Source organism: uncultured Brevundimonas sp. (genome assembly GCF_937863155.1).
Classification (GTDB): domain Bacteria; phylum Pseudomonadota; class Alphaproteobacteria; order Caulobacterales; family Caulobacteraceae; genus Brevundimonas.
Genome location: NZ_CALMFB010000069.1, coordinates 111,088 through 166,428, shown reverse-complemented (window position 1 = coordinate 166,428; position 55,341 = coordinate 111,088). Strand labels below are relative to the sequence as shown.

Here is a 55,341-nt window from a genome sequence, read left to right as displayed (position 1 = left end):
CGAACAGGCCCGGATCGACATTGCCGCCCGACAGAACGACCGCCGTGGTCAGGCCCTGGGTCGGAACCTTGCCCGCCAGCAGGGCGGCCAGGGACACCGCCCCGCCCGGCTCGACCACCAGTTTCAGGGTGCGAAAGGCGTAACGCACCGCCTCGGCCGCCTCGGCGTCGGTGACGGTCTCGACCCGGTCCAGCCGCCGGTTGATCGGAAAGGTCAGCTCGCCCGGCCGGTCGGTCATCAGGGCGTCGCAGATCGACGGATGGGCCACCGGCGGATGGGTCAGCCGCTGGCCCGCCGCCAGCGAGATCTGGGTGTCGTTATAGGCAGCCGGTTCGACCCCGATCACCCGCGTCTTCGGCGACCGCGCCGCCATCGACAGATTGATGCCCGCGACCAGCCCCCCGCCAGAGGCGCCGCACAAAAGCTGGTCCAGGCGCGCATCCGCCTGTTCCACAATCTCCAGCCCCGTCGTGCCCTGGCCCTCGATGACGAAGGGATCGTCGAACGGCCGCACCAGCACCGAACCGCGCGTGGCGGCGATCTCTTCGCCGATGGCCTCACGGCTCTCGGAATAGCGGTCGTAGGTTCGCACCTCGCCGCCGAAGGCGATGACGCCCTCGATCTTCACCCGGGGGCTGTCGGCGGGCATGACGATGATGGCCGATGTCCCGACCATGCGGGCCGCCGCCGCCACCGCCTGGGCGTGGTTGCCCGACGAATAGGCCACGACGCCGCGCGCCTTCTCCTCATCCGTCAGCCGGCTGATGCGGTTATAGGCCCCGCGGAATTTGAAGGCGCCCGCGACCTGAAGGTTTTCGGCCTTCAGCAGCACACGGCCGCCCAGATGCGCGTTCAGCGCCGGGCTTTCGATCAGGGGGGTGCGCACGGCGTGGCCGGCGATCTGGCGGGCGGCGTCCAGGACGCCCTCGAACGAGGCGGTGTGCATGGCCGCCACCTAAGCCGATGCGACGCCGTGGTCCAAGAGGCGATACGGCCGATGACGGCGCGCCCGGCTGCCCCTATGTTGCCGATCATGAGCGAACCGACCGAAGCGCCCGCCCTTCGCCTGTGGCTGATCGACGCCTCGGCCTACATCTTTAGGGCCTATCACGCCCTGCCGCCCCTGACGCGCAAGTCGGACGGCCTGCCGGTCGGCGCGGTCCAGGGATACTGCAACATGTTGTGGAAGCTGATCCGCGACATGAAGGGGGCGGACGGCCCGACCCATTTGGCGGCCATCTTCGACCATTCGGAAAAGACGTTCCGCAACGACCTCTATCCCGAATACAAGGCCAACCGGCCGCCGCCGCCCGAGGATCTGGTTCCGCAATTCCCGCTGGTGCGCGAGGCGACGCGGGCGTTCGGCGTGCATTGCGTCGAACTGCCGGGCTATGAGGCCGACGACCTGATCGCCACCTATGCCTGTATGGCGCGCGATGCGGGGGGCGAGGCGGTGATCGTGTCGTCCGACAAGGACCTGATGCAGCTGATCGGGCCGTCGGTGGTCATGTGGGACCCGATGAAGGATCGGCGCCTGGCCGAAGAGGCGGTGTTCGAAAAGTTCGGCGTCACCCCGGACAAGGTGATCGAAGTTCAGGCCCTGATCGGCGACAGCGTCGACAATGTGCCCGGCGCCCCCGGCATCGGTCCCAAGACGGCGGCCCAGCTGATCGGCGAGTTCGGCGATCTGGACACCCTTCTGGCCCGCGCCGGCGAGATCAAACAGCCCAAGCGGCGCGAGACCCTGATCGAATACGCCGACCAGATCCGTCTCAGCCGCCAGCTGGTCACCCTGACCTGCGACGCCCCGGCGCCCGAGCCGATCAGCGACTTCGTGGTGCGCGATCCCGATCCGGCCACCCTGTCGGCCTTTCTGGAGATGATGGAGTTCCGGTCGCTGTCGCGCCGCGTCGGCGACGGCAAGGCGGCGGCCCACGACGGCTCGGCCTTCGCGCCCAAGCCCATGTCCGCGCCGGTATCCACGCCCCGCTATGCGCCCGCCGAAACGGCCGCCCCGGTCGAGGGCCAGACGTTCGATCACGACGCCTATGTCTGCATCCAGACGCTGGACGATCTGGACGCCTGGATCGCGCGGGCGACGGCGGCGGGGGTGGTCGGCTTCGACACCGAGACCGACGCCCTGTCGGCGACCCATGCGGGCCTGTGCGGCGTGTCGCTGGCGCTGGGGCCGAACGACGCCTGCTACATCCCCCTGACGCACGAACACCCCGAGGCGGCCGGGACCGGCGGCGGGCTGGACTTCGGCGGCGAACCGGCGCGCGAGCCGATCCTTCAGATCGACAAACCCACGGCCATGGCGCGGCTGAAGACCTTGCTGGAAGACCCGGCGGTGCTGAAGGTCGGCCAGAACATCAAATACGACATGGCCGTGATGGCCCGGCGCGGCGTGCGCGTGGCGCCGATCGAAGACACCATGCTGATCAGCTATGTACTGGACGGCGGCCTTTACGCCCACGGCATGGACGAGCTGTCCAAACGCTGGCTGGGACACGAACCCATCGCCTTCAAGACCGTGGCCGGGACCGGCAAGGCGCAGAAGAGCTTCAAACACGTCGAACTGGCCCCCGCCACCCGCTATGCGGCCGAGGACGCGGATGTGACTCTGCGGCTATGGCGGATCCTGAAGCCGCGCCTGGCGGCCGAGGGGCTGACCACCGTCTATGAGACGCTGGAACGCGGCATGCCGGCGGTGCTGGCGGACATGGAGCTGGCGGGGGTGCGGATCGACCCGGACCGGCTGCGGCGCCTGTCGCACGAATTCGGCCTGAAGATGATCGATCTGGAGGAGAAGGCCCAGACCCTGGCCGGCCGCCCCTTCAACCTGGGCAGCCCCAAACAGATCGGCGAAATCCTGTTCGGCGAAATGGGCCTGCCGGGCGGCAAGAAGACCGCCACCGGACAATGGGGCACCGACGCCAGCGTTCTGGAAGACCTGGCCCTGACGCACGACCTGCCGCGCGCCTTGCTGGACTGGCGCCAGCTGTCCAAACTGAAGGGCACATACACCGACGCCCTGACGGCGGCGGCCGATCCCAAGACCGACCGGGTGCATACCTCGTATCAGCTGGCCGCCGCCTCGACCGGGCGGCTGGCCTCCAGCGACCCGAACCTGCAGAACATCCCCATCCGCACCGAGATCGGCCGCCAGATCCGCCAGGCCTTCATCGCCGCGCCCGGCCATGTGCTGATTTCGGCGGACTACAGCCAGATCGAGCTGCGCCTGCTGGCCCATATCGGCGACATCGCCGAGCTGAAGCGCGCCTTCAAGGCCGGGCTGGATATCCACGCCGCGACGGCGTCCGAGATGTTCAACGTGCCCATCGAGACCATGGACGCCGAGACCCGCCGCCGGGCCAAGGCGATCAATTTCGGCATCGTCTATGGCATTTCCGCCTTCGGCCTGGCCAATCAGCTGGGCATCGATCAGGGCGAGGCCGGGGCCTACATCAAGACCTATTTCGAGCGCTTCCCCGGCATCCGCGAATATATGGACCGCACCAAGGCCCAGGTGCGCCAGGACGGCCATGTCACCACCCTGTTCGGCCGCCGCATCCACATTCCCGCCATCCATTCCAAATCGGGCGCCGAGCGCCAGTTCGGCGAACGGGCGGCGATCAACGCCCCGATCCAGGGCTCGGCCGCCGACATCATCCGTCGCGCCATGATCCGCATGCCCGACGCCCTGGCCCGCGCGGGGCTGAAGACCCGCATGCTGATGCAGGTGCACGACGAACTGGTGTTCGAAGCCCCCGAATCCGAGGCCGAGGCGGCCCTGACCCTGATCCGCGGCGTCATGGAGACCGCCGCCGAACCCGCCGTGGCCCTGACCGTGCCCCTGGTCGTCGAAGCCAAGGCCGCCGCCAACTGGGACGCTGCACATTGATGGAGACCGTCATGACCCCCGATCCCGACATTCGCGACAACGCCGAGGCGCGGCGATATGAACTGACCATCGAGGGGCAGACGGCGGTGGTGATCTACAACCCCGTGGCCGGCGGGCTTCTGATCACCGAGACCATCGTGCCGATTCCGCTGGAAGGGCGCGGCATCGCCAGCCGGATGGCGCGCCATGTGCTGGCGGACATCAAGGCGCGGGGCCTGGTCATCCTGCCGACCTGTCCGTTCTTCGCCGGCTATCTGCAGAAGCATCCCGAATGGGCCGAGATCGTGCATCCGTCATACCGGACGGCCCTGGGGCTGTAGAACTGGGCCTGTAGATCGGGGCCTGTAGGGCTGGGGGCGCCTGGACGGACCTACTGGTCCTCGTCGAAGCGGCGCTGGACCAGTTCGGCCAGGGCGGCGACGGCTTCGGCCGCATCGGGGCCCTCGGCCTCGATGGTGACGTCGCAGCCGTTTCCGGCGCCCAGCATCAGAAGACCCATGATGGAGCGCGCGTCCACGGTGACGCCGTCGCGGGTCACCTTGACCTCGGCCTCATAGACGGAGGCCAGCTTGACGAATTTGGCCGAGGCGCGGGCGTGCAGGCCGCGCTGGTTGCAGATGCCGACGATGGCGCGGGTCGGGTTCTGGGCGGTGTCAGTTTCGCTCATTTCTCACCCGTCAGAACCCATGAGGCGACCGAGATGTATTTGCGGCCGGCGTCCTGGGCCGCGGCGACGCAGGCGTCCAGGCTTTCGCGGCCGCGCACGCTGGCCAGCTTGATCAGCATGGGCAGGTTCAGCCCGGCGATGACCTCGGCGCGGGTCTGCTCCATGACCGAAATGGCCAGATTGGACGGCGTGCCGCCGAACATGTCCGTCAGCAGGATCACGCCGTCGCCGTCGTCCACGGCGGCGGCCGCGTCGACGATGTCGCGGCGGCGCCGCTCCATGTCGTCCTCGGGGCCGATGCAGATGGCGGCCACGCCGCGCTGCGGCCCGACCACATGCTCCATGGCCGAAAGGAACTCGGAGGCCAGGCCGCCGTGAGTGACGATGACCAGGCCGATCATTCAGGAACCGCCAAGACTAAGCCCCGTGTCGCGTCCTTGGGGGCGTTCGCCCGACCGGACCGCAAGCCGGCCTAGATAGGCCAAACTGCGTCGCGATCAAAGCCCGTCAGAGCGCCTGCGACCAAGGCGACCGCCGAGGCGGGCCTGGGATCCAGATTCACAAGGGGAATCTGTAGTCCTGCCAGCGTCTGGAAGGCCGGATCGGGCATGCGTTCGACCGGTTCCGAGGTCAGGCGGACGATCAGTCGCACCCGGGCCATGGGCCGGATCGAGGTCTTCAGCACGCCCAGGCCTCGCGCCTCTATGCGTCCGGCCAGGGTCTCGGGGGCCGTGGCGTACAGCCGCCCGCCCGAGGCCCAGACATGGGCGCGGTCGTCGGCGACCAGACGAAAGCCCGCCCGCATCAGCCGCAGGGCCAGATCGCTCTTTCCCGCGCCGGACGGCCCGGTCAACATCACGGCCCGCCACCCCTCGGCGAAGGGCGCGGCCACGACGGTGGCGTGAACGGTCGGCGTCATGCGCGGCGGCCGGTCGATCCGGCCGGCAGGGCCACGGTGAAGCGGGCGCCCGTGACGGCGCCCTCGGCGTCGGTGCGGTTTTCGGCCCAGACGCGGCCGCCGTGGGCCTCGACGATCTGACGCACGATGGACAGGCCCAGGCCCGAGTTGGAGCCGAAGGCCGTCCCCTTGGGCCGCGAGGTGTAGAAGCGTTCAAACACGGTGTTCAGATTGTCGGGCGGTATGCCCGGGCCGTCGTCCTCGACCCGCACATGGATGGGGCAGGCGTCGATGGGGTCGCGCTCCAGCGTCACGCGCACGGTTCCGCCCGGCGGGCTGAACGAGCGGGCGTTGTCGATCAGGTTGCGGAACACCTGGCCCAGCGGCCCGTCCTGGCCCAGCACGCGCGCCTCGGCCCCCGCGGCCGGGCGGACCTCCAGCCCGACAGCCGCCTCGCCCGGCTTGGACGTGGCGGCGTAAATCTGGACCACCTCGTTCAACAGCTCGCCCATGTCGATCAGCCGTGGCCGTTCGCGCGACAGTTCGGCGTCCAGGCGTGAGGCGTTGGAAATGTCGGTGATCAGCCGGTCCAGTCGCCGCACATCCTGTTGCAGCAGGGTGGTCAGCTTGTCCTTCTGGGCGTCGGTCTTGACCAGGGCCAGGGTCTCCAGCGCCGACCGGATCGAGGTCAGGGGGTTCTTGATCTCGTGGCTGACGTCGGCGGCGAAGCCTTCGATGGCGTCCATGCGGGCCGACAGGGTCTCGGTCATGGTCTCCAGCGACCGGGCCAGGTCGCCGATCTCGTCCTTGCGGCCCTCCAGATCGGGCAGGGAGATGGCGCGTGCCCGCTGCATCCGCACCTCGTCCGCCGCCCGCGACAGCCGCATGATGGGCCGGGCCACGAACAGGTGCAGCACCAGCGAGGCCAGCAGGTTCACCGCCAGCGCCACCAGGGCGAAGGGCACCAGGGCCCGGCGCTGGGCCGACAGGATCTCGTCCACATCGCCGGCCTCCAGCGTCAGCACGCCCAGAACCTGCTGGACATGGCGCACGGGGATGGAGACGGACACCACCGGATCGCCGGTCTCGGACGGTCGCACCGTGGCCTGAGCCTCGCCGGACAGGGCGCGTTCGACCTCGGCGGCCAGCTGTTCTGCGGCCTGATCCTCTAGCCGCTCGTTGCGGTCCTGCTGGGCGGCGGTGGGGTCGCGCGCCGGAACCCCGGCGGGCAGGGGGGCGGTCAGGGGCGACCCGCCGATGATCTCGGACACCGCAAAACTGTCGGTCACCAGAAGCCCGTCCTGGTCGTACAGGCGCGCCCTCTGGCCGGTGGGAATGAATTTGTCCCGCAGCAGCAGGGCCGCGTCGGTGGGGTTCAGCATCGGCCGCGGCTCGCCCCGCGTCGCCCCCGCCTCGCCCAGCAGATTGGCCAGAAGCTCGGCCTGGACCGTCAGCGACTGCTGACGCGCCTCGACCAGACCGCGCCGCCATTCGTTCAGCGCCAGGGCGCCGCCGAACAGGATCAGCAGGCTGAGCAGGTTCAGCGCCAGGATGAAGCCGCCCAAGCGCGACCCGCCCGGCCGGAACCCGCCCGAGCGCAGCGCGCTCAGCCGAAAACGGCCGAGGCCGAACCGGCGCCCGGCCGTCGCCGTCGTCGACGGCTCGGGATCAGCTCTCGCGGTATCGGTATCCGACGCCATACAGGGTCTCGATGGCGTCGAACTCATTGTCGACGACGCGGAATTTCTTGCGCATCCGCTTGACGTGGCTGTCGATGGTGCGGTCGTCGACATAGACCTGATCGTCGTAGGCGGCGTCCATCAGGTTGTCGCGGCTCTTCACGAAGCCGGGCCGCTGGGCCAGGGCCTGAAGCAGCAGGAATTCGGTGACCGTCAGCTTCACCGCCTTGCCGTCCCAGGTGCATTCGTGGCGCGCCGGGTCCATGGTCAGCTTGCCGCGCTTGATCGCCTTGCCCGAAGCCTCGGCCGACGGTTCCGGTTCGCCGCCATCGGCGCCCGAGCGGCGCAGCAGGGCCTTGACCCGTTCGATCAGCAGCCGCTGGCTGAACGGTTTGTGGATATAGTCGTCGGCGCCCAGGTTGAAGCCCAGGATCTCGTCGATCTCCTCGTCCTTGGACGTCAGCATGATGACCGGGATCTGGCTGGTCTGGCGCAGGCGGCGCAGCACCTCCATCCCGTCCATGCGCGGCATCTTCACGTCCAGGATCACCAGATCCGGCGGCGTGGCCTCCAGGGCTTCCAGCCCGGCGGCGCCGTCATGATAGGCGGTGATCTTGTGGCCATGGCTTTCCAGCGCCAGCGAAACCGACGCCACGATGTTCTCGTCGTCATCGACCAGGGTGATGTTGGCCAAGAGTGTCTCCTCTGATCGCGGCCAGGGCCATTACGCCCCCGCCCTACGCCAAACGCGCGGCAAGCGTAACCGTTCTACGGGATCGCGGTTAGATTTAGGCAGCCGGAAATGGGGGTGGCGCCTCAGGGGTGCAAGCTCCGGGCTTCGTCGGGCCTCGCCCTGCCCGGCGGGGCTTCGCGCCGCGTGGAGATGCGTGCAGGGGCGGGTCGGAAAAAGGCCCCGACCGTCTTCGGTCGAGGCCTCAGTCGTCTCAGATCACAATATCAGGCCGCCATCCGCCGACGCTGGACCATCAGGGCCGCGCCCCCAGCCAGCAGTACGCCAAACAGAATCATCGCCCATTCCGAAAGAGTCGGAACCGCCGCCGTCAGAACGAACGAACCGACAGGAGCGGTGGCGTAGGTGTAATCCAACGAACCCTGCCAGCCCGTGCAGCTGTTGGGCACGGCGGCGCCGGGCGACGCCCCGATGGCGAAGGCGCATTCCATCTCGTTTTCCCCAGCCGTCAAAACTCCAGTCATCTGAACCATGTCAAATCGATTATCGACAGCGCCCGACCCCACCGTCGGCGTCGCCGTTCGCCAGCGCTGAATGAGGACGTTGAAGCCGGTTATTGCACCGGTTGCATCCGTGGTCAGATCGAAATAGCGCACCGTCACCTGCGCGTCCGAAGATGCATAGGTGGTCAAGCCATCGTTGAAGCTGAAGCTCTGCAGCAGAGGATAGGCGTTGCCAGAGAAATTCGGCGGCAGGACGCTGGCCGTCGTGAAGCTGCCCGTTACCGTCATACCCGCCGTATAATCTGCGCAAGGGGCGATGCTGCAACCCGGCGTCGCATCAGGTTGGACGACGGTGTAGTTCCCGGGCGGCATGAAGGTGTAGGTCGCCTGCGCCGCCGCAGCCCCGGCGAACAACAGGCCAAGGACGAAGGCCATAAATGCTATCGGATATATGAACTTGTTCATGAATTTCTCTCCCTTCCAAGTCCCTACTCCAGACAGCGTTCGCCAACGAGGTGTTTCTTCACTCAGCCTGGAACGCCTCTCGCCTGCGCCAAATAGGCAACAGCGTTTTTTGAGCTGAATGGGAGCGAAGGCGTCGGGAATGACGGCTGAAACCTTTAAGGGCCATCCGCGACGGGTGTGGGGTCACGAAACCCCGCCTTAAACCCTCTCGTGCCACCTTGCCGGTCCCAGTATCTGAAAGCGTGTCATGGCCGGTCCCGTCCATTACGAAGTCTATATCCGCAAGACGGCGCCAGCGCCGTGGTCGCTGCTGATGGCGACCGAGGACCGCAAGGCCGCGGTCGAGACGGCCGAGGAGCTGCTGAAGGACGACCGCGCCGCCGCCGTGCGCGTGACCAAGGAGACTCTGGACCCCGACACCATGGCCTTCGCCAGCACCACGGTGCTGACCAAGGGCGCGCCCGAGGTGAAACGCAAGCGTCTGGTGTCCGAGGAGGACGCCGGCCCCTCGTGCAACAATCCCCAGGATCTCTACGCCCCGCATGCGCGCGAACTGATCGGACGGGTGCTGGAGGACTGGCTCAGCCGCAACGGGGCCACCGCGTTCGAACTGCTGCACAGACCCGATCTGGTCGAAAAACTGGAAGCCTCGGGCGTCGAGCTGCAACACGCCATCCAGAAGGTGGCCGTGCCGGAAAGCCAGGCCACGGGCCAGACCGTCCACGATCTGGTGCGCCACTATCAGCGCCTGGCCGAAAAGGCGATCGAGCGGCTGGTTCTGGCGGGCCGCAAGGGGCTGTTCGCCGACCTGAGCCAGCGCTCGGTGGCCGATGTCGCGCACAAGCTGGCGGGTCAGGCCGATCGCGCTTTCGCCATGGGCGGGGCGGTGTGCGCGGCCATGGCCGATGTGCGCGGCGCCCGGCAGCGCCTGGATCGCCTGATGGACATCGCCGACGGGGCGCCGATGGACGGCCCGCCGCGCGCCCTGGCCCTGGTGCCGGTCGAGCAACTGCTGTGCGAGATGCTGTCCCAGCGAACCTCCCTGGCCGAAATCCTGGGTCCGGCGCTGGATCAGGGCGCCAGTCTGGCGGCCGTGGTGCGCATGGCCGCTCCGGCCGAGGTCGGCATCGTGATCCGGGCCGACCCCAAGCTGGCGCTGATGATCCCGCCCGTCGACGGGCCGGCCCAGCGGCTGGGCGCGCGCCTGGCGGCCGGGGACTTCCCCCTGCTGGCCTCGTCCCTGGCGCGGATGGTGTTGCGCGAACTGATGAGCCCGCGCCGCCTGCGCCCCAGCGACGCGCCCGGCGAGATCGACATCCTGCGCGCCCTGGCCACCACCCTGACCGCCACCGCCGGGCGGCTGCTGACGCTGGAAGAGGTCCAGAACGCCTTCGTCGAGCGGTCCAAGATCCTGATCACGGCCGACTTCGTGGCGGCCTATGTCAAGGCTTGCGACACCGTGCTGTGCGAGGCCGAGATGCTGACCCGCCTGTGCGAGAACGTCACCGGCGCCGCCAACAAGCGCTCGGCCGCGCGCTGGCTTCAGGCCTGCGTCGGCTCGCTGCGGTTCGAGACCGAGATGCGCCAGGCGGGCGGCACCGCGGCCCAGAAGCTGGGCGTTCTGGCGGAACTGCAACGGGCGGTGCGCACCGCCAATCTGTCGGAACACGATGAACAGGCGATCTGCGCCGTCATCGGCGCCGTGGGCGGCATGGTCGAGGCCGAAAGCCGCCTGACGACCCAGCTGGCGCGCGCCCCGGCCCCGGTGGTGCAGAAGCTGGCCGTCCTGCTGCGGATCGCGGCGGGCGAGACCGCGCCGACCGGACCGGCCGCCGACCGGGCGCGGGTCGAGGCGATCAAGCTGCTGCGTCTGCCGGAATCACGCGCGGCCCTGGGGGCCGAACCCCAGGTGCTGACGGCCTTGCGGCCGCTGATGAAGTCGGCCGGCCTGGCGGCCTGATCCGGTCGACGGCTCAGTCGAAGATGTCGAAGATGTCGAGGCGCTTCTTCTTCTTGTAGCGATAGTCGTCGTCGCGCCGATAGCGGTCGTCGTGGCCGCGATGTTCGGGGCGGCGCTCGTCGCGATAACCCTGAGGCGGATAGGTTTGAGGCGGATAGGGCTGGGCGGGCGGATAGGGCGCGGCCTGTTGCGGCGCCGGGGCCGGCGCGGCGGCGCGCCCCTCGGCGGTCGCGCCTTCCATCAGCTTCTCCAGCTCGCCCCGGTCCAGCCAGACGCCTCGGCAGGTCGGGCACATGTCGAACTGGACGCCGGATCGCTCCAGCGTCTGCATCGGCGCATTGTCGTTCGGGCACATCAGAAGGGGCATCGAAAACTCCGCTGTCGGACTGCGGATTTGGCCCTGTCCATGGCGGCGCGCCATGCGACCGATCGGCTCAGCAGACCTGGCCCGCCGCCCAGCCTGACGACCAGGCCCACTGGAAATTATAGCCGCCCAGCCAGCCGGTGACGTCCACCGCCTCGCCGATGAAGAACAGGTTGGACCGGTCGCGCGCCGCCATGGTCTTCTGGTCCAGGCCTGCCGTGTCCACGCCGCCCAGGGTGACCTCGGCGGTGCGATAGCCTTCGGACCCGACAGGCTTCAGCGTCCAGCCGTTGATCGCCTGGTCCAGGGCGCGCAGGGCCTTGTCCGACAGGTCGCCCAGATTGCCCGCGACCCCCGCCTGGGCCAGCACGGCGTCGCCCAGGCGTCGGGGCACGATATGGCCCACGGCGGTCGCCGCCGCCTGTCGGCCGTTCTGGGTGCGGGCGGCCCGCAGGGTCTCGAACACATCGACGTCCGGCGCCATCGACACGGTGATCGCCTCGCCCTCGCGCCAATAGCTGCTGATCTGAAGAATCGACGGGCCGCTGACGCCGCGATGGGTGAACAGCAGACCCTCGCGGAACCGGGTGCGTCCGTGGGCCACCACCGCATCGACCGACAGGCCCGCCAGCGGCGCGGTCTGGGCCAGCAACCCCGGCTCGAACGTCAGGGGAACCAGGGCGGGCCGCGTCTCGGTCACCGCCAGGCCGAACCGCCGCGCGACATCATAGGCCCAGCCGGTGGCCCCCATCTTGGGGATCGACTTGCCGCCGGTGGCGATCACCAGGGCGTCGGCGGTCAGGGATGATCCATCCGACAGACGGGCGGCAAAACCGTCGCTGTGCGCCTCCACCATCTCGACCGCCGTGCCCAGTTTCAGGGTCACGCCCGCCGCCGCCATGGCGTCGGTCAGCATGCGGATGATCTGTTTGGCGCTGCCGTCGCAGAACAGTTGGCCCAGCGTCTTTTCGTGCCAGGCGATGCCGGCGGCGTCGATGCGCTTGATGAAGTCCTGCTGGGTGAACCGCTTCAGGGCCGAGGTGGCGAACCGCGGATTGCCGCCCAGAAAGGCGTGCAGCCCCACGCCCAGATTGGTGAAATTGCAGCGCCCGCCGCCCGAGATGCGGATCTTCTCGCCCGGCGCCGAGGCGTGATCGACGACCACGACACGGCGGCCGCGACGGCCCGCCTCGATGGCGCACATCATCCCTGCGGCGCCGGCGCCGACGATCAGCACATCGGTGGCGCGCGTGGTCATGCCGCCTGAGTATCAGCCCCCGCGGGTTCCGTCATGGGCGACTGCGTCATGGCCCGCTCCAGCGCTTCGTACAGGCGCGCCGGCTCCAGCGGCTTGGGGAGCCAGTCGGTCATGCCGGCCTCGCGGCAGGCGGCGACCTGGGCCGGCTCGACCCCGGCCGAGAAGCCGATCACCGGCACCTGACGGTTCGGCCCGGCGGCGGCGCGCAGGCGGCGGGTGGCCTGATTGCCGTCCATGCCAGGCATGTTGACGTCCATCAGCACCACGTCGAACGGCTCGGTCGCCAGAAGGTCCAGGGCCTCGGCGCCGCTGGCGACGGCGCTCAGCGTGACGTCTAGCGGCTGCAACACCAGGGCCAGGGTGCGGCGGTTCACCTCGTGATCATCGACGGCCAGCACGCGCAGGCGGCGCGTCAGAACCTGTGGCGCGGCGGCGGCGGCTTCGGCGCGATCCACCGGCTGACCCTCGGCCAGAAGCACCTCCAGCGTGAAGACGGCCCCGCCGCCTTCAGCCCCGTCGGCGGTCAGATCGCCGCCCATCAGCCGGGCCAGATCGCGACTGACCGTCAGGCCCAGCCCCGTGCCGCCATATGTGCGGGCCACCTCGGCCGACCCCTGGGCGAAGGGCGAAAACAGCCGCGCCATGGCGTCCGGGGCGATGCCCGCCCCCTGGTCGCGCACGCTCAGCACCAGGCGGCGCCCGCCGTCGGTGGCCGGATCGGCGCGGACATCCAGCACCACCTCGCCGCGCGGCGTGAATTTCAGGGCGTTGGAAACCAGATTGTTGACGATCTGGCGCAATCGGTGCGGATCGCCCTTGAGCCAGATCGGGTCCGCCGGCGCGCGCGCGATCAGGTTCAGCCCCTTCTCGGCCGCCGGCGCGGCCCAGAAGCGGGCGGCTTCGGCGGTGAATTCGGCCAGGTCGAAATCGCGCGCCTCCAGCGTCATGCCGCGCGCCTCGATCTTGGAGTGATCCAACAGGTCGTTCAGCATGCCGGTCATCAGGCGGCCGGCGTCGATGATCAGATCGGCCGCTTCGGGCGTGCGTTCGGACGCTCCACGGTCACGGATCACCTGGGCGCTGGCCAGGATGGCGCTGACGGGGGTGCGCAGTTCATGGCTGACGATGGCGGCCATGGCGGCGCGGTCGGCCATGGCGGTCTCGGCCTGTTCCAGCCGCGTCTCGGCGTCGGCCAGGGCGCGGCCTTCGGACCGGCGCGCCGCATGGGTGCGCGACCAGACGCCCAGCACCGCTCCGAAGAACAGGGTGACGCAGGTGGCCAGCAGCGGCAGATGCGTCCAGCGCCAGTCGGCCATCTGGGTCAGGGGCATGGCCGCCAGCGCGACCAGATAGGGCGTGGCCCCCAGGAAGAAGAGGGTGCGGGATTCGATGCCCGAGGCGATGTTGTTCAACAGGCCGCCGGCCAGGATCAGCACCGCGACGGTGGCCAGGGTCTTGTCGCCCGCCAGCCAGACCAGCATGGCCGCCGCCGCATGCACCACCGCCATGACGACGGTGGACGCCAGGGCCGTCAGGACGATCCGGCCCTGGTCGGGGCCGGTCAGGTCGCCGCGTCGGAAGGGGGCCATGGCCCAGGCCTCGAACAGCTGGACCACGGCGCTGACGCCCAGCCACGGCAGGATCAGATCGTCGCGCCCGACCGCATGCAGAGACCAGGCCAGCAACAGGCCCAGGAGGATACGCACCGGAACCTGGCCGCGCCGTTCACGCGCGCTGGTCGCCAGATGGGGCGAAACCGAATCGTACAGACGCTGCAACCACTGATCTCCCGCTCGAAGCGACCAGCCTTAGGCGTCAGGGGCGAAAAAGTGGTGAACGCAGCCCGAGGTGAAATCTAAAAGCCGCGTTGCAGGATCACGGGCGCGCCGGACCAGACGCCGCGCCAGCCGTCGCCCGCGCGGTCCAGCCGCACCGGCCGCCCGCCGACCGACAGTTCGGCATGATCCCCGTCGCGTCGGCCGGTGACCGCCACGGCCCGACCGGTTCCCTCGGTCGCGCTGAAGGCGCCCTCGACCGGGCGATCGCCGCCAGGGTCCGACAGCACCAGCCTGCCGCGCGCCCGCGCCCCCTCCATCACCAGCCAGCCGCCGTCCAGCGGCCCGGCCATGGCGTCGGCCCGCGCCTCGGCCGCCGCCACCGCCTGCTGATAGGCGCTGTCGACCGGCTGGGGGCCGGGACTGTAGCCGTTGCCGAAGCGATCCAGGGTTTCCGGCTGGGTCAGGGGCTGGACCCGCACCGGCGCAGGCCCGGCCTGGGTCGCCGCCTCCTGGCCGAAACTCTCGCCCGGCTCGAACGGCCGGACCGGCGGCGGGGCATAGGGTTCGGCGCCGCCCGCCCGCACATAGGGCGTCTGGGCGAGCAGCCCCATCATCATCAGCACCGCGATCATCGCGGCGGACCCTGCCTTTGTCACAAGTTCGGGGCAAGGCCCTCTGCCGGGAACCTGTGCGTTGACATGCCGCATGCCCGGTCACTAAAGCCTGTTCACTCGCCCCCGGCCCTTGAATTCACGCGGTTTTGAGAACGATTCGCATGTCAGCGCCTCCCCCCGCCGCCGATCCGACGAACGAAGCCGATCTGGACCAGACCGGCCGTTTTGTGCGCCAGCCCAACGGCCATGTCCGCCCCCTGTCGCCGCACCTGCAGATCTGGCGCTGGCACATCACCATGACCGCCTCGATCCTGTTCCGCGTCACCATCGGCGCGATCAGCTTCGGCGCCCTGATCGTTCTGGGCTGGCTGGCGGTTCTGGCCTGTGGACCGGACGTGGCGGCGCGGTTCGACGCCCTGGCGGGATCGCCGCTGGGCCTGTTCATCGGCTTCGGCCTGACGCTAGTGCTGTTCTCCTTCATCCTGAACGGGACGCGGCACCTGATCCAGGACACGGGCGCGGCGCTGCAGCTGAAGCCCGCCAATCTGCTGTCGCACATCGCCGTCTGGGGGCCGATCGTGCTGGCGGTCCTGTTCTGGGCCGGTCTGTTCGCCTCGGGGAGGGTGTCGCTGTGAGCGGTCGCGTCCAATACAAGCGCGGCGTGCGCGTGTCCCAGCGTCACGGCGCGGGCGAATGGGCCATCGAGCGGGTCGCCCTGCTGATCCTGATGCCGCTGGGCCTGTGGGTGGCCTTCAGCGCCTATGGCCTGGCCGGCGCCGGCTATGAGGCGGTGCGCGCCTGGTTCGCCAATGGCGTCAACGCCACCTTGGCCTGCATCACCATGGTGGTCTTCTGCACCTTCGCCAGCCTGGCCTGGAAGGTGATCGTCGAGGATTACATCCACCAGCCGCGCAACAAGGCCCTGCTGCTGACGCTGGTGAATCTGGTCTTCCTTGCGCTGGCGGCCGCCAGCGTCTTCTTCATCGTGCGGCTGGCGCTGGGTTCGGCGCCGCTGCCCGCCGGCATCGGAGCCTGAGCGCGTCATGGCTGCTTATGAATTCGTCGATCACGCCTATGACGTGGTGGTGGTGGGCGCCGGCGGCTCGGGCCTGCGCGCGGCACTGGGCGCGGCCCAGGCCGGGCTGAAGGTCGCCTGCGTCACCAAGGTCTTCCCGACCCGGTCCCACACCGTGGCGGCGCAAGGCGGCATTTCCGCCAGCCTGGGCAATATGGGCGAGGACGACTGGCGCTGGCACATGTTCGACACCGTCAAGGGGTCCGACTGGCTGGGCGACCAGGACGCCATCGAATATCTGTGCCGGAACGCGCCCCAGGCCGTGTACGAGCTGGAGCACTGGGGCGTGCCCTTCTCGCGCACCGAGGAAGGCAAGATCTATCAGCGCGCCTTCGGCGGCATGACCCGCAACTATGGCGAGGCGCCGGTCCAGCGCACCTGCGCCGCCGCCGACCGCACCGGCCACGCCATCCTGCACACCCTGTACGGCCAGTCGGTGCGCCGCGAGGTCGAGTTCTTCATCGAGTATTTCGCGCTGGACCTGATCATGCAGGACGGCGCGTGTACGGGCGTGACCGCCTGGAAGCTGGACGACGGCACCCTGCACCGCTTCCGCGCCAAGACCACCATCCTGGCCACCGGCGGATACGGCCGCGCCTATTTCAGCGCCACCAGCGCCCACACCTGCACCGGCGACGGCAACGCCATGGTGCTGCGCGCCGGCCTGCCGCTGCAGGACATGGAGTTCGTCCAGTTCCACCCCACCGGCATCTATGGCGCCGGCTGCCTGATCACCGAGGGGGTGCGCGGCGAGGGCGGATACCTGACCAATTCCGAGGGCGAGCGGTTCATGGAGCGCTATGCGCCGACCGTGAAGGACCTGGCCCCGCGCGACATGGTTTCGCGCTCCATGACCATCGAGATCCGCGAGGGCCGCGGCGTCGGTCCGAACAAGGACCACATCTACCTGCACCTGGATCACCTGGATCCGGCGATCATCCACCAGCGCCTGCCCGGCATTTCCGAAAGCGCCAAGATCTTCGCCGGCGTGGACGTGACGCACCAGCCGATCCCCGTCCTGCCGACCGTCCACTACAATATGGGCGGCATCCCGACCAACTATCACGGCGAGGTGCTGACCAAGCGCGGCGACGATCCGGACGCCGTGGTGCCCGGCCTGATGGCGGTGGGCGAGGCGGCCTGCGTCTCGGTGCACGGCGCCAACCGCCTGGGCTCCAACAGCCTGATCGACCTGGTGGTGTTCGGCCGCGCGGCGGGCCTGCGCGCCGGCGAGACGGTCGACAAGGCCAGCGCCGTTCCCGACGCCCCCGCCTCGGCCACCGACGGCCACCTGGCGCGGCTGGACCGGTTCCGCAACGCCTCGGGCTCGACCCCGACCGCCCATCTGCGCCTGGCCATGCAGAAGGCCATGCAGGAAGACGCCGCCGTCTTCCGCACCGGCGAAACCCTGGAGCAGGGCGTCAAGCGCGTGCGCGAGGTGTTCAAGGCCTCGGACGACATCAAGACCACCGATCGCGGCATGATCTGGAACACCGATCTGGTCGAGACGCTGGAATACGACAATCTGATCGGCCAGGCGGTGGTGACCATCGAGGGCGCCCTGAACCGCACCGAAAGCCGCGGCGCCCACGCGCGCGAAGACTACCCGGATCGCGACGACGCCAACTGGATGAAACACACCCTGTCGTGGCTGGACGAGGCCAAGGGCCAGTCGAAGATCGATTACCGCCCGGTCCACAGCTACACCATGACCAAGGACGTGGACTACATCCCGCCCAAAGAGCGGAAGTACTGAGGCCCCGATGGTTCAGCTCACCCTCCCCAAGGGCTCGAAGCCCACGACCGGCAAGGTGCACAAGGCCCCGCCGGGCGCCCAGAACGTCAAGACCTACAAGGTCTATCGCTATGATCCCGAGGTGGACGCCGCCCCGCGCTGGGATGTCTATGAGGTGTCGGCCGACGACCACGGGCCTATGCTGCTGGACGCCCTGATCCACATCAAGAACGAGATCGACCCGACCCTGACCTTCCGGCGGTCGTGCCGCGAGGGCATCTGCGGTTCGTGCTCGATGAATATCGACGGGACCAACACCCTGGCCTGCACCAAGGGCTGGGACGAATGCCGGTCCTCGACCATCGCCATCGCCCCCCTGCCGCACCAGCCGGTGGTCAAGGATCTGGTGACGGACCTGAGCCTGTTCTACGCCCAGTACGATTCCATCCAGCCCTATCTGCAGTCCGACACGCCGGACCCGCAGAAGGAGCGGCTGCAAAGCCCGCAGGACCGCGAAAAGCTGGACGGCCTTTACGAATGCATCCTGTGCGCCTGCTGCTCGACGTCCTGCCCCAGCTATTGGTGGAACCAGACCGAATACCTGGGTCCGGCCGCCCTGCTCCAGGCCTATCGCTGGATCGCCGACAGCCGTGACGACGCCACCCAGGCGCGGCTGGACGATCTGGAGGATCCGTTCAAGCTGTACCGCTGCCACACCATCATGAACTGCGCCCAGGTGTGCCCCAAGGGACTGAACCCGGCCAAGGCCATCGCCGAGACCAAGGCGCTGATGGTGTCCCCGTCGCGGAACAAGGCCAAGACACCGGCCTGAGCTTTTGGGGCTAAGAAGCTATGAGTGACACGACTTCTCTTATTGGCATCGGTCGGTTGGAACGTGTGCCTCTTCGGGAGGTGTGGCGGCATGAAGCTTACGATTTCACCCGGTGGCTTGAAGACAATATCGACGTCCTAAATGAAGCCTTGGGTCTGTCCCTCATCAACGTTGAGCGCGAGCAGGCCGCGGGCAGTTTCAGCATTGATCTTGTGGCGGAACGGGATGGTGGCGGAAAAGTCATCATCGAGAACCAGCTGGAGAAGTCCAACCACGATCATCTGGGCAAGTTGCTGACCTATATGGTGGCGATGGAGGCTCAAACCGCCGTTTGGATCGTTTCCGAACCGCGGCCCGAACATGTGTCGGTTGTCGCCTGGCTGAATGAGTCGAGCAGCTCAGACTTCTATCTTTTGAAAGTCGAGGCAATACGCATCGGCGCTTCTCCGCCTGCGCCATTGTTGACACGGATCGTTGGTCCATCCGCTGAAACCGCCGCCGTGTCCCGAAGTAAGCGCGAGTACGCTGAGCGCCACGACGTGCGGCAAGGTTGGTGGACGCGATTGGTGTCCCGTCCTGAAGCGCGCCTGCACAGCCACATCACGCCTGGTCCGCACTCCTACATCGGGGTCAGTTCGGGAACGCGAGGTCTCGGGCTGAACTATGTTGTCACCCAGAACGACTGCAGCGCTGAACTCTACATCGACCGTGGCAAGGGATCGGAAGCGGAGAATAAATCCATATTCGATCAACTGTTCGCCAAACGCGATCAAATAGAAACCGACTTCGGCCAAGCTTTAAGTTGGGAGAGGCTGGACGAAGGGCGCGCCAGTCGCGTTCGCGCACGGCTGACGATTGGTGGATATCGTGCGCCGGAGGATACGTGGGATGATATCCAAACTCAGCAGATTGAGGCGATGAACCGCTTGAGTCAGGTTCTAAAACCGCACATCAAGACCTTGGTTCTCGGCTACGAGCCGGACTGACGGCTAGATGCCGCCACCGAGGTTCGCCTCGATCGACCTTTGGCTCAGACCACCGCCTGAAAGTTCATGACCAAGATCACCTATATCGAGAACGACGGGACCGAGCATCAGGTCGAGGTGCGCAACGGCCTGTCGGTGATGGAAGGCGCCATCCGCAACAATGTGCCGGGCATCGACGCCGACTGCGGCGGCGCCTGCGCCTGCGCCACCTGCCACGTCTATGTGGACGAAGCCTTCCACGACGTGACCGGCCGCCCTTCGGCCATGGAGGAATCGATGCTGGACTTCGCCGATGGGGTCCAGCCCAACAGCCGCCTGTCGTGCCAGATCCGCGTCAACGACGATCTGGACGGCCTGGTCGTGCGCCTGCCCGAAAGCCAGCACTGACCTCGATCTCGGACCGGCGTCAGTCCAGCGTCAGGGCCTCGGCCAGCAGCCTGGCCTCGGCCGCGCGGCTTGAGCCGGAGCGCCAGGCCACGACGATCTCGCGGCTGGGCGGACCATCCTTGCGGCCCTGAATGCGGCGCACGGCGATGCCGGGACTGTCGGCCAGGCCCGCCCGCACCGCCATCTGGGGCAGGAAGCTGACCCCCAGGCCCGAGCCGACCATCTGAACCAGGGTATGCAGGCTGGTGGCGGCGAAGACGTCGTCACCGCGCGGCGCCTCCAGGTCGAAGGCCGCCAGGGCCTGGTCGCGCAGGCAATGGCCGTCCTCCAGCAGGATCAGATCCTGGGCGTCCAGGGCGCCCGGCCGCAGGGTTTCGGCCTGGGCCAGGGGGTGACCGGCCGGGGCGGCGGCCACGATCTCGTCGAAGCCGATGCGCGCATGGCGCAGCCCGGCGGTGTCGTAAGGTAGGGCGATGACCGCCGCATCCAGCCGCCCGGCCTTCAGTTCCGTCACCAGGCGCGGGGTCAGATCCTCGCGGATGAACAGCCGCAGATCGGGATAGGCCGCCTTCAGCCCCGGCAGGGTGGCGGGCAGCAGAAAGGGCGCGATGGTCGGGATGACGCCCAGGCGGAACCGGCCCGTCAGCGGCCGCCCGGCGTTGCGCGCCGCCTCGACCATGTCTTCGGTGCGGGCCAGCACGTCCTCGGCCCGGACCACCGCCTCTTCGCCCACGGCGGTCAGGATGACGGCGCCGCGCGTGCGCTCGACCACCGGCGCGCCCAGGATGCGTTCCAGCTCCTGGATGCCCGCCGACAGGGCCGGCTGGCTGACATGCGCCGCTTCGGCCGCGCGGCTGAACGAGGCGTGCTCGGCGAGCAGTTTCAGATACTGGAGCTGGCGCAGGCTGGGCAACATGGCCGCCATGATGGCGCGGCGGTTTTCATAAGTCCATCTTATGCTGATGGACAAAATGATCGATTTGACTTTGATGCCGTCGCGGCCCATTTCCCCTTTCGACGGCGCGGGGAACAGCTCTTCGCCGCAGCGACACACCCTTTTATGCGACGGAGACCGCAATGCTCGGCGTTGGTGAAAAACTTCCCGAATTCAAGATCATCGGCGTCAAGCCGGGCTTCAACAGCCACGAAGAGAACGGCCAGTCGGCGTTCGAGGCCGTGACCAACGACAGCTTCCCCGGCAAGTGGAAGGTCATCTTCTTCTATCCGAAGGACTTCACCTTCGTCTGCCCGACCGAGATCGCCGAGTTCGCCCGTCTGGGCAAGGATTTCGAGGACCGCGACACCGTCGTCCTGGGCGGCTCGACCGACAATGAGTTCACCAAGCTGGCCTGGCGCCGCGACCACGCCGACCTGAACAAGCTGCCGATCTGGCAGTTCGCCGACAACGGCGGCAAGCTGGCCCGCGCCTTGGGCATTCTGGACGAGGCCGAAGGCGTCGCCCTGCGCGCCACCTTCGTGGTCGATCCGCACAATGTGGTCCAGCACGTCTATGTCACCAACCTGAACGTGGGTCGCGCCCCGGCCGACACCCTGCGGGTGGTCGACGCCCTGCAGACCGACGAACTGTGCCCCTGCAACCGCCCGGTCGGCGGCGACACGCTGGCGGCCTAAGCGTGGTCAGTGGCGAGCGGCCGGTGGCGAGAGATCGCGCCCGTCGCTCGCCCCCATCCTATCCTCGCGGCTCAAGCAGCGAGCGCCCGCGGCGTGAGCGTTAGCCGCTTCCCGAAGGGAACTAGAACAATGTCCATCGACGCCCTGCGCGACCTGATCCCGTCCTACGCCAAGGACATTTCGCTGAACCTGTCGTCCCTGGCGGGCGAGACGGTTTTGAACGAACAGCAGAAGTGGGGCGCCTTCCTGGCCTCGGCCCACGCCATCGGCACGCCTGCCGTGGTGCGCCAGATCGAGGCCGCCGCCAGCGCCGCCGGCCTGTCGACCGAAGCCGCCGACGCCGCCCGCGCGGCCGCGGCCATCATGGGCATGAACAACATCTACTACCGCTCGCTGCACCTGATGAAGAACCAGGAGTACACGACGCTGCCGGCCAATCTGCGGATGAACGTCATCGCCAATCCGGGCGTAGACAAGCTGGACTTCGAGCTATGGTCCACCGCCGTCTCGGCCATCAACGGCTGCGGCGCCTGCCTGGACGCCCACGAGGGCGAACTGCGCAAGCACGGCATGGCCAACACCCAGATCCAGGCCGCCCTGCGCATCGGCGCCGTGGTCCATGCCGCGTCGCGCGTGGTCGCCGCCGCCGAGGCCGCCCAGGGCTGATCCCGACCGCTCCGTCCCGGCCGGACGGCTGACACAACCGTTACCCGAATTGAGTCGGGCTTGTTCACGGTTTGCCGCTATAGCCTGCCTGCCCCGACCGGGACCGGAGCCCTTTGTCCATGCGTTATCTGCACACCATGGTCCGCGTATCGGACCTCGATGTTTCGCTGCGGTTCTGGCGCGATCTGCTGGGCCTGATCGAGACCCGCCGCACCGAAAGCGAGGCGGGGCGGTTCACCCTGGTCTATCTGGCCGCGCCGGTCGATCAGGACCGCGCCCGGGCCGAGAAGTCGCCCGAACTGGAGCTGACCTGGAACTGGGACGGTGAAGTCTATTCCGGCGGCCGGAACTTCGGACACCTGGCCTATGAGGTCGACGACATCTATGCCGCCTGCCAGCGGCTGATGGACGGGGGCGTGCTGATCAACCGGCCGCCGCGCGATGGCTATATGGCCTTCGTCCGCTCGCCCGACGGCATTTCGGTCGAACTGCTGCAGGCGGGCGAGCGCCTGGCCCCGGCCGAGCCCTGGGCCTCCATGCCGAACACGGGAAGCTGGTGATGCGCGGCCTCTGCCTGCTGGTCGCCGCCCTGATCGTTTCCGGCTGCGCCTCGACCACCGAATCCAACACCGGCCGCACCGCGACCGAACAGCTGCTGCTGGCGCGCGCCGCCGACCGCGCGGCCGAGGGGCTGATCCTGCCCATTCCGCAGGGCGCGCGCATCTTCGTCGATGACGTCTATTTCCGCGTCGACAACGGCGCCTATGCCGTCAGCGCCATTCGCGCCTCACTGTCGGACGCCGGCTATCGCCTGGCCACCGACCGCAACCAGTCCGACGCCATCTTCGAGATCCGCGCCGGCGCCCTGTCGCTGGAGCAGATGCGGCGTGTCGTCGGCCTGCCCGAGATGCGGATCCCGATCAACGAGAACCTGAACGTCGTCTCCCTGCCGGAACTGTCGGTCTATTCCCGGCGCGATCGCATGGGCGTGGCCGAGTTTTCGGGCTTCCTCTATGACGCCCGCACGGGCGCGCCCCTGGGCGCCGTCAGCCCAATGATCGGCCGCTATCGCATCCGCAGCCACAAGGCGCTGATGGTGGTCAGTTGGGGCCAGACCTCGGCCAATCCGGGCGAGCGCGATCCGGGATCGTCCTGGAAGGAATTCTAGACGGCGGCGATCCGTGCGGCCTTAATGGCGGCATGCTGATCCTTTCCATCGACCAGGGCACCACCTCGACCCGCGCCATCGCCTTCGAGCTGGGCCCGGACGGCGACCTGTCGCCCGTCGCCGTCAGCCAGATCGAGCTGGCCCAGCATTTTCCCGCCTCGGGCTGGGTCGAGCATGACGCCGCCGAGATATGGGCCGCCACGCTTCAGACCTGCCGCGAGGTGATCAAGAAGGCGGGCGGCGTGGGCCGTTTCGCCGTCATCGGCATCACCAACCAGCGCGAGACCTCGGTGATCTGGGACGCCGCGACGGGCGAACCCCTGCATCGGGCCATCGTCTGGCAGGACCGGCGCACGGCGGGGGTCACCGCCGCCCTGACCGAGGCGGGGCATGAGGCGGCGGTCCAGGCCGCGACCGGCCTGATCCTGGACCCCTATTTCTCGGCGACCAAATACGCCTGGCTTCTGGACGCCGTGCCGGGCGCGCGTGACCGGGCCGAGCGCGGCGAGGTGAAGCTGGGCACCATCGAAAGCTGGCTGATCTGGAAGCTGACGGGCGGGGTGGCCCATGTCACCGACGCCACCAACGCCAGCCGCACCTCGCTGATGGACCTTAAGACCCTGCAATGGCGCGACGATCTGTGCGCCCTGTTCAAGGTTCCCCGCCAGGCCCTGCCCGCCATCATGGGCTGCGCCGAGCCCCTGGGCGTGTGCGATCCCAGCCTGTTCGGCGAGGCCCTGGCCATCACCGGGGCGGCGGGGGACCAGCAGGCGGCCCTGGTCGGCCACGGCGCCCTGAACCCCGGCGACGCCAAGATCACCTATGGCACCGGCGCCTTCCTGGTCGCCAATGTCGGGGCCGAGCCGGTGGCCTCGACCCGGCGGCTGCTGGGCACCCTGGCCTATCGGGCGGGCGGGGCCACGGCCTATGCGCTGGAAGGCTCGATCTTCTCGGCCGGATCGGCGATCCAGTGGCTGCGCGACGGCGCCCGGATGATCTCCGAAAGCCGCCAGTCCGAGGCGATGGCGCAGAGCCTGCCCGACAACGGCGGGGTCTATCTGGTGCCGGGCTTCACCGGCCTGGGCGCGCCCTGGTGGAAGGCCGAAGCAAGGGGGGCGGTCGTGGGCCTGACCCGTGACGCCGGCCCGGCCCATTTCGTGCGCGCGGCGCTGGAGGCCCTGGCCTATCAGACGCGCGACCTGTTGGACGCCTTGGCCGACGACGGGGCGCCGCCGTTGAAGACGCTGAAGGTGGACGGCGGGGTCACCGCCAACGCCTTCGCCATGCAGTTCGTGGCCGACATCTGTCAGGTCGAGGTCGAACGGCCCGCCTTTCAGGAGATGACGGCCCTGGGCGCGGCGCGTCTGGCGGCCCTGGGCGCGGGGCTTGTTCCCGACCTGTCGCCCGGCGTGGCCCAGGCCCCGGCCCGGTGGGCCCCGCGCATGGGCGACGATGAGCGCGAACGGCTGCTGAAGGGCTGGCGCGCGGCGGTGCAGGCGGCCATCATCGCGGCGCAATGACCGACGCTGTTCAAGATCCCCAGTCTGACCCTCAGGCCGCCTTCTCCGGCACGCGCGAGGTCGATCCCCGCTATGTGCTGGACGCCGAGCGGCTGGACGCCTGGATGGCCGACCATGTCGCCGGCTATCGCGGGCCGCTGACCGTCCGCCAGTTCAAGGGCGGGCAGTCGAACCCGACCTATGAGCTGACCACGCCCTCGGGCGCCTATGTGCTGCGCCGCAAGCCGCCGGGGACACTGCTGGCCAGCGCCCACGCCGTGGACCGCGAGTTCCGCGTCATCTCGGCCCTGCACGGGCGCGGCTATCCGGTGGCCCGGCCCCATGGGCTGTGCCTGGACGAAGCGGTCATCGGCTCGATCTTCTATGTGATGGACCGGGTCGACGGCCGGGTGTTCTGGGATCTGAAACTGCCGGGTCTGACGCCGGGCGAACGCCGCGCCATCTATGAGGCCCAGACGGATGCTTTGGCCGATCTGCACGGCTTCGATCCGGTCGAGCTGGGCCTGGGCGACTATGGCCCGCCGGGCAACTATTTCGCGCGCCAGGTCGGGCGCTGGACCAAACAGTATCGGGCCTCCGAAACCGGACCGATCCCCGAGATGGACCGGCTGATCGTCTTCCTACCCGACAGCCTGCCGCCCGAGGCGCCGGCGCGCATCGTCCATGGCGATTTCCGCCTGGACAATATGATCCTGGCGCCCGACCGGCCGCGCGTCCTGGCGGTGCTGGACTGGGAGTTGTCGACCCTGGGCGATCCGATGGCGGACCTGTCCTATCTGTTGATCGCCTGGGCCATTCCCGCGTCGATGCGCAACGGACTGGCGGGTGCGGACCTGAAGGCGCTGGGGATTCCGTCGGTCGAAGAGACGGTCGATCGCTATGTCGCCCGGCGCGGCGGGGATCGGCCGCAAAACCTGGACTGGCTGACGGCCTACAACCTGTTCCGCCTGGCGGCCATCTGCCAGGGCATCGCCGGCCGGGTGCGCGACGGCACCGCCGCCAGCGCCCATGCGAAGACCATGGCCGCCCAGGTCCAGCCGTTGTCAGCCGCCGCTTGGTCCTTCGCGAAGAAGGCCGGGGCCTGAAGCGGCAAATCTAGTCGTCCCGACGTGCCACGTCTCGATGACGTAGTTCGGCCACGGACCTGGCCACGACGCGGAGGCCCCACCGCACAGCCATCAGGCTGGCGCCGATCAGGAACACAGCCTGCACGCCCTGGAGAAACTGGCGCTCCGTCATCAGCCAGGGTTCGAATGGCTCGCCGCTCACGCGAACGATGGCCCACACGCAGAGCGTGGGAAAGATCAGGCCGAGAACGGTCACGACCGCCCCATTGAGGATGTCGGCCCAGACCACATCAAGCGGGCGGTGCTGGCTCATATTCTCATCCTAGACGGATGATCCTGACGGCCTCAAGCCGAGGGCTTCAACCCGGCTCCCCAACCAAGGTAAACGGCGCCCAGAAGGCGGGGTGGGTCCAGGCGCGGTTGGCGCGCACCGCCCGCATGCCCGACTGCAGGGCGCGGGCGCGGTCGCCGATGTCGGCGCCGGGTGTATCCAGGGCGGCGAAGCTGGCGGTGATCAGTTCGGTGGTGGCGGCGTCCGACACCTCCCAGTGCGACACCAGAACCGAGCGCGCCCCCGCATAGAAGAAGGCCCGCGCCAGGCCCGACAGGCCCTCGCCCCCCGGCCGCCCGTCCGAGGCGGCGGTGTTGCAGGCCGACAGGACCACGAACTCGGCGTTCAGGCGCAACTGGGCCGCCTCGGACGCGCTCAGATAGCCGTCGTCGGCCTCGGTCGCCTGATCCGGCGGCGTCAGCACCAGCCCCGGCTCGGCCGCCGTCGATCCGGCCATCAGGCCGTGGGTCGAAAACACCACGAAACGCGCGGCCGACAGGGCGGCGGCGTCGGCCTGGCGCACCGCCGTCTCGGTCGCCTCGGGCCCGATGCGCACCAGGGCGCGGGGATAGCGGGTCTTCAGCGTCTCCAGCTCGGTCTTGGACCCCGGAAGATAGGGCAGGGCCTTCAGCCGCGACACATCCGCCAGCCGCCCCTCGCCCAGCACGCTGTCGGCCGCCGGCGCCCCGCGCGAGGCGTAGTCGGGCGCCCCCGCCAGGATCGGCGCCCCGAAGGCGGCCAGGGTGAAGGGCCGCGCGGCCGGGGTGGCAGGGACGGCGGGCCTTGCCTCGGCGCCCGCCGAGGCGGGGCAGCCGGGGCTGCGCAGGGCCGGGTCCGACACCAGATGACAGCGCAGGGCCTTCAGGCTGGACACCGAAGGCAGGGTGGCCAGGGCGTAGCGTTCGATCAGCCAGGGCGTCGCGGCCAGGGCGTCCGGCCCGTCCGGCCCCTGGGGCGCCTGGGTCGACAGCACCGCCAGCGGCAGGGTGGTCAGGGCGCCGGTGACCACGGTGATCAGGGTCTTCTTGCCCTCGAACACGCTTTCGACCGGCTGGACCAGTTCGGCGTACAGCCGGTGCGCCTCGGCCCGGTCGAAGGCCGCGACGGGCCGTCCGGCGAAGATGGCGGGGTCCAGGTCGCTGCGGTTCTGGGCCGCCGTGGTCAGGGATTCGCGCAGTTTCGTCACCGCCGCCGTCATGGCCGCATCGCCCAGCTCTTCGGCCCGCGCCCATTCGACCCGGTCGCGCGACAGGCCCCAGACATAGGTCGCCTCGGGGTTCACCAGCACCAGCAGCAGCCCCTCGTCCGGCTTCAGCAGGGCTTGCGTCTCGGCCACCGTCAGGGCGCGCGGGCTGGTCAGTTCGGCATAGGCGGGAAAGCGCGCCTCGATGTCGGCGTCCACGGCGGTCAGACGGGCGCGCACGGCGTCATAGTCGGCGCGGGCGGCGGCGCGGCGGTCGCGCCCCTCGTCGCCCTGGACGGCGTACAGACGCTCCAATTCCAGCTCCAGCGCATCGCGGCGCGCCAGCAGGGTCTCGCGTTCCTCCGCCAGACGGCCCAGGGCGTCGTTCCCCTCGGCGAAGCGGGCCGACACCTTGGCCAGGGCGTCGGCGGCGTCAGAAGCGATGGCCCATTGCGCCGCCTCGAAGGCTTCGGCGCGCAGGGATTCGGGCGTGTCGTCCACGCGCGCGGCGCCCGAGCCGGCCACGGTCATGACGGCGGCCAGCGCCGCCAGCCCGGCGATCAGACGTCCCTTGCCCCACATGCCCCCAGCCCCTTCAGTTGCTCAGGATCTGGACCCGCGTCCAGACGTCGCCCCGGTTGACGATATCCACCCGCATCCGTCCATCGGCGCGCGGATGGGTGGTGCAGACCGGGTAATGATCGCCGAAACCGTCGCGGCAGACCAGTGTTCCGGCGGCGTCGCGCACCGTCAGGTCGATATTGGTGTCGCCGTCGCCGATGGCGGCGATGCGCAGAACCTCGCCGCCCCTGGCCTCGACCTCGAACCAGTAGGTCTCGCGCGGCTCGATCTGTTTGACGGTGAACACCGGGCCGCGGCCGAAGGGCGAGTTGATCACCCCGCGCGTGCCCGACCGAAGCCGGGCGATGGCGTCCAGAACCCCCTGGCTGCCGGCGGCGAAGGTCTCGGCCTGGTCCAGCAGGGCGTCGGGGCTGAGCATGGGCGCGTCGCCGCCGGGCCGCACCGGCACCTCGGCCAGAACGCGCGAGGCCATGATCAGGGCGCCCGGATCGCGCCGTTCGCGGCCCCAGCGGGCCAGTTCGGCGGCCATGACCGCCTGGGCCACGCCGCGCGCCTCGCCGTCGCGGTCGATGACGGGCGCCTCCTGGGCGCCAGTCGATGCGCCCAGCATCAGGGCCGCAGCCCCCGCCACGCCGGCGATCATGTGCGTGAAGATCATGACTGTCCCCGTCCGTCCGACCGCGAACGGCGGTCCGTCACGACCATGCCTCGGATCGGCGACGGCGCAAACTGATCGAAGATGACCGCGTCGGGTCTGGGGTCGGTCACGGGGCCTGGCGCGACATCCCTGCGCTCAAGCAGCGAGCGACCGGGTCGCGAGCGTTAGCGCGTAATCCTTGCTGCACGCCCTATTCGACGGCGGCGGTCAGGATGCGCCGGTCGGCCTTGGCCTGGACCAGAACGGCCACGGCCTCGCCCTCGGCGCGTTCGCCGGGCAGGCGGAACAGGGCGGGGCGGCCGGTCCAGTCGCCCAGCCGCGTCAGGCGTCGCACGACATTGACGTGGCGCACCGTCTGGCCGCGATTGTCGCCGCGCGCCACCTCGACCTCCTGCGGGCCGGGAGTGAAGACCACAGCCCAGACCTCGGCGCCCCCGGCCGGCGGGCGGCCCGAGCCGACGCCGACGGCGTCTCCGGTCTCGCGGAACTCGATCTGGGGCGGCGGGGCGCGGCGTGCGCCCTCGGCGGTGATGGCGGCCTGAAGCGGTTCGGGCCGGGCCTGGGCCTGGCGGGCGCCGTCCAGAATGACCTGGGGCGTCGGCAGGGCGCGCAGTTTCAGCGCCGCGCGATAATCCCTCTGACGCGCCGCGAACTCGGGCCGGGCGAAGGTGTCGGTCCAGCCCAGATAGTCCCAGTAATCGACCGCATAGGTCAGGGCGATGACCCCCGGCGCATCGGCCACGGCCTCTATGGCGCGATTGGCCTCGGGGCATCCGGCGCAGCCCTGGGCGGTGAACAGTTCGACCACCACCGGTTCGGCCGGCGCGGGCGAGACGACGACGCGGGCGCGGCTGGGCTGGGCCGCACCGCCCGCCGCCAGGGCGCCGATCGCCACCGCGACCCCGCCCGCTATCCAGCCCCGCATCCTCATGGGCGGGGATTAATCACCGGATGGGCGATCCCGCCCACTCATTTTCGCGTGAGGGGGCCGTATTGCCGGGCCGCGATCAGAACGACCCCACGCGGCCTTAGTCCATCAACTGCTGCGCCAGATAGACATAATGCCGGGCCCAGCGCCGCGCGTTGGCCACCGGGTCGGCGTCGTTGGAGTGACCGCCGGCGGTCTCCTCGTAATAGATCGGGTTCTGGCCCAGCCCCTCCAGCCGCGCGGCGAATTTGCGCGCATGGCCGGGGTGCACCCGGTCGTCGCGGGTATTGGTGGTGATGTACAGGCGCGGATAGTCCACCCCCGGCCGCAGGTTCTGATAGCCGGAATAGCGGGCGATATAGGCGGCCTGTTCTGGGACGCGCGGGTCGCCGTATTCACCGATCCACGACGCCCCGGCGGGCAGTTCGTGATAGCGCAGCATGTCGATCAGCGGGCTTTCGATCACCGCTGCATTGAACAGGTCCGGGTTCTGGGTGATCGAAACGCTGGTCAGCACCCCGCCGTTGGACCGGCCATAGATGCCCAGGTGTTCGGGGCTGGTGATCCCGCGCGCGATCAGGTCGCGGCCGATGGCGGCGAAGTCGTCGAACGCCAGCTGGCGGTTTTCCTTCAGCACCGCCTGGTGCCAGGCGGGTCCGAACTCGCCGCCGCCGCGCATATTGGCCTGGACGAAGACGCCGCCCCGCTCCAGCCACAGCTTGCCCATCTCGGGCTTGTAGGCGGGCGGGAAGCTGACCTGGAAGCCGCCATAGCCGAACAGGATGGTCGGCGCCTGGCCGTCCATGGCCAGGTCGCGCGGCCGCACCACGAAATAGGGAATGCGCTCTCCATCCGAAGACACGGCCTCGAACTGTTCGGTCATGTGCGTCGAAGCGTCGAACAGGGCCGGGGCCGACCGCAGCCGCTGAATGGCGTTGGGCGACGCGCGCGCGGCGTCCATCCGCGTCACCGGGAAATCGACGTCCAGCCGTCCCAGGGCCGTCGGCGTCAGGAAGCCCTGGCTGGTGACGAACAGCTGGCCACGGGCCATGGACCGGTCACCCAGGGAGACGGCGCTGTTGTCGGGCACGGCCACGTCGCGGACCTGCCAGCCCCATTCGCCCTGGTTGATGAAGATCGACAGCTGGCCTCGGACATTGTCGTTGTAGGCGACGGCGACCCGGTCGGTGAAGACGGCGACATCGCTGATCGACTGGCGCGGCGACGGCGTGAAGATGACGGCGTCCTGGTTGGTCACGATCACCTGGCCGTCCGGCAATGTCTGCAGACAGTCCAGACAGACCGCCAGCAGCGTTCCGGCGGCGTGCGTCTGACTGTAATGGGTCCAGGCTTCGCCGTTCGAGAAGATCAGAAGGTCGCCCATCACGCCATGGATGGCCGCCCGTTCGGGCAGGTTCAGCTTGACCGGCCGGCCGTCGACGATGCGCCATGTCTCGGCGCGGAAGGTGTCCAGCGGGCGGCGCACGATGACCGCCGACACCTGTCCCTCGGCGTCGCGATAGACCGCCGGACTGACGCCATAGCCGCCGTCGGCCGCATCGCCGCGATAGATCTCGGTCGCCTGGGCCAGGGTCTGGCCGCGCTTCAGCGCCTTGACGATATAGGGATAGCCGCTTTCCGTCAGAGACCCGGCGCCGAAGTCGGTCGCCACCAGAAGCGTGTCGATGTCCAGCCATTCCAGCCGGTGCTTGCCTTCCGGCAGGGTGAAGCCGCCGTCGACGAACTGTTTCGTCGTGGTGTCGAACTCGCGCACGGAAAGGGCGTCCTTGCCCCCGTCGGACAGCATGATCAGGCAACGGGTCTCGTCCGGCGCCAGGCAGTCGGCGCCCTTGAACACCCAGTCGCGGCCCTCGGCGCGGGCCAGGGCGTCGATGTCCAGCAGGGTCTCCCACTGCGGCGCGGCGGTGGCGTAGCTTTCCAGTGTCGTGCGGCGCCAGACGCCCTTGGGATTGGCCGCATCCTGCCAGAAATTGCCGACCCCCTCGCCCAGGAAGCTGGGCATGGGGATGCGGTCGGTGGCCGTCAGGATCGCCTCGGCCTCCTGGCGATAGGTTTCATAGCGCGGATCACCCGTCAGGGCCGCCAGGGCCCGCTCGTTCGAGGCGCGGACGAAGGCCATGGCCTCTTCGCCGTCCACCGCCTCCAGCGCCAGATGGTCGTCGGCGGCCCGCACCCCCGCCGGCGACAGGTCGGCGGGCATGAAGGGGCTGGCCTGCTGAGCCATGGCGGGCAAGGCCAGGGCTGCAAATGCGGCGGTCATCAGGGCGATACGCATGTTCAGTCGTCCTTGGTCAGTCGTCCATCAGCCGGCGCGACAGATAGGTGTACTCCAGCGCCAGGCGCCGGGCGGTTTCCTGCAGATTGGCGGCCGCGCCGTGGCCGCCGTCGATGTTCTCATAGAACAGCACCGGATAGCCCAGCTCCTCAAGCCGGGCCGCCGCCTTGCGGGCGTGGCCGGGGTGGACGCGGTCGTCCTTGGTCGAGGTGTGGATGAAGACTTCCGGATAGGGCTGGCCCGCCGCCAGACGCTGATAGGGCGAATATTCCGCGATCCAGGCGCGCTGTTCGGGGATGTCGGGATTGCCGTATTCGGCGATCCAGCTGGCGCCCGCCAGCAGGCGGTGGAAGCGCATCATGTCGAACAGGGGCACCTGGATCACCGCCGCATTGATCAGGTCCGGCCGTTGGGTCAGCATGGCGCCCATGAACAGGCCGCCCTGGCTGCCGCCCATGACGCCCAGATGCGGCTGGCTGGTGATGTTGCGGGCGATCAGATCCAGGGCCACGGCCTGGAAGTCCTCGTGCGCGCGCTGGCGGTTCTGCTGCAGGGCCGCCTGGTGCCAGCGCGGGCCGAACTCGCCCCCGCCGCGGGTGTTGGCCACCACATAGACCCCGCCGCGCTCCAGCCACAGCTTGCCGACCGTCGCCGAATAGCCGGGCAGGAGCGAGTTCTGATAGCCGCCATAGCCGTACAGCAGCGTCGGGTTCGATCCGTCCATCGCCATGTCGCCGCGATGCACGACGAAATAGGGGATCATGGTCCCATCGGCGGACCGGGCCTCGAACTGGTCCACCGTCATGCCTGTGGCGTCGAACTTGGCCGGCAGGGCCTTGACCGGTTCCGCCGTCAGGGCGTCGGCGTCGGCCAGATACAGGGTCTGGGGCGTCAGATGGTTGGACACGGTGACGAACAGCCGGTCGTCCCGGTCGCTGGTCGAACCCACCCCCACGGCCGAGTTCGCCGGCAGGTCGAGGCGGGTGCGGGTCCAGGCGCCGCCCTCGGCCGGAGCATAGGCGTAAAGGGCGCCGCGCACATTCTCGTACAACGCCACCACCAGGCGGTTGCGGGTGGCGCTGATGTCCTCGATCGCTTCGCGGGCGCCGGGGCGGATCACCAGCTGGGCCTGGATGCTGGAATCGGCCAGCCACGCGCGCAGATCATAGGCGATGACGTCGCCGGTCTCGAACCGCTGGCCCGAGGGGGCGGTCCAGTCCTGGTCGGTGGTGAAGACCATCCGGCCCTGGACCAGGGCGTTGATGCTGGACTTGGACGGCAGATCCAGGCGACGGGTGGTTCCATCGTCGTTCAGGCGGAGCAGTTCGCCCTCGTAGAAGTTGATCCCGCGCCGGATCATCGTCGCCTGGACCGCGCCGTCGGCGTCGCGCAGCACGAAGCCGCTGGCCGAGACGTCGGTGGTCTGGCCTTCGAACACCGTCCGGGCTTGATCGAGGGTCTGGCCGCGCTTCAGAACCTTGACGATGCGCGGATAGCCGGAATCCGTCAGGCTGCCCTCGCCGAAATCGCGCGAGATCAGCAGGGTGTCGCGGTCGATCCAGGTCGCCCCGCCCTTGGATTCCGGCAGGACGAAGCCGCCTTCGACGAAGGTGCGAGTGGTCAGGTCGTATTCGCGGATGGTCACCGCGTCCTTGCCGCCGTTCGACAGGCTGATCAGGCAGCGGGTCTGTTCCGGCGGCAGGCAGGTCGCGCCCTTATAGACCCAGTTGGCGCCCTCGGCGGCGGCCAGGGCGTCGACGTCCAGCAGGGTCTCCCACTGCGGCTCGGCGGTGCGGTAGCTGTCCAGAGTGGTGGTGCGCCAGACGCCGCGCACATGGTTGGCGTCCTGCCAGAAATTGCTGATCGTTCCGTCGTGGCGGAAGCCCGGGGCCGGGATGCGGTCGCGCGACTGCACGATCTCCAGCGCCTGCTGGTGCAGGGTCTCATAGCGCGGATCGGCCTGGAGCACGCCCAGGGACCGGGCGTTCTGGCCGCGCACCCAGTCCATGGCCCGCTCGCCCTCGACCTCTTCCAGCCACAGATAGGGGTCGTCCTGGTCGGCGGCGGGGGCAGGGGCGGGGGCGGAACTCTGGGCCATGGCGCTCATCGGCAGGGCGGTGGAGACAAGAAGGGCGGCCAGAGCGCCCCGGACGGCGTGACGGATCATCAAAACAGCTCCCGACGGTTTGGGCGCACCCTAGACGCCCGCGGCGGCCGCGCACCTTACGACTTTGTCATGCTCCGTCGTCGGGGATGCACAGCAGATTGCCGCACGCCTTGCAGTGGACGGCGTCGGGGTCGTGTTTCTGAAGCCCGCAGCGGTCGCAGGGGTATTTCACCTTGTGCGGCCGAATCAGGGTCTGGGCCAGGCGGATGAACAGGGTGATCCCCACCAGCATGACGGTGATCGACAGCACCCGGCCCCAGGCCCCCGGCAGGACGATGTCCCCGAACCCGGTCGTGGTCAGGGTGGCGACGGTGAAATACAGGGCGTCCAGATAGCCGTTGATGCCCGGATGGCCTTCGCGGAAGGTCGCATAGACGAAGCCGGTCACCACGAAGACGAAGGTCACCAGGGCCGACAGGGTGCGGACGATCTCCTCCACCCGCGTGTCGTCATAGCGCCGCCCGACCGTGCGCCAGAAGAAGTCCGAGTTCAGCAGGCTCCACAGGCGCAGCATCCGCAGGAAGCCGAAATTATATAGCCAGGCGGGGAACAGCAGGGTGGCCAGAACCACGATGTCCACCCACACCACCGGCCGCTTCAGCCAGTCCTTGAAGTCGCTGTAGGTCCAGGCCCGCGCGATCAGGTCCGCCGCCAGGATCGCCGCGATGACATAGTCGATGACGTAATAGGCCCAGCCGGCCTCGCGCAGGATGGGCGCCGCCAGGAAGAAGCCGACGATCAGCACGTCGATGACGATGACCGCCATGCGGAACCGCACCGCCGGCGGCTGGCTGCCGTGATACAGATACCGCAGCCGCGCGCGCAGCCGCAGCCCTTCGTCCCGGTGATCGGTCGCCTCGCTGGCCATCAGCCAGCGATAGCCTGATTGATGCGCCGGGCCTATATGGTCGTGCGATGACCCCGATCTCCCTGCCCTTCGTCAAGATGAACGGCGCCGGCAACGACTTCGTCGTGGTCAATGCGCTGGAGCAGCCTTTCGCGCCCACGCCGGACCAGGTGCGGGCCATCTGCGACCGCCAGACGGGCCAGGGCTGCGACCAGCTGATCGCGCTGGAGCCGTCGGATACGGCCGACGCCTTCATGCGGGTGTGGAACGCCGACGGCGGGGCGGTCCAGACCTGCGGCAACGCCCTGCGCTGCGTCGGCTGGATCCTGATGATGTCGGACCAGCGTCAGAGCGCGACCATCGACACCCTGGGCGGCCTGACCACCGCCCGGCTGCAACAGGACGGCGCCATCACCGTCGACATGGGCGAACCGCGCCTGGCCTGGGACCAGATCCCCCTGGCCGAAGAGATGGACACCCGCGGCATAGAGCTTCAGGTCGGCCCCATCGACGCGCCGGTGCTGCATACCCCCGGCGCGGTCTCCATGGGCAATCCGCATGTGGTCTTCTTCATGGACCACGCCCCGGACGACGGCTTCGTGCGCGGGACCGGATCGCTGGTCGAGCATCACCCCCTGTTCCCCGAAGGCGTCAACGTCGGCTTCGCCCATGTCATCGACCGCGACCATATCCGCCTCAGGGTGTGGGAGCGCGGGGCGGGGCTGACCCGCGCCTGTGGCACCGGCGCCTGCGCCGCCCTGGTCGCCGCCGTCCGCCGATGCCTGACCGACCGTCACGCCGCCATAGACGTGGACGGCGGCCGCCTGCGGATCGAATGGAAGGAAGACACCGGCCACGTCCTGATGACCGGCCCGGTCGAGATCGAACGGACGGGGATGCTGACGCTCTAAGAGCCCTCGGCGGTTGTCCCTGGGGAATGCACGGCCTAGGAACGGGGGGAAACGCTTCAGAGGCCCCCGGAATGCCCGACATCACCGACAAACAGACCTTCTCCGACGACGACGCGCTGGAATTCCACCGTGTGCCGACGCCGGGCAAGATCTCCATGGCCCCGACCAAGCCCATGGCGACCCAGCGCGACCTGTCGCTGGCCTATTCGCCCGGCGTGGCCATTCCGGTGCTGGCCATCGCCGCCGATGCGGACAAGGCCTATGACTATACCTCCAAGGGCAATCTGGTGGCCGTCATCTCGAACGGCACCGCCATCCTGGGCCTGGGCAATCTGGGGGCCATGGCCTCCAAGCCCGTCATGGAAGGCAAGTCGGTGCTGTTCAAGCGGTTCGCCGACGTTGACAGCTTCGATATCGAGGTCAAGACCACCGACCCGGACGAGTTCGTCACCGTGGTCAAGAACATCGGCGACACCTGGGGCGGCATCAATCTGGAGGACATCAAGTCCCCCGAATGTTTCGAGATCGAAAGCCGGCTTCAGGACCTGCTGGACATTCCGGTCTTCCACGACGACCAGCACGGCACGGCCATCATCTCGACCGCCGGCCTGATCAACGCCTGCCATGTGGCGGGCAAGCGGCTGGAGGACATCAAGGTGGTGCTGTCCGGCGCCGGGGCGGCGGGGCTGTCGTCCATCGCCCTGATGAAGGCGGCGGGCGTGAAACACGAGAACACCGTCATCGTCGACCGCGACGGCGTGGTCTGGCGCGGCCGCGACGGCGTGGACCAGTGGAAGGCCGCCCACGCCACCGACACCCCGCACCGGACGCTGGCCGAGGCCATGGTCGGGGCCGATGTGGTCATCGGCCTGTCGGCCAAGGGCGCCATCACCAAGGAGATGGTCGCCACCATGGCGCCCCGGCCCATCATCTTCGCCATGGCCAACCCAGACCCGGAGATCACGCCCGAGGACGTGATGTCGGTGCGCGACGACGCCATCATCGCCACGGGCCGGTCCGACTACGCCAACCAGGTCAACAACGTCCTGGCCTTCCCCTATCTGTTCCGCGGCGCCCTGGACGTGCGGGCCCGGCGCATCAACCACGAGATGAAGGTCGCCTGCGCCCAGGCCCTGGCCGCCCTGGCGCGCGAGGACGTGCCGGACGAGGTGGCCGCCGCCTATCGCGGGCGCAAGCTGAAGTTCGGCCCGGACTACATCATCCCGACGCCGTTCGATCCGCGCCTGATCTGGTACATTCCGCCCTTCGTGGCCCAGGCGGCCATGGACACCGGCGTGGCCCGCCTGCCGATCGCCGACATGGACGCCTATCGCGCCCAGCTGCGCCAGCGGGTCGATCCGTCCGCCTCGCTGATGCAGAAGATCTCGTCGGCCGTGCGCGGGGCGCCGAACAAGCGCATTGTCTTCGCCGAGGGTGAGGAGCCGTCGGTCATCCGCGCCGCCTGGGGCTTCAAACAGGCCGAGCTGGGCACACCCATCTTGGTGGGGCGTGAAGACCTGATCCGGCAGAACGCGGCCGAGGCGGGCCTCAACTTCGACGATCTGGGCATCGAGATCGCCAACGCCCGCGTCTCGCACCTGAACGCCGAATACACCGAATGGCTGTACGAGCGGCTGCAACGGCGCGGATACCTGCGCCGTGACGTCCAGCGGATGATCAACCAGGACCGCAACTATTTCGGCGCCGCCATGTGCGCGCGGGGCCAGGCCGACGCCATGGTCACCGGCGTGACCCGCAATTTCAACATGGTGCTGAAGGAGGTGCGGCGCGTTCTGGACGTCACCGACCGGATGATCGGCGTGTCGATCGTCCTGGCCAAGGGGCGCACCCTGTTCATCGCCGACACCTCGATCCACGAACTGCCCGACGCGGCCGAGCTGGCCGAGATCGCCATCAAGGCCGCCGCCACGGTGCGCAAGCTGGGCCGCACGCCGCGCGTGGCCTTCCTGTCCTATTCCACCTTCGGCAACCCGCCCGGCGACCGGGGCGAGAAGGTGCGCGAGGCCATCCGCATCCTGGACGGCATGGACGTGGACTTCGAATACGAGGGCGAAATGCCCCCCGAACTGGCGCTGGACCCCGAACAGAGGGCCAACTACCCCTTCATGCGCCTGACGGCCGACGCCAATGTGCTGGTCATGCCGGCCATCCATTCGGCGGCCATCTCGACCCGGCTGGTCCAGGCCCTGGGCGGCGCGACCGTGATCGGCCCCCTGCTGGTCGGGCTGGAGAAGTCGGTTCAGATCGTGCCCCTGGGCGCCTCGGTCAGCGAGATCATCACGGCGGCGACGTTCGCGGCCTACGAAGAAGGCGCCGAGACGGAAGCCTGAACCTCACCGCTCATCCCCGCGAAAGCGGGGATCCAGTGAGAGCGACACGCAGGGCGTGAGATCAGATGCGTCTGTCCACCATCTCCGCCACATCACCCAAAGGACTGGATCCCCGCTTTCGCGGGGATGAGCGGATCAACAGATATTACGGCCGGGGCGCATTGTCCTCGGCCTCGGCTTCCACGGCGGCCTGGGTCGCGGTGTCCGCCTGCATCGCCTGCTGGCGCCGGGCGACATAGAAGGCCAGCACGATGGCGAAGACGCCGATCACCGTCGAATACAGGAAGAAGGTCACATAGCCGGCGCCCAGGCCGGCGGGGGTGGTCCCGCTCTTGGCCGCGCCCTCGACCAGCGACCCCTCGGGCAGGCCCGCGAACAGACCTTTCAGCGCGCCCAGCGGCCCGCCTGCGTCGGCGGCCTGGGCCGAGCCTTCGACGATCTTGCCCGACTGCGACGCCACGATCTTGCCCGGCAGGGCGTACAGCGAGCTGAACAGCGCATACTGCGTCGCCGTGAAGCCGATCGAGGTCAGGCTGGACATATAGGCGATCAGGGCCGTGCCGGCGATGCCGGTGGCCACATTGTCGATGCCGATGGCCACGAACAGGGCGCCCAGGCTGTTCCCCTGGGTCGCCAGCCAGGCGAAGACCAGATTGGACACCGGGCTCATGAAGGCGCCGACCACCATGGCCCGGATCAGGCCCAGCCGCGCCACCATCCAGCCGCCCATGAAAACGCCCAGCGAGGTCATGACCACGCCGAACACCTTACGCACCTCGGCGATCTCGGTCTTGGAGAAGCCCAGGTCCAGATAAAACGGGTTCATGATGTTCAGCACGAAGTCCGACAGCCGGTACAGGCAGATCAGCGCCAGGATCGGCAGGGCCAGCTTTCCGAACCGCACGAAGAAATCCATCAGCGGCGCCCCGAACGATCCGGCCAGATAGGCGCCGGGTCGCGTCTTGACCCCCGGCACCGGCCAGCAGGCGGCGGTCAGAAGCGCGAAGCCGCCGATGACATAGGCGAACTGAATCAGCACGCCGGTCAGTTCATTGTTCGCCAGCCCCGCCGTCACGCTGGCGGCGCCCGCTTCGCCCAGAACGCCGCCGAACACCCACAACAGGGCGTCGGGCTTGTCAGTCAGGCCCGTGCCGATGATGACCGCCGCCACGGCGATCAGCGCCAGCCGCACGACCCATTCGAACACCTCCAGCGCCGGGCGCGAGGGGATGTCGCCCACCGGGATGGGCCGCACCACATGCTGTTTCTCGCGCGGGGCCAGCAGCACCCCCAGCACGCCGACGCCCATCAGGGCCGCCATGATGGCGTAGGACAGGTTCCAGCTGTAGATCTCGGCCAACACCAGGGGCACGGCCCCGGCCACAATCATGGCGACGCGATAGCCCAGCTGATAGGCGGCGGCCATGGCCCCCTGGCGACTGTCGTCGGCCGCCTCGATGCGCCAGGCGTCGATGGCGATGTCCTGGGTCGCGCCGAAGAAGCCGACCATGACCGCGAACCCGGCCACCGCCATCAGCGACGTCGCCGGATTGGTCCCCGAGATCAGCCACAGCCCCAGGACGATGACCCCTTGCGTCGCCAGCATCCACGACCGCCGATGGCCCAAAAGCCGGGTCAGGCCGGGAATGGACGTCCGGTCCAGCAGCGGCGCCCAGACGAATTTCAGCGCATAGGTCAGGGTCGCCAGGCCGAAGAAGGCGATCACCTCCAGCGTGACCCCCGCATCCCGCAGCCACGCCGACAAGGTGTCGAAGATCAGAAGGTTCGGCAGGCCGGCCGCAAAGCCCAGCAGCAGCATGGCGAAGGCGCGCCGTTCGCCATAGACCGCCAGGCCGCCCCATTTCCTGACCGGCTTGGCCGTCGCGTCCGCTTCGCTCATTCACGCGCCTCCTGAAGGCGCGCCCGCGCCCTATCTGGCGGCGACCTTGGCGCGGATGTCGCGCTTCGTCCAGCGGGCCAGGGCGGCGCGCAGGGCCTCCGGCTCCAGCGGCTTGACCAGATGGTCGTCCATCCCCGCCTCCAGGCAGGTCCGGCGGTCCTCGGCGAAGGCGTTGGCGGTCAGGGCCAGTATGGGGGTGTCGTCGCCGCGCGCGCGGATGGCCCGCGCCGCACCCGGCCCGTCCAAGCCCGGCATCCGCATGTCCATGAACACCAGATCATAGCGCGCGCGCTTCAGCGCCTGGACCGCCTCTTCGCCCGTCGCGGCGGTCTCGACCACACAGCCTTCGCGCCGCAGCAGGGTCTTGGCCAGAAGGGCGCCGACGGGATTATCCTCGGCAAGCAGCACCCGCGTCCCGGCGAACCGGGCCGGGGCCACGCGGTCATCCTCGATCAGCACGGCGGCCGGAACCGAGCCGCCACCGGCGTTCAGGGCCGCCCGCACACGCTCGACCACCGAGGCGCGGCGCAGGGGCTTGATCAGATAACCATGGAAGCCCGCCGAACGGTATCGCGCGATCAGGTCGCGCTGGGCCGGGGTCAAGAGCACGATCGACCGCCCCTGTGCCGCCGGCGCCGCCAGGTCGCGTCCGTCCGCGATGGCCTGGGCGTGATCGATCAGGGTCACAGGCGCGCTCGCCGTTATGCGGGCGCCGCTGGCGGCCAGTTGCGCCTCGGCCGCCTGTCGCACGAAGGGGTCCGGCGCGATCACCGCCACGGCCTGACCCTCCAGCAGCCGCGGGCGCGGCGCCTCGGCCGCCGCCGTGAAGGCCGCCTCGACCCGGAAGCGGGCGCCGGGACCGTCGGGCCGATCCTGAACCGTCGCGGTTCCGCCCATGGCCGTCATCAGCCGCCGCACCACCGCAAGCCCCAGGCCGGCGCCGTCGTGGCGCACGGCGTCGCCACCGACCGCATGGCCGAATTCCTCGAAGATGCGCGCCCGCGCCTCGATCGGCACGCCCGGCCCGGTGTCGTCGACGATGAAGGCCAGGCGCGGCGCCGCCTCGGTTCCGCCTGCGCGCTCCACCGCGATGCGGACGCCGCCCGTCTCGGTGAATTTGACCGCATTGCCCGCCAGATTGAACAGCACCTGACGCAGCCGCCCCTCATCGGCGATCACATCGGGCGCATCGGCGGCGACGGACCAGGCGATCTCCAGCCCCCGGTCGTGGGCGCGGGGGCTGAGCAGTTCGGCCACCCCCTGGACCAGGGCCTCGATGTTCACCGGCGCCAGGTCGAACTCCAGCCGCCCGGCCTCCAGCCGCGCATAGTCCAGCAGATCGTTGACCAGCCCCAGCAGATGCTCGGCCGACGCCTGAGCCGCCTCGACATAGGACCGTTGCGCCCCGTCCAGCCGCGTGCGCGACACCAGGCCCAGCATGCCGATGACGCCGTTCAGCGGCGTGCGCATCTCGTGGCTCATCAGGCGCAGGAACTGCTGCGGCTCGGCCCCGGCCGGTTCCGTCGCCTGTTCCGCAATCGCCTTGGGTCCGCCGCGTCGCGCCATGGCCGCCTCCTTCAGCGGCCACCTTGCCCGATCAGGCGTTAAGACCGGTTCAACCGGCGCCCATCAGAAAGCGGTCGTTCGGGGGCCCTGCGCGATCTGGGCCTGGCGCCGGTCGAAGTCGGCCTGGGCCGCCGGGCCGGCGCGGCGGTAGATCAGGGCCTCGGCCACATGGCGGCGCAACACGCCGTCGGCGCCTTCCAGATCGGCGATGGTCCGCGCCAGCCGCAGAGTGCGGGTCCAGCCGCGCGCGGTCAGGCCGCCCGCCTCGCCCGCCTTCATCAGCAGCGCCCGGCCCGCCTCGTCCGGCGTGGCGAACCGGTCCAGATAGGCGCTGTCGGCCCGCGCATTGATGGCGGCCACGGGGTCCAGTCCTGCCAGCGCCGCCCTTTCGGCCTGCATGGCGCGGGCGGCGGCCACCCGCGCGGCGGCCTGGGCCGTGCCTTCGGCCGGCGGCGGCAGGGCCATGTCGGCGGCGGTCACCGGCGGCGTCTCGACGGTCAGGTCGATGCGGTCGAACATGGGGCCGGAGATGCGGTTCTGATAATCGACCTGGCACCGGGGCGCCTTGCCGCAGGCCCCGCGCCCGACCCCGCCCAGGCCGCAGCGGCAGGGGTTCATCGCCGCCACCAGCTGGAACCGCGCCGGATAGCGGATATGGGCGTTGGCCCGCGCCACCACGATCTCGCCCGTCTCCAGCGGCGCGCGCAGCGAATCCAGCGCCTGGCCCGAAAACTCGGGCAGTTCGTCCAGGAACAGCACTCCATTGTGCGCCAGGGACGCTTCCCCCGGCTTGGCCCGATGGCCGCCGCCGGTCAGGGCCGCCATGCTGGCCGAATGATGCGGGCTGCGAAACGGCCGGTCGCGGGTCAGGGCGCCGCGCTCGATCAGCCCGGCCATGGACCAGACCATCGAGGTCTCCAGCAGTTCCGACGGCGTCAGCGGCGGCAACAGGCCCGGCAGGCGCTGGGCCATCATCGACTTGCCGGACCCTGGCGGGCCGATGAACAACAGATTGTGTCCCCCGGCGGCCGCCACCTCCAGCGCGCGCTTGGCGCTCTCCTGACCCTTGACCTCGTTCAGGTCTGGAACCAGGCCGCCCGCCGTCGCCGGACCGGGTTCGGGCGCCCGCAGCACCTGGGTTCCCTTGAAATGGTTGATCAGGCCGATCAGCGAGCGCGGCGCCAGGATGTTCGCATCCCCCGCCCACGCCGCCTCGGCGCCATTGGCCTCCGGGCAGATCAGGCCCAGCCCCAGAGCCGAGGCCGCCACGGCGGCGGGCAGGGCGCCGCCCGTCGCCGCGATCCGCCCGTCCAGCCCCAGTTCCCCCAGCGCCGCCCAGCCTTCCAGGTCCGCCGGGCCGATCACCCCCATGGCCGCCATCAGGGCCAGGGCGATGGGCAGGTCGAAATGCGAGCCTTCCTTGGGCAGGTCGGCGGGGGCCAGGCTGGCGATGATCCGTTTGGGCGGCAGGGCCAGACCGATGCCGGCGAAGGCGCCGCGCACCCGCTCGCGGCTCTCGGCCACCGCCTTGTCGGGCAGGCCGACCAGGGTGAAGGTCGTCTGGCCCGCACTGCCGATCAGCTGGACCTCGACATCCACGCGCCGGGCCTCGACCCCCTCGAAGGCGAATGTCGTGACCCGCGCGACCATGCCGTCTCCTCCCTACCCGAAGAAGAACGAAGCACGAACATCAGTGTTCGGTCAAGCGGTCGTCGTCAGCCCGTCGTCAGCCCTGGCGCCGCGCCTCGATCACGTCCCACAGCCGTTCGCCCGCATCCACGCCGGTGAAGGCCTTCAGCTGCACCGCGCCGGTGGGCGAGGTGACGTTGATCTCGGTCAGATAGTCGCCGATCACGTCGATGCCGACGAACAGCAGGCCGCGCCGCTTCAGCTCCGGCCCCAGGATGGCGCAGATCTCCAGGTCGCGCGCGGTCAGTTCGACCGGCTCCGCCACCCCGCCGACCCGCAGATTGGAGCGCACGGCGCCCTTCATCGGCACCCGGTTGATGGCCCCCACCACCTCGCCGTCGACCAGCAGGATGCGCTTGTCCCCCGCCGAGACCGCCGGGATGAATTTCTGGATCACCAGCGGATCGCGCGACCCCGTGGCGTGAATCTCGACCAGGGCCTCCAGGTTCGGATCGCCGGCCTTCAGCCGCACCACCCCCGACCCGGCGGCCCCGTGCAGGGGCTTCAGCACCACATCGCCGTGCCGCGCATGGAAGTCGCTGAGCGCCACCACGTCCGACGAAATCAGCGTCGGCGGCTGCAGTCCCTTGAAGTGGGTGGCGAACAGTTTTTCGGGCGCCGAACGCACCTCGGCCGGATCGTTCACCACCAGGGTCTGGGGATGCACCGTCTCCAGCAGATAGGTGGCGGTGACATAGGCCATGTCGAACGGCGGATCCTGGCGCATCAGGATCACATCGACGTCGGCGCCCAGGTCCAGCTTCACCTCGTCGCCCAGGGTGACGTGATCGCCGACGACCTGACGCAGCGTCACCGGCCGCGCCCGACAGAACAGCCGCCCGTCCTCCAGCGCCAGGGTGCGGAAATCATAGACCCACAGGGCGTGGCCGCGCCCCTGCGCCGCCATGGCCAGCAGGAAGGTGGTGTCCCCGTCGATATTGACCGCCTCGATGGGGTCCATCTGGATGGCGACTTTAAGCATGGTGTTTGCCCTAACGCTCACGACGCGGTCGTTCGCTACTTGAGGGCGCCCGTGCCCCACGGCAAGGGCTGGAGAAAGGCTTTCTGCGGCGGCGGGGGCGTTCAGTTCAGTTGCAGACGCACCCGTTCATAGGTCTGCATCCGCCCGGCCTCGCCCATGCTGTCCAGACCGTGCGCGCGGTCCAGGGCCTGAAGCGCGCCAGCCAGCGCCCCCTGACGTTCGCGCGCGGCGGCGACGTCCAGCCAGGGGCGATGATCCTCGGGGTCCAAAAGGGCGCGGCGCAGGGCCGACCGTTCGGCCGCCGCATAGTCGCCGGCGGTCAGGGCGCGGCTGAACAGCACGCTCTGCAGCCGCAACAGGGCCTGGCGGTCGCTGACCGGCGCCATCAGCAGGTCCAGCCGGTCCGCCACATGCGGCGTCAGCCCGGCGCGCAGCGCCCGGCGGCTCAGTTCGCTGGGCAGGACCAGCCGCCCCTGGCTGAACGGGTCCAGGGCCACCGGCCCGTCGGGCGTCTCGACCCGCACCAGAACGTGGCCGGGGAAATCCACCGCCTGCACCTGCACCCCCGCCGCGCGGCCGCAGTGCAGATAGAACAGGGTCAGACAGGCCGACAGGCCGCGCCGACGCTCGGCCACGGCGATCAGATCGGTGTTGGCGGGATCGGCCTTGTGCATCAGGTCGCCGTTCAGGCCCAGGTCGCCGCCCAGCGCCTCGGTCAGGGCGTCGTCCGGCCCTTCTTCGGCTAGCCGCTCTTTCAGGCGTTCGATCCCATAGGCCGCCAGCACCCGCGCCGGCTGGGCGTCGCGGCGCGGATCGTCGTGCAGGGCGCAGGCCAGGGCCGCCTCGAACAGCGGAAAGGCGTCGTCCTCCACCTGGCCGGCGGCTTCCAGAACCTCGATGGCGTCATCGCGCGTCATGGACCCCCCGTCCGTTCGCGTCCTACCCCAGGCCCCGACGATGGCGCGGAAGACGTCCGGGCGCCAGCGCCACCGTATCCAAACGCAGCTCCAGCGCCTGCAAAGCTTTACGTCCGTGGACCACCTGTTGCGCGGCGGCCACGAGACGGGCGGTCTGGGCGGGGGTCACGGCCTCCAGCGCGGCCTGGATCGTCGCGCGGCGCTTGACCTCGACAACCGCCAGCACCCGACCCCGCCGCGCCAGAATGTCGATCTCGCCCGCCCGGCTCTTCAGGCGAAAGCCCAGGATGCGATAGCCCTTGGCCATCAGCCAGATCGCCGCGATCCATTCGGCCCCATGGCCCTCGCGCCACGCCCGGCCGCCCCGCAGGCTGCGCGACGGCGGCGGGCTCATCCCCGGCCCTTCAAGCCCAACGCCCGCTTATAAAGCGGCTTGCGCGGCAGGTTCAGCGCCCTGGACACCTCGGCCGCCGCCTCGCCGGGCGCCAGGCGGGTCAGGGCCTCGGCCAGGGCCGCGTCGATGTCGGCGTCCGTCGCCGTCTCGGCCTCGCCGGGGCCGACGACCACCACGATCTCGCCCTTGGGCGCCTGACAGCGCGGATCTGCCGCCAGCTCCGACAGGGTTCCGCGCACGGCCTCTTCGTACAGCTTGGTCAGTTCGCGGGTCACGGCGGCGGGGCGGTCGCCCAGCACCTGGGCCATGTCGGCCAGGCTGTCGGCCAGGCGCGGGCCGCTTTCGAAGAAGACCAGGGTCTGACGGCCGGGCCGCACGGTCTCCAGCACCGTCCTGCGCGCCGCCGACCTGGGCGGCAGGAAGCCCTCGAACACCACCCGATCCGCCGGCAGCCCCGCCAGACACAGGGCCGCCAGCAGGCTGGAGGCGCCGGGGATGGGATGCACCGGCAGGCCCGCCGCGATCACGGCCCGCGCCACGACGTATCCGGGGTCCGATACCATCGGCGTGCCCGCATCGCTGACCAAGGCCACCACCTCGCCCGCCGTTATCCGCTCCACCGCCGTCTCAGCCGCGCGGGCCGAGGCGTGGTCGTCGCACCGCTCCAGCTTCGCCTTCAGCCCATAGGCCGACAGCAGCTTGGCGGTCACCCGCGTGTCCTCGGCCAGCACCACATCCGCCGCCGCCAGCACATCCAGCGCCCGCAACGTCATGTCGCGCAGGTTCCCGATCGGCGTGGCCACCAGATACAGGCCCGGCGTCACCGGGCGCGGCGGCGGGGCGGTCGGGGGGAACATTTCCGTTTTGGTGGGACGGTCGGTCATCGGACTCATTCCTAGCACGTCACACCAGCAACGCCCGCAGCACCCCGTCCAGAACCGGCCGCCCCGCCTCCGTGGCGACGACGCGGCCGCCGACCAGCCTCAGGAATCCGTCCTCGATCAGGCTTTCCGCCCGATCCTTACGCCCCAGCCGGTCCAGCGCCGCCATGGCCACGCCCTCGACCGTGCGCAGGCCCAGCAGAACCCGTTCCTCGTCCGCCTCCTCGGGCGTCAGCACCGTTTGCTCGACCCACGGGGCGCCCGCCGCGACCCCCGCGACATAGTCGGCGATGCCGCGATGGGCGACGGTGGCCATGCGTTCGCCGTCCAGGGTCAGCCGCCCATGGGCGCCCGGCCCGACCCCGACATAGTCGCCGCCGCGCCAGACATGCAGATTGTGGCTGGACCGCGCCGCCACGCCCCGCGCATGATTGGACACCTCATAGGCCTCGAAGCCGGCGGCCCCCAGCACCGATTGCGTCGTCTCATACAGGCCCGCCGCCGCGCCCGGGTCGGGCGGGACCAGGGTTCCGCGCGCCGCCGCCCGGCCGAACGCCGTCGTCGCCTCTATGGTCAGCTGATAGGGCGAGACATGCTCGAACCCCAGGTCCAGGGCGGTCTTCAGCTCGTCCGTCCAGGCTGTCTGGGTCTGGCCCGGCCGGGCGTAGATCAGGTCGATCGACAGCCGGTCGAACGCCGCCCGCGCCAGGCCGACCGCGCGGATCGCCTCGGCCGCCGAATGGTTGCGACCCAGCATCTTCAGACTGGCGTCGTCCAGGGCCTGGACCCCCATGGACAGGCGGTTGATCCCGGCCTGGGCCAGGGCCGCGAACCGGCCCGCCTCGGCGTCGGTCGGATTGGCCTCCAGCGTGACCTCGATCTCGCCCTGCGGCGCCCACAGGGCCTGCGCCCGCTCGATCACCACCGCCACGGCTTCGGACGCCATCAACGAAGGGGTGCCGCCGCCGAAGAAGATCGAGGCCAGGGCGCGCGGTCCGGTCAGGGCGCGCTGGGCCTCCATGTCGGCCAGGAGGGCCTGAACCAGCCCCGCCTGTTCTTGGGTCCGCCCCCGGTCGCGCACCACGTTGAAGTCGCAATAGGGGCAGATGCGCGAACAATAGGGCCAGTGGACATACAGGCCGACCGCCGATCCGGGATGCAGGTCCGCCTTTTGGGTATCAGTCAATCAGCGCGGCCTTCAGCTTGGCGAACGCCAGGGCGCGGTGGCTGAGCGCATCCTTAACCGCCGGCTCCATCTCGCCGAAGGTCAGGGCGTGGCCGTCCGGGATGAAGATGGGGTCATAGCCGAAGCCCCGGTCCCCGCGCGGCGGGAAGGTCAGGCGGCCGTCCACCCGGCCCTCGACCGCCACCACCGGCCCATCCGGCCAGGCCACGGCCAGGGCGCTGGTGAACCAGGCCCGGTCTTCGCGGCTGCCAGTCTCCTCGATCCGCTCCTCGACGCGGGCCATGGCCATGGCGAAATCCTTGTCCGGCCCGGCCCAGCGGGCGGAATAGATGCCCGGCGCCCCGTCCAGGGCCGCGACCGACAGGCCGCTGTCGTCGGCCAGGGCGACCAGGCCCGAGCGCTGGGCCGCATGGCGCGCCTTCAGCACCGCATTGCCGATGAAGGTGCTCTCGGTCTCGTCCGGTTCGGGCAGGCCCAGGGCGCCGGCGGTTACGACCTCGTAATTTCCATCCAGCAGGACGTCGATCTCGCGCGCCTTGCCCGGATTGTGGGTCGCCGCGACCAGGCGCATCCCCTTGATAAGCTTGAGTTTCGTCATCTGCGCGGGGCCTGTAACAGTTCCTTGCCAAAGTTTAATATCGTTAAACGATATGTAACGTGCAGAACCGCACGGCATGCCCTATCTATCATTCTCAAGAACGGGGGCCGCACCGTTCCTGACTTTCTCGTAACGAGAAACGATCTTGCGGCAATCAATCAGGTTGGGGCGATAAACGACCCCAATCAAATCGACGGAGAAGAACGATGCACACGATGAACGTCTCGCAGTGGATGGACAAGGCCGGCCACCTGTTCGTCAACACGGTCCTGCTGGCCGCCCTGCCGACCGCCCTGGTCGTCTCGCTGATCCAGGCTTTCTGAGCCGGTCTGACGCCTGACCGGGCCCGCGTCGGGTCGAGAAGGCGGAAGCCTTCTGATCGCGGCCCCCAAAGAAGAAAGCGTTTTGACCTTATGGGCGACAATCGCGAAGAATGACGCCGCGCGGGCCGATCCGGTCCGTCGCGGCGATCACGCCCCGCCCTGGCCTGCACAGGCCCGCAGAAGGTCCCCGTCATGCGCCTGCCGAAACTGACGCCCCTCGGCATCCGCGCCTTGCGCATACCCGGCGTGCGCACCCTGGGCCCCGGCTCGGTGTCCAGCCTGCTGAAGATCGCCCTGGATGTGGCCTATTGGCTGCTGGCGCTGATCACCGGCATTCTGATCTTCGTCTTCATTTTTTCCATGTTCGTGCCGCTCGAGAATCTGGACGTCACCGTGTCCGACGATTCCGGGGGCAAGGCCCTGCCGCTGACCCGGACCCTGCTGCTGTTCGGCGTGGGCGCCTTCGCGGCCTATTTCGGCGGCTTCATGCTGATCGTGCGGAACCTGCGGATGATCTTCCGCACCCTGACCGTCGGCGATCCGTTTCATCCTTCCAATGTCTCGCGCCTGCAGCAGATCGGCCTGATCCTGGCGGTCGTGACCGGCGGCGTCTGGGCGGCTCAGGGTCTGGTGGCGACGCGCCTGGCCGAAGGGGTCATGGAGACGCAAGGGCTGGGCGACCTGTTGACCCCCGGTTTTTCGGTGATGATCGTTCTGGTCCTGGCCGAGGTGTTCCGCGAGGGCGCGCGCCTGCGCCGGGAATCGGAGCTGACCATATGATTATCCGCGCGTTCAAAAACCTGCGCCTTTTCCGCCCGGCGCGCGGAGGGTAGAGACAGCCGCCATGGCCATTCGTGTTCAACTGGATCAGATGCTGGTGCGTCGGCGCATGTCGCTGACCGAACTGGCCGACCGCGTCGGCGTGACCGTGGCCAATCTGTCGATCCTGAAGACCGGCAAGGCGCGGGCGGTGCGGTTCTCGACTCTGGACGCCCTGTGCCGCGAACTGGACTGCCAGCCGGGTGATCTTCTGGCCCATGTTCCCGGCCCGGCCGAGCCGGACGCCGACGACGCCGAAACCGACGCCTGATGGCCCGGCGCGGGCCGCCTCCGATCAGCGACGACGACCGGCGCCTGTGGGCGCGGGTGACCGACACGGTGACCCCGCCGCGCACGCGCAAGCCCTTCCGCGTCCTGACCGACGCGGCCACGCCGCCCGCCCCGACCGAAGCCGCCGCATCGGGCAAGGCCGCGCGCAAATCGACGCCGCCGCCACGCCCGGCCGCCTTGGCTCCGTCCGCGCCGCCGCCGCCTCGTCCGCCAAGCCTGCGCGTCCCCGACGTGCTGGAGCCGCGCCGCCAGCGCCGCCTGTCGCGCGAACGCGATCCCATCGAGGCCAGCCTGGACCTGCACGGCTATGGCCGGTTCGAGGCCGAGGACGTGCTGCGCGGTTTTCTGACGTCATGCCAGGCGCGGGGCCTGCGCGCGGTCCTGGTGGTCACCGGCCAGGGGCGGCGCGGCGGCGGGGTGATCCGGGCCTCCATCGTCGAATGGCTGCACGCCCCGGCCCTGCGCGCCGTGGTGTCGGGCTTCGCCTCGGCCCACCGTCGTCACGGGGGCGAGGGGGCGATCTACATCACGCTGAAGCGGCGTTAGGGCGTCAGGCCAGCGTCAGGCCGGCCTCTTCCGTCAGGGCCTTCAGCCCCGTCATCGGGCGCGGACCCCAATGGGCGATGACCTCGGCCGCCGCCAGCGAGCCCAGGGCGCCCGCCGCCGCCAGCGGCAGACCGCGCGCCAGGCCCAGCAGGAAGCCCGCCGCGTACTGGTCGCCCGCCCCGGTGGTGTCCACCACCTTGTCGACCGGGAAGGCGGCCACGGCCACGCGCTGGTCCCCGCACACGATGACCGAGCCGTCCGGCCCGCGCGTCACCGCCGCCATCTCGACGATGGCCGCCAGCTGATCGCAGGCGGCGTCGAAATCGTCGGTCTCGAACAGGGCCGTCAGCTCGGCCTCATTGGCCAGGACGATGTCCGCCGAGGCGGTGATGAAATCCAGCAGTTCGGCGCGCCAGCGGCCGACCACGAAACTGTCCGACAGGGTGATGGCCACCTTGCGGCCGGCCGCATGGGCCGCCTTCGCCGCCGCCTCGAACGCCGCGCGCGCCGGGGCCGGATCGAACAGATAGCCTTCCAGATAGACGATGGCGCTGTCGCCGATCACGGCGGCGTCGATATCGGCGACCGTCAGCTGGTTGGCGGCGCCCAGGAAGGTGCACATGGTGCGCTGGCCGTCCGGCGTCACATTGATCAAGCAGCGGCCGGTGCCCGCGTCGCCCGACAGGGCCGGGGTGTCGAAATGCACGCCGGCCGCGCGGATGTCGTGGGCGAAGACCCCGCCCAAGGTATCGTCCGCCACCTTGCCCAGATAGGCCGCGCGGCCGCCGAAGCTGCCGACGCCCGCCACCGTATTGCCGGCCGATCCGCCCGAGGCCTCGACCCCCGCGTTCATGGCTTCGTACAGGGCCGCGCTCTGGCCCTCGTCCACCAGCTGCATCGAGCCGGGGACCAGCCCTTGCGCCTCCAGAAAGGCCGGCTCGCACGGGGCCAGCACATCGACGATGGCGTTGCCGACGGCGCAGACATCGAACTTGGCGTCGAAACGGGCGGAAGCAGCGGGGTTCTGGGTCATGGCGCGCCCCATACCCGGCCTTCCGCCCCACCGCAAACGGCCTTAGGAAATCCGCCCATGAGCCGTATCGCCGTCCTGACCCCCGACCCCGCCGATCCGTCCTATGCCGGTCAGTGGCCCGGCGTGCTGGCCCGCCTGTCCGAGGCTCTGTCTGTGGCGGGGATCGAGGCGGTCCCCAGCCCCTGGACCGACCATGGGGATGATGCTTCGGGCCTGGGTGGATTTCCCCTGATCCTGCCGGTTATCGCCTGGGGCTATCACCGCGACCATGCGCGTTGGATGCGGGCCTGCGCGACCTGGGCGGCGGCGGGCCTGCCGGTGGCCAATCCGCTCTCGGTCCTGGCCTGGAATTCGGACAAGACCTATCTGGCCCGGCTGGCGGACAAGGGCGTGCCCATACCGCCGACCGTCTGGACCCAGGCCGTGACGGCCGACCAGATCGCCGCCGCTTTCGCCCAGACCGGCGCGGGCCAGCTGATCGTCAAGCCGACGGTGTCGGGCGGCGCCTGGCGCACGCTTCGCCTCTCGCCCGGCCAGGCCCTGACCGATCCGCCCGCCGGCCCGGCCATGGTCCAGCCCTATCTGCCGCAGATCGAAACCGAGGGCGAAACCAGCCTGCTGTTCTTCGGCGGCCGCTTCAGCCATGCGGTCAACAAGCGGCCGGTGGACGGCGACTTCCGCATTCAGGTGCAGTTCGGCGGCCTCTATACGCCCCTGGCCGAACCGCCGCCGGGCGCGCTTCAGACGGCCGAGAGGGTGCTGGCGGCGATCAGCGAAGACCTGCTTTACGCCCGCATCGACATGGTCCCCGATGGAGATGGCGGCTGGCTGCTGATGGAGGCCGAGCTGATCGAACCGGACTTCTACCTGGCCCACGATCCGCGACACGGCGCCGGCTTCGCCCGGGCCGTCGCGGACCGGCTCAGCGCGCCTCGCCCATAGCCGCCAGCCCCGCCCGCGATGGGCACAGGTCCGAGATGACGCAGCCGGAACAGTTCGGCCGCCGCGCCGTGCAGACATAGCGGCCGTGCAGGATCAGCCAGTGGTGCGCCTTGGGCAGATAATCCTCGGGTACGATGCGGTGCAGTTGCTGCTCCACCTTGTCCGGCGTTGCGGCGTTGGCCAGGCCCAGGCGGTGCGAGACGCGGAAGACATGGGTGTCGACCGCAATGGCCGGTTCGATCCCCAGTTCGTTCAGCACCACGCTGGCGGTCTTGCGTCCCACGCCGGGCAGGGCCTGAAGCGCCGCGCGGGTCAGGGGAACCCGGCCGTCGTGCCGCTCGACCAGGATGCGGCTCAGGGCGATCAGATTGCGGGCCTTGTTCCGGTAAAGGCCGATGGAGGCGATGAAGGGGATCACCCCCTCTTCGCCCAGGGCCAGCATGGCCTGGGGGGTGTCGGCGGCGGCGAACAGGCCGCGCGTGGCCTTGTTGACCGCCACGTCCGTCGCCTGGGCCGACAGGGCCACCGCCGCGACCAGGGTGAAGGGGTTGGTGTAGTCCAGTTCGGTCTTCGGCTCGGGCATGACCCCGGACAGGCGCCGGAAGATGGCCTCGACCCGATCCTCGTCGGGCGGCCAGGCCAGCACCGGAATGGCGGCGCCGGTCATCACCGCCGGGCGGCGGGCGGGGGCTTTGACGGGGGTCTTTCGGGGCGCGCGCACGGCCGGACCATGCCCGCTTCGCCGCCACGATCAAGGGGGGCGGCTGACACGCGCGGCGGATCGGCCTAGACCCCTGTCCAGTTTCAAGGAGCGTTCCCCATGCTGATCCATCTGTCGTCCTGGCCCGAGATCGACGCTCGGCTGAAGTCCGGCGATGCGCTGGCGCGGACCGTGGTCGTGCCGATCGGCTCGAACGAACAGCATGGGCCGACCGGGCTTCTGGGCACCGACTGGCTGTGCCCCGAGATCATCGCCCATGACCTGGAGGCGCAGAATGACGCCGTGATCGTGGCCCCGACCTTCAACATCGGCATGGCCCAGCACCACCTGGCCTTTCCCGGCACCATCACCCTGCGCCCCTCGACCTTCATGGCCGCCATCGGCGACTGGGTCTCGTCCCTGACGCGGCACGGGTTCGAGCGGATCTATTTCCTGAACGGCCACGGCGGCAATGTCGCCACCATCGAGGCCGCCTTCGCCGAGATCCACGCCGAATGGTCGTTCTCGGACGAGCCGATGCCCTTCGCGCTGAAGCTGAAGAACTGGTGGGACCTGCCGGGCGTGCATGGGCTGTGCAGCAGCCTGTTTCCCACCGGCCACGGGTCGCACGCCACCCCGTCCGAGATCGCGGTGACCCAGGCGGCCTATCCCGACCGGATCAAGACCGCTGACTACAGCCCCCAGATCGCCCCCATGGGTCCGATCCGCGACGCCGCCGATTACCGCGCCCGCTTCCCCGATGGCCGCATCGGCTCGGACCCGGCCCAGGCCAGCCCGGAAAAGGGCCGCCAGATCATCGACAAGTCGGCGGCGGCCCTGCTGGCCGACGTGACCGCCTTTGCGGCCGAGACCTTGCCCGCCCTGGACTGATGTCGCCCCTCAGGCGGTGCGGATCACCCCGCCCGCCACCTGCACCGGCCAGGGCGTCAGCCGCCCGCCGGCGCAGGGGCCGGCGATGCATTTTCCGGTCAGCGGCTCGAACGCCGCCCCGTGCCAGGAGCACAGGATCATCGACCCGTCCGGCGTCAGATAGCGGTCCAGCTCGACCGCCAGCGGATATCCGGCGTGGGGGCAGCGGTCGATGTATCCGGCCACCTGGCCGTCCTTCCTGACCACGAAGCCGTGGAAGAAGGCCTCGCCGATCTGCAGCACGAACGACCGCGCGCCGGGGTCGGCGATGTCGCTTTCGACGCACAGGGGCACGTTCGGCGGCGTCTTCCAGACGCGCGGGCGGTCCGGCGGCGGCGGCGCGGGTCCGGCCTCGCTCATTCCCGCTCGGGCTTCAGCGGGCGCGACAGCAGATCCTCGATGGCCTGTTCCACCGTCATGACGCCTTCCAGCAAGTCCGCGACCGCCAGGCAGATCGGCATGTCCACGCCCATCTTGGCCGCCAGCTGGCGCACGGCGGGCGCGCTCTCGTAACCTTCGGCCACCGACCGCTTGCCGGCCAGGGCTTGCTGCACCGTCTGGCCCTGCCCCAGGGCCAGGCCCAGGCTCATGTTGCGCGACTGCGGGCTGGAGCAGGTCAGCACCAGATCGCCCAGGCCGCACAGGCCCGCCACCGTCTCGGCCTGGCCGCCCAGGGCCACGCCCAGGCGGGTCATTTCGGCGAAACCGCGGGTGATGATGGCGGCGTGGGCGCTGCGGCCCAGGCCACGCCCCTCGCTCATGCCACAGGCGATGGCCAGCACATTCTTGACCGCCCCGCCGACCTCGGCCCCGATCAGGTCGGGCGCCAGATAGGGGCGGAAGGCCGGCGCCGACAGGGTCTGCATCAGGGCCTCGCCCAGGCTTTCGTCGGCGCAGGCCAGGGTGACGGCGCCGGGCAGGCCACGCGCCACCTCGCCGGCGAAACTGGGGCCGGACAGCACCGCCTGGGGCGCATCGGGCAGGGTCTCGCCCAGCACCTCGGTCATCAGCTTCAACGACCCGCGCTCGATCCCCTTGGAACACAGGACGATGGGCACGCCCGCCCGGTGATGCGGCGCGAAGGCCGCCAGCACCGATCGCATATGCTGGGCCGGCGGCACCGCCAGGATCAGGTCGCAGTCGGCCAGGTCGGCCAGCGCCTCGGTGGCGCGGATGTTCGGCTCCAGCGGCACGCCCGGCAGGAACAGGTCGTTGACCCCCCGCTCGCGGATGCTGTCGATCACCTCGGGTTCGCGCGCCTGGATCACGACATCCAGACCCGCCCGAGACGCCACCTGGGCCAGGGCCGTGCCCCACGCCCCCGCGCCGATCACCCCCGCCGTGCGAAACGCCATAGCCCCCCCTGACTTCACGCCTTGGCGCCCTTGCGCCCGGTTTTCTGGTGCACAGGATCGGCCATGGCGCGCGCCTCGTCCAGCGGCCATCGCGGCCGGGCCGCCACATCCAGGTCGGACGTCAGCCCCAAGGCCAGCCGTTCGGCCCCCGCCAGGGCGATCATGGCGGCGTTGTCGGTGCAATAG

The 55,341-nt window shown here is 69.4% G+C and carries 55 protein-coding genes (2 of these 55 cut by a window edge); 22 read left to right on the top strand and 33 right to left on the bottom strand.

The window, feature by feature from the left end; genetic code table 11:
• Positions 1 to 946: the 5' portion of a threonine/serine dehydratase gene (locus tag Q0581_RS11845; protein ID WP_298700535.1), read on the bottom strand. Its footprint begins 41 nt before the window's first position; 946 of the gene's 987 nt are visible here — the first part of the coding sequence; its start codon is at positions 944 to 946; the stop codon falls past the left edge of the window.
• 87 nt (positions 947 to 1,033) lie between these two features.
• Between Q0581_RS11845 and polA the strand changes: the two genes are divergently transcribed.
• Together polA and Q0581_RS11835 are read left to right on the top strand one after the other, a co-directional pair.
• Positions 1,034 to 3,904, top strand: a complete 2,871-nt coding sequence (gene polA / locus Q0581_RS11840; protein ID WP_298700534.1) for a DNA polymerase I — start codon at positions 1,034 to 1,036, stop codon at positions 3,902 to 3,904.
• An 11-nt stretch (positions 3,905 to 3,915) separates the two neighbouring features.
• Positions 3,916 to 4,224, top strand: a complete 309-nt coding sequence (locus tag Q0581_RS11835) for a GNAT family N-acetyltransferase (protein ID WP_298700533.1) — start codon at positions 3,916 to 3,918, stop codon at positions 4,222 to 4,224.
• A 50-nt stretch (positions 4,225 to 4,274) separates the two neighbouring features.
• On the opposite strand, the gene Q0581_RS11830 is transcribed toward Q0581_RS11835, so the two are convergent.
• The 6 genes from Q0581_RS11830 to Q0581_RS11805 all read right to left on the bottom strand — a co-directional run bounded on the left by Q0581_RS11830 (position 4,275) and on the right by Q0581_RS11805 (position 8,807).
• Complete coding sequence (locus tag Q0581_RS11830) at positions 4,275 to 4,571, bottom strand: HPr family phosphocarrier protein (protein ID WP_298700532.1); 297 nt, start codon at positions 4,569 to 4,571, stop codon at positions 4,275 to 4,277.
• On the bottom strand, positions 4,568 to 4,972 hold the full coding sequence (locus Q0581_RS11825; protein WP_298700531.1) for a PTS sugar transporter subunit IIA: 405 nt from the start codon (positions 4,970 to 4,972) through the stop codon (positions 4,568 to 4,570). The genes Q0581_RS11830 and Q0581_RS11825 overlap by 4 nt, the downstream gene beginning before the upstream one ends.
• 71 nt (positions 4,973 to 5,043) lie before the next feature.
• Complete coding sequence (locus tag Q0581_RS11820; RefSeq protein ID WP_298700530.1) at positions 5,044 to 5,490, bottom strand: HPr kinase/phosphorylase; 447 nt, start codon at positions 5,488 to 5,490, stop codon at positions 5,044 to 5,046.
• Positions 5,487 to 7,034, bottom strand: a complete 1,548-nt coding sequence (locus tag Q0581_RS11815) for a stimulus-sensing domain-containing protein (RefSeq protein WP_298700529.1) — start codon at positions 7,032 to 7,034, stop codon at positions 5,487 to 5,489. The genes Q0581_RS11820 and Q0581_RS11815 overlap by 4 nt, the downstream gene beginning before the upstream one ends.
• A gap of 103 nt (positions 7,035 to 7,137) precedes the next feature.
• Positions 7,138 to 7,842 (bottom strand): response regulator transcription factor, encoded by a 705-nt coding sequence (locus tag Q0581_RS11810; RefSeq protein ID WP_298700528.1) that lies wholly within the window; start codon positions 7,840 to 7,842, stop codon positions 7,138 to 7,140.
• A 263-nt stretch (positions 7,843 to 8,105) separates the two neighbouring features.
• A complete protein-coding gene (locus Q0581_RS11805; RefSeq protein WP_298700527.1) occupies positions 8,106 to 8,807 on the bottom strand; it encodes an IPTL-CTERM sorting domain-containing protein in 702 nt (233 codons plus the stop codon).
• 247 nt (positions 8,808 to 9,054) lie between these two features.
• Here Q0581_RS11805 and Q0581_RS11800 point away from each other — a divergent pair, with 247 nt between their 5' ends.
• Entirely contained in the window at positions 9,055 to 10,767 is a 1,713-nt protein-coding gene (locus Q0581_RS11800; protein WP_298700525.1) for a hypothetical protein, read from the top strand.
• 13 nt (positions 10,768 to 10,780) lie between these two features.
• On the opposite strand, the gene Q0581_RS11795 is transcribed toward Q0581_RS11800, so the two are convergent.
• The 4 genes from Q0581_RS11795 to Q0581_RS11780 form a co-directional block, all read right to left on the bottom strand.
• A complete protein-coding gene (locus Q0581_RS11795; protein ID WP_298700524.1) occupies positions 10,781 to 11,134 on the bottom strand; it encodes a zf-TFIIB domain-containing protein in 354 nt (117 codons plus the stop codon).
• 67 nt (positions 11,135 to 11,201) lie between these two features.
• Entirely contained in the window at positions 11,202 to 12,389 is a 1,188-nt protein-coding gene (locus Q0581_RS11790) for an NAD(P)/FAD-dependent oxidoreductase (RefSeq protein ID WP_298700522.1), read from the bottom strand.
• Entirely contained in the window at positions 12,386 to 14,167 is a 1,782-nt protein-coding gene (locus Q0581_RS11785) for an ATP-binding protein (protein ID WP_298700521.1), read from the bottom strand. Before Q0581_RS11785 ends, Q0581_RS11790 begins: the two co-directional genes overlap by 4 nt.
• Positions 14,168 to 14,244: 77 nt before the next feature.
• Positions 14,245 to 14,799 (bottom strand): hypothetical protein, encoded by a 555-nt coding sequence (locus Q0581_RS11780; protein ID WP_298700519.1) that lies wholly within the window; start codon positions 14,797 to 14,799, stop codon positions 14,245 to 14,247.
• Between the two features lie 143 nt (positions 14,800 to 14,942).
• On the opposite strand from Q0581_RS11780, the gene sdhC reads away from it, so the two are divergent.
• The 6 genes from sdhC to Q0581_RS11750 all read left to right on the top strand — a co-directional run bounded on the left by sdhC (position 14,943) and on the right by Q0581_RS11750 (position 19,796).
• On the top strand, positions 14,943 to 15,416 hold the full coding sequence (sdhC, locus tag Q0581_RS11775) for a succinate dehydrogenase, cytochrome b556 subunit (protein WP_298700517.1): 474 nt from the start codon (positions 14,943 to 14,945) through the stop codon (positions 15,414 to 15,416).
• Positions 15,413 to 15,817: a succinate dehydrogenase, hydrophobic membrane anchor protein gene (sdhD, locus tag Q0581_RS11770; RefSeq protein WP_298700515.1), complete on the top strand. Its 405-nt coding sequence runs from the start codon at positions 15,413 to 15,415 to the stop codon at positions 15,815 to 15,817. Before sdhC ends, sdhD begins: the two co-directional genes overlap by 4 nt.
• Positions 15,818 to 15,824: 7 nt before the next feature.
• On the top strand, positions 15,825 to 17,612 hold the full coding sequence (gene sdhA / locus Q0581_RS11765) for a succinate dehydrogenase flavoprotein subunit (RefSeq protein WP_298700514.1): 1,788 nt from the start codon (positions 15,825 to 15,827) through the stop codon (positions 17,610 to 17,612).
• A 7-nt stretch (positions 17,613 to 17,619) separates the two neighbouring features.
• On the top strand, positions 17,620 to 18,423 hold the full coding sequence (locus tag Q0581_RS11760) for a succinate dehydrogenase iron-sulfur subunit (RefSeq protein ID WP_298700512.1): 804 nt from the start codon (positions 17,620 to 17,622) through the stop codon (positions 18,421 to 18,423).
• Between the two features lie 20 nt (positions 18,424 to 18,443).
• Entirely contained in the window at positions 18,444 to 19,409 is a 966-nt protein-coding gene (locus Q0581_RS11755) for a DUF4268 domain-containing protein (protein ID WP_298700511.1), read from the top strand.
• A gap of 66 nt (positions 19,410 to 19,475) precedes the next feature.
• The gene (locus Q0581_RS11750; protein WP_298700509.1) at positions 19,476 to 19,796 is read left to right on the top strand and encodes a 2Fe-2S iron-sulfur cluster-binding protein; all 321 of its coding nucleotides are present in this window, start codon (positions 19,476 to 19,478) and stop codon (positions 19,794 to 19,796) included.
• A gap of 19 nt (positions 19,797 to 19,815) precedes the next feature.
• Here the strand turns inward: Q0581_RS11750 and Q0581_RS11745 are convergent, their stop codons facing one another.
• A complete protein-coding gene (locus Q0581_RS11745; RefSeq protein WP_298700570.1) occupies positions 19,816 to 20,712 on the bottom strand; it encodes a hydrogen peroxide-inducible genes activator in 897 nt (298 codons plus the stop codon).
• A gap of 161 nt (positions 20,713 to 20,873) precedes the next feature.
• Here Q0581_RS11745 and Q0581_RS11740 point away from each other — a divergent pair, with 161 nt between their 5' ends.
• The 6 genes from Q0581_RS11740 (at position 20,874) to Q0581_RS11715 (ending at position 25,867) form a co-directional block, all read left to right on the top strand.
• A complete protein-coding gene (locus Q0581_RS11740; RefSeq protein ID WP_298700507.1) occupies positions 20,874 to 21,428 on the top strand; it encodes a peroxiredoxin in 555 nt (184 codons plus the stop codon).
• Positions 21,429 to 21,557: 129 nt separating this feature from the next.
• Positions 21,558 to 22,094, top strand: a complete 537-nt coding sequence (locus Q0581_RS11735) for a carboxymuconolactone decarboxylase family protein (protein ID WP_298700505.1) — start codon at positions 21,558 to 21,560, stop codon at positions 22,092 to 22,094.
• Positions 22,095 to 22,213: 119 nt separating this feature from the next.
• A complete protein-coding gene (locus Q0581_RS11730) occupies positions 22,214 to 22,654 on the top strand; it encodes a VOC family protein (RefSeq protein ID WP_298700503.1) in 441 nt (146 codons plus the stop codon).
• Entirely contained in the window at positions 22,654 to 23,262 is a 609-nt protein-coding gene (locus Q0581_RS11725) for a DUF6655 family protein (protein ID WP_298700501.1), read from the top strand. The genes Q0581_RS11730 and Q0581_RS11725 overlap by 1 nt, the downstream gene beginning before the upstream one ends.
• A 32-nt stretch (positions 23,263 to 23,294) precedes the next feature.
• Positions 23,295 to 24,782, top strand: a complete 1,488-nt coding sequence (gene glpK / locus Q0581_RS11720; protein ID WP_298700499.1) for a glycerol kinase GlpK — start codon at positions 23,295 to 23,297, stop codon at positions 24,780 to 24,782.
• Entirely contained in the window at positions 24,779 to 25,867 is a 1,089-nt protein-coding gene (locus Q0581_RS11715; RefSeq protein WP_298700497.1) for a phosphotransferase family protein, read from the top strand. Before glpK ends, Q0581_RS11715 begins: the two co-directional genes overlap by 4 nt.
• A 10-nt stretch (positions 25,868 to 25,877) precedes the next feature.
• Here Q0581_RS11715 and Q0581_RS11710 read toward each other — a convergent pair whose 3' ends face one another.
• The 7 genes from Q0581_RS11710 to Q0581_RS11680 form a co-directional block, all read right to left on the bottom strand.
• Positions 25,878 to 26,162 carry a hypothetical protein gene (locus Q0581_RS11710; RefSeq protein WP_298700496.1) on the bottom strand — a complete coding sequence of 95 codons (285 nt, stop codon included), beginning with the start codon at positions 26,160 to 26,162 and terminating at the stop codon, positions 25,878 to 25,880.
• 46 nt (positions 26,163 to 26,208) lie between these two features.
• The gene (locus Q0581_RS11705; protein ID WP_298700495.1) at positions 26,209 to 27,945 is read right to left on the bottom strand and encodes a CHAT domain-containing protein; all 1,737 of its coding nucleotides are present in this window, start codon (positions 27,943 to 27,945) and stop codon (positions 26,209 to 26,211) included.
• A 13-nt stretch (positions 27,946 to 27,958) separates the two neighbouring features.
• Positions 27,959 to 28,603, bottom strand: coding sequence for a hypothetical protein (locus Q0581_RS11700; RefSeq protein ID WP_298700492.1), 645 nt, complete (start codon positions 28,601 to 28,603; stop codon positions 27,959 to 27,961).
• A gap of 190 nt (positions 28,604 to 28,793) precedes the next feature.
• On the bottom strand, positions 28,794 to 29,534 hold the full coding sequence (locus Q0581_RS11695) for a thioredoxin family protein (RefSeq protein WP_298700490.1): 741 nt from the start codon (positions 29,532 to 29,534) through the stop codon (positions 28,794 to 28,796).
• A gap of 97 nt (positions 29,535 to 29,631) precedes the next feature.
• Positions 29,632 to 31,827, bottom strand: coding sequence for a prolyl oligopeptidase family serine peptidase (locus Q0581_RS11690; protein WP_298700489.1), 2,196 nt, complete (start codon positions 31,825 to 31,827; stop codon positions 29,632 to 29,634).
• A gap of 16 nt (positions 31,828 to 31,843) precedes the next feature.
• Positions 31,844 to 33,994 carry a prolyl oligopeptidase family serine peptidase gene (locus Q0581_RS11685; protein ID WP_298700487.1) on the bottom strand — a complete coding sequence of 717 codons (2,151 nt, stop codon included), beginning with the start codon at positions 33,992 to 33,994 and terminating at the stop codon, positions 31,844 to 31,846.
• A 67-nt stretch (positions 33,995 to 34,061) separates the two neighbouring features.
• Positions 34,062 to 34,862: a potassium channel family protein gene (locus tag Q0581_RS11680; RefSeq protein WP_298700485.1), complete on the bottom strand. Its 801-nt coding sequence runs from the start codon at positions 34,860 to 34,862 to the stop codon at positions 34,062 to 34,064.
• A 56-nt stretch (positions 34,863 to 34,918) separates the two neighbouring features.
• Between Q0581_RS11680 and dapF the strand changes: the two genes are divergently transcribed.
• Together dapF and Q0581_RS11670 are read left to right on the top strand one after the other, a co-directional pair.
• On the top strand, positions 34,919 to 35,752 hold the full coding sequence (gene dapF, locus Q0581_RS11675) for a diaminopimelate epimerase (RefSeq protein WP_298700569.1): 834 nt from the start codon (positions 34,919 to 34,921) through the stop codon (positions 35,750 to 35,752).
• Between the two features lie 71 nt (positions 35,753 to 35,823).
• The gene (locus tag Q0581_RS11670; RefSeq protein WP_298700484.1) at positions 35,824 to 38,103 is read left to right on the top strand and encodes an NADP-dependent malic enzyme; all 2,280 of its coding nucleotides are present in this window, start codon (positions 35,824 to 35,826) and stop codon (positions 38,101 to 38,103) included.
• A 145-nt stretch (positions 38,104 to 38,248) separates the two neighbouring features.
• On the opposite strand, the gene Q0581_RS11665 is transcribed toward Q0581_RS11670, so the two are convergent.
• The 9 genes from Q0581_RS11665 to rdgB all read right to left on the bottom strand — a co-directional run bounded on the left by Q0581_RS11665 (position 38,249) and on the right by rdgB (position 48,216).
• A complete protein-coding gene (locus tag Q0581_RS11665; protein WP_298700483.1) occupies positions 38,249 to 40,003 on the bottom strand; it encodes an MFS transporter in 1,755 nt (584 codons plus the stop codon).
• 30 nt (positions 40,004 to 40,033) lie between these two features.
• Positions 40,034 to 41,569 (bottom strand): response regulator, encoded by a 1,536-nt coding sequence (locus Q0581_RS11660; RefSeq protein ID WP_298700481.1) that lies wholly within the window; start codon positions 41,567 to 41,569, stop codon positions 40,034 to 40,036.
• A gap of 63 nt (positions 41,570 to 41,632) precedes the next feature.
• Positions 41,633 to 43,219: a YifB family Mg chelatase-like AAA ATPase gene (locus Q0581_RS11655; protein WP_298700479.1), complete on the bottom strand. Its 1,587-nt coding sequence runs from the start codon at positions 43,217 to 43,219 to the stop codon at positions 41,633 to 41,635.
• 76 nt (positions 43,220 to 43,295) lie between these two features.
• The gene (gene gshB / locus Q0581_RS11650) at positions 43,296 to 44,240 is read right to left on the bottom strand and encodes a glutathione synthase (protein ID WP_298700478.1); all 945 of its coding nucleotides are present in this window, start codon (positions 44,238 to 44,240) and stop codon (positions 43,296 to 43,298) included.
• 101 nt (positions 44,241 to 44,341) lie between these two features.
• Entirely contained in the window at positions 44,342 to 45,157 is an 816-nt protein-coding gene (locus Q0581_RS11645; protein ID WP_298700476.1) for a transglutaminase family protein, read from the bottom strand.
• A gap of 22 nt (positions 45,158 to 45,179) precedes the next feature.
• Positions 45,180 to 45,551, bottom strand: coding sequence for a YraN family protein (locus tag Q0581_RS11640; protein WP_298700474.1), 372 nt, complete (start codon positions 45,549 to 45,551; stop codon positions 45,180 to 45,182).
• Positions 45,548 to 46,435, bottom strand: coding sequence for a 16S rRNA (cytidine(1402)-2'-O)-methyltransferase (gene rsmI, locus Q0581_RS11635; RefSeq protein WP_298700472.1), 888 nt, complete (start codon positions 46,433 to 46,435; stop codon positions 45,548 to 45,550). The genes Q0581_RS11640 and rsmI overlap by 4 nt, the downstream gene beginning before the upstream one ends.
• 19 nt (positions 46,436 to 46,454) lie before the next feature.
• Positions 46,455 to 47,618: a radical SAM family heme chaperone HemW gene (hemW, locus tag Q0581_RS11630; RefSeq protein ID WP_298700471.1), complete on the bottom strand. Its 1,164-nt coding sequence runs from the start codon at positions 47,616 to 47,618 to the stop codon at positions 46,455 to 46,457.
• Positions 47,611 to 48,216 (bottom strand): RdgB/HAM1 family non-canonical purine NTP pyrophosphatase, encoded by a 606-nt coding sequence (gene rdgB, locus Q0581_RS11625; RefSeq protein ID WP_298700469.1) that lies wholly within the window; start codon positions 48,214 to 48,216, stop codon positions 47,611 to 47,613. The genes hemW and rdgB overlap by 8 nt, the downstream gene beginning before the upstream one ends.
• Before the next feature lie 515 nt (positions 48,217 to 48,731).
• Between rdgB and Q0581_RS11620 the strand changes: the two genes are divergently transcribed.
• From Q0581_RS11620 to Q0581_RS11610, 3 genes are all read left to right on the top strand, one after another.
• On the top strand, positions 48,732 to 49,319 hold the full coding sequence (locus Q0581_RS11620) for a DUF2975 domain-containing protein (RefSeq protein WP_298700467.1): 588 nt from the start codon (positions 48,732 to 48,734) through the stop codon (positions 49,317 to 49,319).
• A 64-nt stretch (positions 49,320 to 49,383) separates the two neighbouring features.
• Complete coding sequence (locus tag Q0581_RS11615) at positions 49,384 to 49,629, top strand: helix-turn-helix transcriptional regulator (RefSeq protein ID WP_298700466.1); 246 nt, start codon at positions 49,384 to 49,386, stop codon at positions 49,627 to 49,629.
• Positions 49,629 to 50,195 (top strand): Smr/MutS family protein, encoded by a 567-nt coding sequence (locus tag Q0581_RS11610; RefSeq protein WP_298700465.1) that lies wholly within the window; start codon positions 49,629 to 49,631, stop codon positions 50,193 to 50,195. The genes Q0581_RS11615 and Q0581_RS11610 overlap by 1 nt, the downstream gene beginning before the upstream one ends.
• A 4-nt stretch (positions 50,196 to 50,199) precedes the next feature.
• Here Q0581_RS11610 and Q0581_RS11605 read toward each other — a convergent pair whose 3' ends face one another.
• Complete coding sequence (locus Q0581_RS11605) at positions 50,200 to 51,228, bottom strand: adenosine kinase (RefSeq protein WP_298700463.1); 1,029 nt, start codon at positions 51,226 to 51,228, stop codon at positions 50,200 to 50,202.
• Positions 51,229 to 51,285: 57 nt separating this feature from the next.
• On the opposite strand from Q0581_RS11605, the gene Q0581_RS11600 reads away from it, so the two are divergent.
• A complete protein-coding gene (locus tag Q0581_RS11600) occupies positions 51,286 to 52,170 on the top strand; it encodes a transporter (RefSeq protein ID WP_298700461.1) in 885 nt (294 codons plus the stop codon).
• Here Q0581_RS11600 and nth read toward each other — a convergent pair.
• Positions 52,151 to 52,837 (bottom strand): endonuclease III, encoded by a 687-nt coding sequence (gene nth / locus Q0581_RS11595; RefSeq protein WP_298700567.1) that lies wholly within the window; start codon positions 52,835 to 52,837, stop codon positions 52,151 to 52,153. The two genes, Q0581_RS11600 and nth, sit on opposite strands and share 20 nt — an antisense overlap.
• Before the next feature lie 153 nt (positions 52,838 to 52,990).
• Here nth and Q0581_RS11590 point away from each other — a divergent pair, with 153 nt between their 5' ends.
• Entirely contained in the window at positions 52,991 to 53,761 is a 771-nt protein-coding gene (locus Q0581_RS11590; RefSeq protein WP_298700459.1) for a creatininase family protein, read from the top strand.
• Positions 53,762 to 53,770: 9 nt separating this feature from the next.
• On the opposite strand, the gene Q0581_RS11585 is transcribed toward Q0581_RS11590, so the two are convergent.
• The 3 genes in view from Q0581_RS11585 to tsaD are tightly spaced (at most 14 nt apart) and all read right to left on the bottom strand, a layout consistent with a single transcriptional unit that may run on beyond the window.
• A complete protein-coding gene (locus Q0581_RS11585) occupies positions 53,771 to 54,160 on the bottom strand; it encodes a Rieske (2Fe-2S) protein (protein WP_298700457.1) in 390 nt (129 codons plus the stop codon).
• The gene (locus Q0581_RS11580) at positions 54,157 to 55,155 is read right to left on the bottom strand and encodes an NAD(P)H-dependent glycerol-3-phosphate dehydrogenase (RefSeq protein WP_298700456.1); all 999 of its coding nucleotides are present in this window, start codon (positions 55,153 to 55,155) and stop codon (positions 54,157 to 54,159) included. The genes Q0581_RS11585 and Q0581_RS11580 overlap by 4 nt, the downstream gene beginning before the upstream one ends.
• Positions 55,156 to 55,169: 14 nt before the next feature.
• A protein-coding gene (gene tsaD, locus Q0581_RS11575; RefSeq protein WP_298700454.1) for a tRNA (adenosine(37)-N6)-threonylcarbamoyltransferase complex transferase subunit TsaD crosses the window boundary here: on the bottom strand, positions 55,170 to 55,341 show its 3' end. Its footprint extends 971 nt past the window's final position; only the last 172 of its 1,143 coding nucleotides appear in the window; its start codon lies off the right edge, out of view; the stop codon is at positions 55,170 to 55,172.

Excerpts from the sequence above, each read along its gene's own strand:
- Q0581_RS11600 (WP_298700461.1), top strand. The coding sequence starts at position 51,286 with ATGAGCCGTATCGCCGTCCTGACCCCCGACCCCGCCGATCCGTCCTAT.
- Q0581_RS11690 (WP_298700489.1), bottom strand. The coding sequence starts at position 31,827 with ATGCGTATCGCCCTGATGACCGCCGCATTTGCAGCCCTGGCCTTGCCC.
- Q0581_RS11755 (WP_298700511.1), top strand. The coding sequence starts at position 18,444 with ATGAGTGACACGACTTCTCTTATTGGCATCGGTCGGTTGGAACGTGTG.
- rsmI (WP_298700472.1), bottom strand. The coding sequence starts at position 46,435 with ATGACCGACCGTCCCACCAAAACGGAAATGTTCCCCCCGACCGCCCCG.
- Q0581_RS11825 (WP_298700531.1), bottom strand. The coding sequence starts at position 4,972 with ATGATCGGCCTGGTCATCGTCACTCACGGCGGCCTGGCCTCCGAGTTC.
- Q0581_RS11740 (WP_298700507.1), top strand. The coding sequence starts at position 20,874 with ATGCTCGGCGTTGGTGAAAAACTTCCCGAATTCAAGATCATCGGCGTC.
- Q0581_RS11665 (WP_298700483.1), bottom strand. The coding sequence starts at position 40,003 with ATGAGCGAAGCGGACGCGACGGCCAAGCCGGTCAGGAAATGGGGCGGC.
- Q0581_RS11830 (WP_298700532.1), bottom strand. The coding sequence starts at position 4,571 with ATGAGCGAAACTGACACCGCCCAGAACCCGACCCGCGCCATCGTCGGC.
- Q0581_RS11605 (WP_298700463.1), bottom strand. The coding sequence starts at position 51,228 with ATGACCCAGAACCCCGCTGCTTCCGCCCGTTTCGACGCCAAGTTCGAT.
- Q0581_RS11680 (WP_298700485.1), bottom strand. The coding sequence starts at position 34,862 with ATGGCCAGCGAGGCGACCGATCACCGGGACGAAGGGCTGCGGCTGCGC.
- Q0581_RS11620 (WP_298700467.1), top strand. The coding sequence starts at position 48,732 with ATGCGCCTGCCGAAACTGACGCCCCTCGGCATCCGCGCCTTGCGCATA.
- Q0581_RS11745 (WP_298700570.1), bottom strand. The coding sequence starts at position 20,712 with ATGTTGCCCAGCCTGCGCCAGCTCCAGTATCTGAAACTGCTCGCCGAG.
- sdhC (WP_298700517.1), top strand. The coding sequence starts at position 14,943 with ATGTCAGCGCCTCCCCCCGCCGCCGATCCGACGAACGAAGCCGATCTG.
- Q0581_RS11645 (WP_298700476.1), bottom strand. The coding sequence starts at position 45,157 with ATGACGCGCGATGACGCCATCGAGGTTCTGGAAGCCGCCGGCCAGGTG.
- Q0581_RS11695 (WP_298700490.1), bottom strand. The coding sequence starts at position 29,534 with ATGAGGATGCGGGGCTGGATAGCGGGCGGGGTCGCGGTGGCGATCGGC.
- Q0581_RS11725 (WP_298700501.1), top strand. The coding sequence starts at position 22,654 with ATGCGCGGCCTCTGCCTGCTGGTCGCCGCCCTGATCGTTTCCGGCTGC.
- Q0581_RS11735 (WP_298700505.1), top strand. The coding sequence starts at position 21,558 with ATGTCCATCGACGCCCTGCGCGACCTGATCCCGTCCTACGCCAAGGAC.
- Q0581_RS11805 (WP_298700527.1), bottom strand. The coding sequence starts at position 8,807 with ATGAACAAGTTCATATATCCGATAGCATTTATGGCCTTCGTCCTTGGC.
- Q0581_RS11685 (WP_298700487.1), bottom strand. The coding sequence starts at position 33,994 with ATGATCCGTCACGCCGTCCGGGGCGCTCTGGCCGCCCTTCTTGTCTCC.
- Q0581_RS11700 (WP_298700492.1), bottom strand. The coding sequence starts at position 28,603 with ATGATCTTCACGCACATGATCGCCGGCGTGGCGGGGGCTGCGGCCCTG.
- gshB (WP_298700478.1), bottom strand. The coding sequence starts at position 44,240 with ATGCTTAAAGTCGCCATCCAGATGGACCCCATCGAGGCGGTCAATATC.
- Q0581_RS11760 (WP_298700512.1), top strand. The coding sequence starts at position 17,620 with ATGGTTCAGCTCACCCTCCCCAAGGGCTCGAAGCCCACGACCGGCAAG.
- Q0581_RS11660 (WP_298700481.1), bottom strand. The coding sequence starts at position 41,569 with ATGGCGCGACGCGGCGGACCCAAGGCGATTGCGGAACAGGCGACGGAA.
- Q0581_RS11730 (WP_298700503.1), top strand. The coding sequence starts at position 22,214 with ATGCGTTATCTGCACACCATGGTCCGCGTATCGGACCTCGATGTTTCG.
- rdgB (WP_298700469.1), bottom strand. The coding sequence starts at position 48,216 with ATGACGAAACTCAAGCTTATCAAGGGGATGCGCCTGGTCGCGGCGACC.
- Q0581_RS11670 (WP_298700484.1), top strand. The coding sequence starts at position 35,824 with ATGCCCGACATCACCGACAAACAGACCTTCTCCGACGACGACGCGCTG.
- Q0581_RS11640 (WP_298700474.1), bottom strand. The coding sequence starts at position 45,551 with ATGAGCCCGCCGCCGTCGCGCAGCCTGCGGGGCGGCCGGGCGTGGCGC.
- Q0581_RS11585 (WP_298700457.1), bottom strand. The coding sequence starts at position 54,160 with ATGAGCGAGGCCGGACCCGCGCCGCCGCCGCCGGACCGCCCGCGCGTC.
- glpK (WP_298700499.1), top strand. The coding sequence starts at position 23,295 with ATGCTGATCCTTTCCATCGACCAGGGCACCACCTCGACCCGCGCCATC.
- Q0581_RS11790 (WP_298700522.1), bottom strand. The coding sequence starts at position 12,389 with ATGACCACGCGCGCCACCGATGTGCTGATCGTCGGCGCCGGCGCCGCA.
- sdhA (WP_298700514.1), top strand. The coding sequence starts at position 15,825 with ATGGCTGCTTATGAATTCGTCGATCACGCCTATGACGTGGTGGTGGTG.
- Q0581_RS11615 (WP_298700466.1), top strand. The coding sequence starts at position 49,384 with ATGGCCATTCGTGTTCAACTGGATCAGATGCTGGTGCGTCGGCGCATG.
- Q0581_RS11710 (WP_298700496.1), bottom strand. The coding sequence starts at position 26,162 with ATGAGCCAGCACCGCCCGCTTGATGTGGTCTGGGCCGACATCCTCAAT.
- Q0581_RS11780 (WP_298700519.1), bottom strand. The coding sequence starts at position 14,799 with ATGATCGCGGTGCTGATGATGATGGGGCTGCTCGCCCAGACGCCCTAT.
- Q0581_RS11580 (WP_298700456.1), bottom strand. The coding sequence starts at position 55,155 with ATGGCGTTTCGCACGGCGGGGGTGATCGGCGCGGGGGCGTGGGGCACG.
- Q0581_RS11590 (WP_298700459.1), top strand. The coding sequence starts at position 52,991 with ATGCTGATCCATCTGTCGTCCTGGCCCGAGATCGACGCTCGGCTGAAG.
- Q0581_RS11835 (WP_298700533.1), top strand. The coding sequence starts at position 3,916 with ATGACCCCCGATCCCGACATTCGCGACAACGCCGAGGCGCGGCGATAT.
- Q0581_RS11800 (WP_298700525.1), top strand. The coding sequence starts at position 9,055 with ATGGCCGGTCCCGTCCATTACGAAGTCTATATCCGCAAGACGGCGCCA.
- Q0581_RS11820 (WP_298700530.1), bottom strand. The coding sequence starts at position 5,490 with ATGACGCCGACCGTTCACGCCACCGTCGTGGCCGCGCCCTTCGCCGAG.
- Q0581_RS11750 (WP_298700509.1), top strand. The coding sequence starts at position 19,476 with ATGACCAAGATCACCTATATCGAGAACGACGGGACCGAGCATCAGGTC.
- Q0581_RS11655 (WP_298700479.1), bottom strand. The coding sequence starts at position 43,219 with ATGGTCGCGCGGGTCACGACATTCGCCTTCGAGGGGGTCGAGGCCCGG.
- Q0581_RS11795 (WP_298700524.1), bottom strand. The coding sequence starts at position 11,134 with ATGCCCCTTCTGATGTGCCCGAACGACAATGCGCCGATGCAGACGCTG.
- nth (WP_298700567.1), bottom strand. The coding sequence starts at position 52,837 with ATGACCGGCGCCGCCATTCCGGTGCTGGCCTGGCCGCCCGACGAGGAT.
- polA (WP_298700534.1), top strand. The coding sequence starts at position 1,034 with ATGAGCGAACCGACCGAAGCGCCCGCCCTTCGCCTGTGGCTGATCGAC.
- Q0581_RS11705 (WP_298700495.1), bottom strand. The coding sequence starts at position 27,945 with ATGTGGGGCAAGGGACGTCTGATCGCCGGGCTGGCGGCGCTGGCCGCC.
- Q0581_RS11610 (WP_298700465.1), top strand. The coding sequence starts at position 49,629 with ATGGCCCGGCGCGGGCCGCCTCCGATCAGCGACGACGACCGGCGCCTG.
- Q0581_RS11715 (WP_298700497.1), top strand. The coding sequence starts at position 24,779 with ATGACCGACGCTGTTCAAGATCCCCAGTCTGACCCTCAGGCCGCCTTC.